Consider the following 57,671-nt stretch of genomic DNA (forward strand, 5'->3'; position numbering starts at 1 on the left):
CCCCTAGCCCATCCAGTGCTCTACCCCCCGAAGCATTCGTGCGAGGCGATACCTAAATATCTTTCGCGGAGAACCAGCTATTTCCCAGTTTGATTGGCCTTTCACCCCTAACCACAAGTCATCGGAGCCTTTTTCAACAGGCACCCGTTCGGTCCTCCAGTGAGTGTTACCTCACCTTCAACCTGCTCATGGCTAGATCACTAGGTTTCGGGTCTAATACAACGAACTTAGCGCCCTGTTCAGACTCGCTTTCGCTGCGCATACGCCTATCGGCTTAAGCTTGCTCGTTAAATTAAGTCGCTGGCCCATAATACAAAAGGTACGACGTCACCCAGAACGTATCTTGGGCTCCGTCTGTTTGTAGGTGTCCGGTTTCAGGTCTATTTCACTCCCCTCGTCGGGGTGCTTTTCACCTTTCCCTCACGGTACTGGTTCGCTATCGGTCGCTGAGGAGTACTTAGGCTTGGAGGGTGGTCCCCCCATGTTCAGACAGGATTGCACGTGTCCCGCCTTACTCGTGGATACATCATCGCATTACCCGTACGGGGCTATCACCCTCTGAGGCCCTGCTTTCCTGACAGGTTCCGGTTGTCTTTGATGTATCACTGGCCTGGTCCGCGTTCGCTCGCCACTACTAACGGAGTCTCGATTGATGTCCTTTCCTCCAGGTACTTAGATGTTTCAGTTCCCTGGGTTCGCTTAAAACCTCCTATTTTATTCGGAAGTCTCATACCTTCACTTGATAACTGGAAATCCAAAACCTCGCGGCTTGGTCTCAAACATTGCTGTCCGAACCCCAAGATCAAGAGATCTTGGAGTTCCAGCTATCGAAGGTGGGTTTCCCCATTCGGAAATCCGCGGATCAAAGCTTCTTCGCAGCTCCCCACGGCTTATCGCAGCGTAGCACGTCCTTCATCGCCTCTCAGCGCCAAGGCATCCACCGAACACCCTTAAGGCACTTGATTGCTCTCATTATCAATGTCCACACACTCGGCAGAATGTTGTCTGCGCAACTGCCACTCAAGGCGCGCACCCTCGACGAATGCGATTGTCGCAGCCGGACATTGATTAGAAAGACCAGCTTGCTTCGTAAGATCGAACCGATAGCGAGGCGGTCAGGCTTCGCTAACAAGGACCATTTACAACCCGCATTCAATCTCACGACTGAAGCGAGCGCCGAAATGATCCCGGAGATAGTGATTGGATCAGGCGAATTGCTTCGCTTGATCCAAACTCGGATCGATCTCCTCTTTACGATGTCAGAAAACACGCATGACGCATCCTGGTGAGGATCACGCATGCGAATTGATGTTTCGCGGACGATTATTCGAGACACTCTCGATCTTCGATTTCATCTGGTGGAGCCAGACGGGATCGAACCGACGACCTCATGCTTGCAAAGCACGCGCTCTCCCAGCTGAGCTATGGCCCCGTAACCAGAAGACGAATGCCTCGCACTCGATCAAAGTGGTGGGCCTGGGAAGACTTGAACTTCCGACCTCACGCTTATCAAGCGCGCGCTCTAACCAACTGAGCTACAAGCCCCTAACGCTGTCCTCAGTTGAGGATCAGAGGCATGCTCGCGCGCAATCGGCTCGCGCCGATGCATCGCGCAGCGCTGTGGCCCCTGGCGCGTGTTCGTCCGCGAAGAAAGAGAAACGAAGACGGCGAAATCCCGCCAATGGAGCTCAATGATCTGGCGATCGATTGGCCCCTGATGTTTCTAAAACGATCCGATAGTCAGCGTGAGCTGAACTGAAGGATCATCCTTAGAAAGGAGGTGATCCAGCCGCAGGTTCCCCTACGGCTACCTTGTTACGACTTCACCCCAGTCGCTGACCCTACCGTGGCCGGCTGCCCCCTTTCGGTTAGCGCACCGTCTTCAGGTAAAACCAACTCCCATGGTGTGACGGGCGGTGTGTACAAGGCCCGGGAACGTATTCACCGTGGCGTGCTGATCCACGATTACTAGCGATTCCAACTTCATGGGCTCGAGTTGCAGAGCCCAATCCGAACTGAGACGGCTTTTGGAGATTTGCGAAGGGTCACCCCTTAGCATCCCATTGTCACCGCCATTGTAGCACGTGTGTAGCCCAGCCCGTAAGGGCCATGAGGACTTGACGTCATCCCCACCTTCCTCGCGGCTTATCACCGGCAGTCTCCTTAGAGTGCTCAACTGAATGGTAGCAACTAAGGACGGGGGTTGCGCTCGTTGCGGGACTTAACCCAACATCTCACGACACGAGCTGACGACAGCCATGCAGCACCTGTCTCCGGTCCAGCCGAACTGAAGGACCCCGTCTCTGGGGCCCGCGACCGGGATGTCAAGGGCTGGTAAGGTTCTGCGCGTTGCGTCGAATTAAACCACATGCTCCACCGCTTGTGCGGGCCCCCGTCAATTCCTTTGAGTTTTAATCTTGCGACCGTACTCCCCAGGCGGAATGCTTAAAGCGTTAGCTGCGCCACTAGTGAGTAAACCCACTAACGGCTGGCATTCATCGTTTACGGCGTGGACTACCAGGGTATCTAATCCTGTTTGCTCCCCACGCTTTCGTGCCTCAGCGTCAGTATCGGGCCAGTGAGCCGCCTTCGCCACTGGTGTTCTTGCGAATATCTACGAATTTCACCTCTACACTCGCAGTTCCACTCACCTCTCCCGAACTCAAGATCTTCAGTATCAAAGGCAGTTCTGGAGTTGAGCTCCAGGATTTCACCCCTGACTTAAAGACCCGCCTACGCACCCTTTACGCCCAGTGATTCCGAGCAACGCTAGCCCCCTTCGTATTACCGCGGCTGCTGGCACGAAGTTAGCCGGGGCTTATTCTTGCGGTACCGTCATTATCTTCCCGCACAAAAGAGCTTTACAACCCTAGGGCCTTCATCACTCACGCGGCATGGCTGGATCAGGCTTGCGCCCATTGTCCAATATTCCCCACTGCTGCCTCCCGTAGGAGTTTGGGCCGTGTCTCAGTCCCAATGTGGCTGATCATCCTCTCAGACCAGCTACTGATCGTCGCCTTGGTGAGCCATTACCTCACCAACTAGCTAATCAGACGCGGGCCGATCTTTCGGCGATAAATCTTTCCCCGTAAGGGCTTATCCGGTATTAGCCCAAGTTTCCCTGGGTTGTTCCGAACCAAAAGGTACGTTCCCACGCGTTACTCACCCGTCTGCCGCTGACGTATTGCTACGCCCGCTCGACTTGCATGTGTTAAGCCTGCCGCCAGCGTTCGCTCTGAGCCAGGATCAAACTCTCAAGTTGGACTTGAAACCTTGAACCGGCTGATCACAACGTTTGACGAGGTCCCACCATTATATCGCCGGCGATTCACATCGCTGACGACGATGGTGTAACCTATTAAACGTGTACCGCCGAAGTCTTTCGTCCTAGCCCCGAAAGATGAAAACCGAAGTTTTCAAGTATTCGAGACCACGCAAGGACTCCGCCGTCCACGTTTCTCTTTCTTCATCTTCACTTGTCAAACAGCCCGGGGTCTGTGGGACCCCACCCTTCCAGTTGCGGAAGGTTCCCGCGGACCTCATCCGACGACAAATGACAACCGACTGTCATCGGCTGTTGAGTCACTCATCGTAATGAGGAGCTTGCGGGGCGCGAATAGATGCCTTGGCCTCGGGGCCAATGCATCGCCGCGCTCAGTGGCCGGGTTATAGGCCCGCCCGATCGTGCTTGTCAACGCCCATCGTCAACAAATTGTCGCATCACCTCGAAGATTTTTGCGACGCCAAGAAGTCCCTATATTTCGGGCCTTTGGCCGCACTTGAGCCACAATCCTGCGACGATCTGACTACAAGGTAAGCATGGAATCACCGAATGCTAGTGGGGGCTGCCGGTGGTTTTTCTACCCGGGACAGGCGATCTCGATGAACCCGTCGCCTTTCCCACGCGGCCGAAAAGCTTTCGAGAGATCTGCACACCATTGACGTTCGAGATTCCGGCCGGTCATCTTTCTGGCCTCTGATTCCCGAATTTCCGTGCGTGCGGCGCGCCATGTTCCGGAACCGCTCCTTCCTTCAAAAGGGCGGAAACGTGGGTCTGGATCGGGCGAAGGTCTTTCGGATGTCGATGGAATTTGGGGGGACACAGGGTTGAGCCAGAAGGCGCCACGCGGGAGCGGCTATGGACGCGAGACCGGGATCATCGATCTCGGTCACGAACCGCCGCTCTCGGTCGATGGCTCCGAAGCTGCGGTGATCGATCGCCGCCGTGTCTCCGTACAATGGTTTAGCGGGACTATCCTGACCGGTCTTTGCGGCGCGGCCCTCATCGGCGGCGCCGTTTTTGCCTCCCTCGACGGCGAAATGACTTTTGCCAAGGTGCCGGAGCGCGTCGAGGGCGCGTTGCGCGGAGCGTTCGGCGCCAACGACCGCACCGCCACCCTGCACAAGAGCGACCGCCTGCCGCCGCCTGGCGAATCCACGGCTTCGCGCAGTGTGGTGCGGGTCTCGACCGTCACCCGCGTTGGAAACCGCGACGTGATGCGGGTGCGGCCGTTTACCCGCATCTCCGGCAACCTGTCGATGACGACGAGCGACCTCAGTGCCAAGATCCCGCCGTACAATGCCCAGCGTCTGCTGACTGATGTCGGCAGCACGACTCAGGCTGCCGCGGAGGATCCGAACAATCCGGAGGCTGTCGAACCCGACGCCGAGGTTTCCTTCGTCACCAAGGATCTCGCCACGGTGCTGCCCAAGGCGAAGCTCGCCGCCGTGGTCGCACTCGATGAAGTCCTGATGCGGGTACGGGACGCCGCGAACTGGCGCGGCTCGGGCGGGGTCCGATACACCGCGCTCGCCAATGCCGCCGCCGACGCCAGCGGCGTCCAGTCCGATCTCAAGCTCGCCTATGCCACCGAAGGCAACGTCTCCGACCCCTATGCCGGCTTCGAGACCCGCGTGGTGCCGGAAAACGTCACCCTGCTGCCCAAGACCAAGGAGCAGATCACCGGCGGCAACCCGTCCGGCGAACGCGTTCACATCGTAAAGAAGGGCGACACGATCACTTCGATCCTGCGTGACCTCGGTGCGACGCCCGATGAAGCCCGGGCAGTTGCGTTGACCTTGGGTCCTCGCGGCCGCGACGGCGGCCTGAAAGAAGGCCAGAAGATTCGCATCCTGATGGCCCCTTCCAGTTTGAGCCCTGGCGCCCGGATGCAGCCCTATCGCGTGATCGTCGCCAACGACACCACTGTCGAAGCCGTCGCCGCGCTGTCTGATGTCGGCAAATATGTCGCCGTCGACGTGCAGAGCATGAATACGGTTGCCGAGGCCGCCACCAGCAAGGACGATGACGACGATGAGGAGGACGATGGCAGCGGCGTGCGGCTCTATCAGAGCATCTACGAGACCGCATTGCGCAACAAGGTGCCGGCCGCCGTCATCGAGGACATGGTTCGCATCTATTCCTACGACGTCGACTTCCAGCGCAAGGTGCAGCCGGGCGACTCCTTCGATGTGTACTTTGCCGGCGAGGACGAAGGCACCAGCAACAATGAAAAGACCGAGGTGCTGTTCGCTTCACTGACCGTCGGCGGCGAAACCAAGAAATACTATCGCTTCCAGACCCCCGACGATTCAGTCGTCGACTTCTATGACGAGACCGGCAAGAGCGCGAAGAAGTTCCTGGTTCGCAAGCCCGTCAACAACGCGATCATGCGTTCCGGTTTCGGCGGCCGCCGCCATCCGATCCTCGGCTTCACCAAAATGCATACCGGCGTGGACTGGGCGACCCCCTATGGCACGCCGATTTTCGCCTCCGGCAACGGCGTGGTCGAGAAGGTCGGCTGGGAAGGCGGCTACGGCAAATATGTCCGCCTGAAACACAACAACGGCTACGAGACCGCCTATGGCCACATGTCGGCCTTTGCCAAGGGTCTCGAGCCCGGCAAGCGCGTGCGCCAAGGCCAGGTGATCGGCTTTGTCGGATCGACGGGCATGTCGACCGGCGCCCACGTCCACTACGAAATCCTGGTCAACGGCCGCTTCGTCGATCCGATGCGGGTCAAGCTGCCGCGCGGCCGCTCGCTCGAAGGCGCCATGCTGGCGAACTTCGAAAAAGAGCGCGACCGGCTCGATGCCCAGATGAACAGTCGCGGCAACTCGGCACGGGTTTCCGAAGTCACCGGCACGACGCCGCAGACGCGCCAAGTCAGCCGCTAAACGACCGCACTGCCGTGATCGGCAGCCTCGCCGCCGGACCGGGCGATACGGTCTATCTGACCGAAGCCTTTTCCGGACGGGCTCCAGGGTGGCGACCAGCGGCGATAGGAGTCCCCGTGGAACCCTAGCCGGCTTTCTCCAGTTAACTTGCAACGGCAGCCTTCAATGGAGGATGTCATGGAGAATTGGACAAACGCCAAATTGTGCGACGTCGCGAACCTCATCCTAGGCGCGGTCTTGTTTGTATCGCCCTGGATGTTCGGCTTCGACGCCGGGAAGGTTTCTCAGAACGCCGTGATCACCGGCCTCGTGATCGCGATACTCGCGATCGCGGCGCTGGCGGCATTCGCGGTCTGGGAGGAATGGCTTAACCTGATCGTTGGCCTGTGGGCGCTGGTTTCGGCCTGGGTCCTGGGGTTCCAGGGAACCGCGATGACCGTGCACGTGCTGATCGGCGCTGCCGTGGCCGTGCTTGCCGCCATCGAACTCTGGCTCATGTCCCAGCACCCGCCTCGTCTGACGACGGGCCGTTGACCGGCCTTGCACATCTTACCGCCCGCCGCTTCTAGCGGCGGGCGGTATCAGCCTGACTTGAAGGGGATCAACGCCATGAGCCGCATTACCCGGGAGGACGTCACCAAGGCAGTCAGCGGGGCCGATGAGGTCACGATCGCCCAGATCATCGGAACTGGCGCCACGGTGGATGAGCTAGCGGAGGCTCAAGCCTGGATAGCCAATGACGAGCCGATGCTGAATTCAGGCAGGCCGCTCGCGACCGGCCGGGTCCGCGAACTCGTGGACATCCTGACGGAGCTCGAGCCCGAGGACGATGATCCCGGTGAGCCGGGGCCCGCAGTCGGTCCTTCCGTCGGCCCATCGGACTGAAGCGATCATGGCGGGCAGCTAACACCCGAACATGGCGCATGTTCGGGGTTTTCGCGTTAGCCCAGCACCCTAGTTCAGCTTACGCTTCGGCACCGGCGCCTCGAACTGGGCGATCTCGGCGGTCTGCGCCGCCTTGCCGTTGAAAGTCAGTACGTTGCCTTCCGAGGAGATCACGACGCGATCGCCGTCGGCGACATCGCCCGAGAGGATCATCTCGGCGAGCGGGTCCTGCAGATTGCGCTGGATCACCCGCTTCAGGGGCCGGGCGCCGTACGCCGGATCCCAGCCCTTGGCGGCCAGCCAGTCGCGCGCTGCGCTATCCAGCGTCAGCGTGATCTTGCGATCCTCCAACAGCCGCTGCAGGCGAGCGAACTGGATTTCGACGATCCGACCCATCTCGCTCTTCTGCAAACGGTGGAACAGGATGATCTCGTCGACGCGGTTGAGGAATTCGGGCCGGAAGTGCGCCCGCACCATCCCCATCACCTGCTCGCGCACCGCCATGGTGTCCTCGCCCTCCGGCTGGTTCACCAGGAATTCCGAACCGAGGTTCGAGGTCATGATGATCAGCGTGTTGCGGAAGTCGACGGTGCGGCCCTGACCATCGGTCAGGCGGCCGTCGTCGAGTACCTGCAGCAGCACGTTGAAGACGTCGGGATGTGCCTTCTCGATCTCGTCGAACAGCACGACCTGGTAGGGCCGCCGCCGCACCGCCTCGGTGAGCGCCCCGCCCTCGTCATAGCCGACATAGCCGGGAGGCGCGCCGATCAGCCGCGACACCGAGTGCTTTTCCATGAACTCGGACATGTCGAGGCGGACCATCGCGGTCTCGTCATTGAACAGATATTCCGCGAGCGCCTTGGTCAGCTCGGTCTTGCCGACGCCGGTAGGGCCTAGGAACATGAACGAGCCCATCGGCCGGTTCGGGTCCTGCAGCCCGGCGCGCGAACGCCGTACCGCGGTCGCCACCGCGCGAACGGCTTCGGCCTGGCCGACGACGCGCTTGCCGAGGGCGTTCTCCATTTTCAGGAGCTTGTCCTTTTCGCCCTCCAGCATCTTGTCGACGGGCACGCCGGTCCAGCGCGAGACCACCTGCGCGACATGGTTGGCGGTGACCGCCTCCTCCATCATCTCGCCGACGTCCTCCTTGGCTTCGAGTTCGGCGAGCCGCTTTTCCAGCTCGGGAATCTTGCCATAGGCGAGTTCGCCCGCGCGCTGGAATTCGCCGCGGCGCTGGGCGTTGGCGAGTTCAATGCGCAAGGTATCGAGTTCGCTCTTCAGCTTCTGCGCATCGGAGAGCTTGCTCTTCTCAGCGCTCCAGCGGGCCGTGAGCGCCGCCGATTTCTCCTCGAGGTCGGCCAGTTCCTTTTCCAGCGCCTGCAGGCGGGTTTTCGAACCGGCATCGGTTTCCTTCTTCAGCGCCTCCTGCTCGATCTTGAGCCGGATGATTTCCCGGTCCATCGAATCGAGTTCTTCCGGCTTGGAATCGACCTGCATCTTCAGCCGCGCTGCAGCCTCATCCACAAGGTCGATGGCCTTGTCGGGCAGGAAGCGATCAGTGATGTAGCGGTTCGACAGCGTGGTCGCGGCCACAAGCGCAGAATCGGTGATGCGAACGCCGTGGTGCTGCTCGTACTTGTCCTTCAGTCCGCGCAGGATCGAGATGGTATCCTCGACCGTCGGCTCGGAGACGAAGATCGGCTGGAACCGGCGCGCCAGCGCGGCGTCCTTCTCCACATGCTTGCGGTATTCGTCGAGCGTGGTGGCGCCGATGCAGTGCAACTCGCCGCGCGCCAGCGCGGGCTTCAGCAGGTTGGAGGCATCCATCGCGCCGTCGGCCTTGCCGGCACCGACCAGCGTGTGCATCTCGTCGATGAACAGAATGATCGAGCCCTCCGCGGAGGTAACCTCCTGCAGGACGGCCTTCAGCCGCTCCTCGAATTCGCCGCGGTATTTGGCACCCGCGATCAGCGCGCCCATGTCGAGGACCAGTAATCTCTTGTCCTTCAGGCTCTCCGGCACGTCGCCGTTGAGGATGCGCAGCGCCAGGCCCTCGACGATGGCGGTCTTGCCGACACCGGGCTCGCCGATCAGCACCGGATTGTTCTTGGTGCGGCGGGAGAGCACCTGGATGGTGCGGCGGATTTCCTCGTCACGCCCGATCACCGGATCGAGCTTGCCATCGCGCGCCGCCTGCGTGAGGTCGCGCGCATATTTCTTCAGCGCGTCATAAGCGTTTTCGGCCGTGGCGCTATCGGCGCTGCGGCCCTTGCGCAGGCTTTCGATCGCCGCGTTGAGGTTTTGCGGCGTGACCCCGCCCTTGCTCAGGATGTTCCCGGCCTCGCCGTTCTTCTCCAGCGTCAGCCCCAAAAGCAGCCGCTCGACCGTGACAAAACTGTCGCCGGCCTTTTCGGCGGCCTTTTCCGCCGCGTCGAAGGCGCGCGCCATATCGGGGGCAAGATAGATCTGCCCGGCGCCGCTTCCCGAGACTTTCGGCAACTTCTTCAGCGCATCCTCGGTCGCCTTGAGGATGGCGCGGGAGTTGCCGCCGGCACGGTCGATCAGACCTGCGGCCAGCCCCTCGCTGTCATCAAGCAGCACTTTCAGCACATGCAGCGACGAGAACTGCTGATGTCCGTCGCGCATGGCGAGCGACTGCGCAGACTGGATGAAGCCACGCGCGCGCTCGGTGTATTTTTCAATATTCATCGGTTTGTTTCCCTCGGCCTACCGCCCTCACCCCTGAGGCATGATTGCGGCATCTTCATTGGGGGATACGCGGACCGCGTTGACATTCCTCAAGCGGCCGCGGGTCGTCGCCCTGTTTTCAGGCTTGACGCAAATGTGGGAACTGCCGTGCAAAACGGAAGAGGCCCTGGCCGCAATTTCGAGGTGTGGCCAAGCGTTAGGGAATCCCTTAAGAAGCCGCATGCCTGATACGTTCCCTGCCAAGATCGCCGAAATCTACCGCTACCCCGTTAAGGGCCTTACCCCGGAGCAACTGACCCGGGCCGAGCTCAAGCCGGGACAAACCCTGCTGGCCGACCGCCGCTACGCCATCGAGAACGGCCCGTCCGGATTCGATCCTGCCGAGCCGAAATGGCTGGCGAAGCCGCATTTCCTGATGCTGATGCGCGATGAATGGCTGGCCGGCCTGCGCACTCATTTCGATGATGCGAGCCACCTCCTGACCATCCGCCGAAACGGCGAGATCGCCGCCCAGGGCAACCTCGCAACGCCAGAGGGTCGCGCCGCGATCGAGAACTTCTTCGCCACCGCCTTTGCCGGCCAGATCAAGGGCCCGCCAAAGGTGCTGGAGAGCCCCGGCCACAGCTTTTCGGACGTCGCCCGCAAGGTCGTGTCCATCATCAATCTCGCCAGCGTCCGCGCCATCGAGGATATCGTCGGCGCACCGGTCCATCCGCTTCGCTTCCGAGGCAACCTCTATGTCGAGGGCTGGCCGGCCTGGCACGAATTCGACCTCCTCGATCAGACGCTGGCGATCGGCGATGTCAGGCTCAGGATCGTGAAGCGCATCGTCCGCTGCGCCGCCGTCAACGTCGATCCCGATACCGCCCAGCGCGACCTCGCCATCCCCCAGGCGCTGCAGCGCCAGCTCGGTCACGGCGATTGCGGCATCTATGCCGAGGTGATCACGGGCGGCACGATTGCGACCGGTGACGTGATCGCTGCGGAAGCGCCGGAGTTGTTGTAGGGCGGCTACTCCGCGCATGCGGGGTGCGCAACGACCTATCCGCGTCATTGCGAGCGCAGCGAAGCAATCCATATCTCGGCTCGGGGACAGATGGATTGCTTCGCTCCGCTCGCAATGACGCAGGAACAGCGACGCAACATTCGATCGTCATCCCCCGCGTAGGCGGGGGATCCAGTACGCCGCGGCTCATCGGTTCAATCATTGACGCCTCTGGAATACTGGATCGTCCGCCTTCGCGGACGATGACAGGTGAATGTGTGCCAGCGTTCTCGCGACGCGACTTGCGTCCGAGCTTTGCCAAGAAACTTGTCTCCCCAGCGAGAGGGAGCAGGGAATGCCGGGTGCACGCTGCACCCGCGGTCTCGTGTGCAATATGCGCAAAGCAAAACGCACACGAGCATACAGGTACAGCCGAAGCACTCCGGCATTCCCTGCGCAATGGTTTGACGGCTTATGCCGCGATCTCCCCGGAGCCGAATTCCTCTGGCCTCCGTCACTGCCGGCTTGATGGCCAAATCAATCCGGTTGGATTGAGTTCACCACCGGCAGCTTGGCACCAGCCACGGGTGTCAGGACCACACGGTTTTGCCGTACGCATCGGGCGCCGTCATCGTGCGCACCGTTTGCCGCTCATGAGGTTCATCTCACCCTGCGACCACTCTGTGCGCCGACGCCCTTGCGTCCACCGCATCCCGCCTCGCGTTCGTGACGATCGCGATACGCCCCTCTTGTCGAGGCGGGACGGGGCGGAAAATGCCGCTGATTTGGGGGAAAAGGGAAGCTCTTTATTATTGCGAAGACGACTGGACCACCCAAATCAGATTGAATCTGTTCGGCAAATTAGATTTTTCGCGCAACCGCTTTAGGTCCGCATCAATTCGGTAGCAGCGAAGTTCGTCTTGACAGCGTTCGACGCAACGGTCGCGACGCATCGCAAATCGTGATGGCCAACTATTCCGCCGGTGCGAGGCGGCCGCTCGAGCGTGCTGCAGCGGTCGCACGCACCCGGACACGGGCACGGCGCTTACGCCACCAGATCACGACACCGGTCACCGATAGCGCCGCAACCACCAGCCCCATCGCCGAGATCAGGATGCGGCCGGGCAGCCCAAGGATACGGCCGGAATGCAGCGGGAATTGTGCCTGCACGAAGATGTCGGCGGCAGTGCCGACCCACGGCAGTCGCTCGCCGATCGGCCGACCGTCTTCGCTGTCATAATAGAGCTGCGCGGGGCCGACGCCGCCGGCACCATGATCGTCGCCGGGATGGAAGAAGGCTGCGGCATACACGCCATGGGCCGGACCGTAATTGATCGAGCCGACAGGCGTAGTCCATCCCCTGCTCTTGCCGTCAGCCGCTGCACGCGCGGCGATATCCGCAAACGTGACCTTCGGCTCGATCGGATCGTCGAGGTGACGGTACGGACGCTGCTCATACGGTGTCGGTGTGTAGTTGGAAACCGTCTTCATCAGCGGCGAGAACACCTCGAAATACAGGTTGAGCGAGAATGCCGTGAAGGCAATGACGAACAGCAGTCCCCAGGTCCACAGGCCGAAAGCGCGGTGGATATCGAAATTGATCCGATAGGCACTGCCTGATGTCTTGATCTTCCAGGCCGGCGCCCAGCGCGCCCAGAAGCCACGGGAGAGTTCGCGCGCAACGGCAGGTGCCCGCTCCGCCCTGGCGCGGCGACGGGACGGCAGGGTCAGATAGAAGCCGATGAAGCAATCGATGGTCCAGATGATCGCGATGACACCAAGCACGCGCATGCCCCAGCGATCGCTGCCCCAGAATTCCGGAATGTGCATGGTGTAGTGAAGCTTGTAGAGGAACGAGACGAAGTTGGCGCGTGTCACCGGCCACACGGCGCCCCAGTAACGCCGTCCGAGCTCCGCCCCCGTATTCGGATCGAGGAAAATCTGATTGTAATCCAGGTTGAACCGCTTGCCGGTGGCGGGATCGATCCGCGGCAGCACGAAGAACCACAGCGATTCGCCTTTTTCCGGGGTCATGAACATGTGGACGACGCGCGCGCGCGGATCTCGCTGCTCGATCAGCTTGACAAGCTCGACGGAGGGAATCGCAGGACCGCTGCTGGTCACGTCGACCAGGTCCTTGTTCAGGAAGTCGTCGATCTCGTGATCCCACGAGATGATCGCGCCGGTAACGCCTGAGAAAAACAGAAAGCCGGCGGTGAGAAGGCCGGCCCAGCGGTGCAGTCGCCCAAAGATCGATTTCATGGCTTTCGCCCGTGCTGTTGTGTGCCCCAATGAGCAAACATCACCGCCGGTCGATTGACCGCCGGTGATGTATGCGTCGCATTCCGCGGCCGAGCTACCATCGATAGGTCAGCTTCGCGATCGCCTTGCGGCCCTCGGCATAGAAGCAACTCGTGTAGCCGTAGCAGGCCGCGACATAGCGGGTGTCGCCAATGTTGGTGACGTTCAGCGCCAGGCGATAGTTGTCCTTGGTGTAGGCCAGCAGCGCGTCGACCACGGTCGATGCCGGCACCTTGAAGGTGTTGGCATCGTCGCCGAAGGTCGAGCCGACATAACGGACGCCGCCGCCGACCTGGACGCCGGCGAGCGGGCCACCCTGCACCGTGTAGTCGCTCCACAGCGAGAACCGGTTGAGCGGCACGGTGGTCGGCGCCTTGCCGACGTTGACCGGATCCTGCGTGAGCACGGCATCGATGTAGGAGTAGGCGCCGCGGACGTTGAGGCCTTCTGTCAGCGTCGCCGTGCCCTCGAGTTCGATACCGCGCGAGTTCACCTGTCCGGTCTGCTCGGCGAAGTACGACGGAGGCGCGAAGGTGACGACGTTGGAGCGTGTCAGATCGAAGGCCGCCAGGGTAATCAAAGCATTGATCCCGACCGGCTGATACTTGACGCCGACTTCATACTGGACGCCGGTTTCCGGCTTCAATAGTTCGCCCGCCACGTTGGTGTTGAGCACCGGCAGGAACGATTCGGCATAGCTGAAATAGGGCGCGATCCCGTTGTCGAAATTGTACATCACAGCCGCCCGACTGGTGAACGCCGAAGCGCTCGTCGATGCTGAAGATCGGGCGAGAAGATTGTCGAGATCGGTTGAGGCAAAGTCCTGTCGGCCACCCAGCAGGAATGAGAGCCGGCCGAGCTTGATCTGATCCTGAGCGTAGAGCCCGACCTGTGACTGCTTGATGCCCTTATCGTCGTAAGGGCCGTCATTAGTCCAGGTGTTGGTGTAGACGGGCGCAAATACGTTGATCTTACCGGTGCTGTACCCTGAAGCGGCGTCCCGGAACGAGGTGTTGCGGTAGTCGATGCCAAACAACGTGGTGTGACTCAGGATGCCCGTCACGAACTTGCCCTGGAGCTGATTGTCCACAGCGAAGGAGTTGATGGTCGATGCACCACCTGCGCCATAGCGCGACATCAGTCCTGCGGCTTCGTCGGCCGCCGAGGCATAGCCAGTGCCGTAGAAGCTCTGCTGTTCGTTGTGCATCCACGCATAACGCAGGTTCTGACGGACGGTGAACGCCTCGTTGATGTCGTGCGAGAGCAGGTATCCGGCCGTGGCGAGCTCGGTATCAAACCGGTTGAAATTGGGTTCGCCGCCGAAAAACGTATTGCGGATGAAGCGGCCGTTATTGGCAAACGCCGTGCCCGATGCCGGCAGGAATTGCAGGCCCCAGCCCGCAGTGTCCTTTTGGTAACTGGCCAGCAGCGTGATGGTGGTGGCGTCGTTCGGTTTGATCGTCACCGCCGGCGCGATGAAGACGCGGTTGTCCCTTGTGAAGTCGACCTGGGTTTCGCCGTCGCGGACGACGCCGGTCAGGCGCCACAAGACGGTGCCCTCCTTATTGGCGGGACCTCCGAGGTCAAATTGGCCCTGATAGCGATTGAAACTGCCGCCCGACACCGACACTTCGCCGAACTGGCTGGCCGTCGGCAGTTTGCTGACATAGTTGAGAATGCCGCCGGTTCCGCTGCCGCCATACATGACCGAGGATGGGCCCCTCAACACTTCGAGACGCTCGGCGCCGTACGATTCTAGGCCGAGGAAATGCACATAGGTGCTGCTGGGTACCCGCAGGCCATCAAGATAAAGACCCGGCATGGTCATGTCGAAACCGCGGATCTGCAGTCCGCCGAAGCGCGTGTCGGAGCCTCCATTGACGTCACCGCTGACTCCCGCGGTGTAGCGCAGCGCTGCCCCGACCGATTCCGCTCCCTGGTTCCTGATCTGGTCGGTGGTAACGACGGAAATCGACTGTGGGGTTTCGATGATTGGCGTGTCGGTCTTGGTCGCAGTGCCGGTGCGGGTCGCAACGAAACCTCGAACAGGACCATTGGCGCGTTCGCCGGCGCCGGGACCTGATTCGGCCGCAACCGGTGCCGCTTGCGGCGCGCGCGCTGCGCGAGTGGCGCGTACGCCGCGCGTGGTCGAAGCGCGGCGTGATGGCTGCGCCGCAGCCGGACGAGCGCGCTCCCGCGGCGCGTCCACAGTGACTGGCGGCAGTGCCGACTGCGCCAGTGCAGCTTCTGTCGGTAGGAGAAGAGTGATTCCGCTGACGGCCCCGAGGCAAATCGTTCGCAGGAGTTGAAGTCGAGTAGTGGAAGATAGTTGGAACGTTGTTGGTGTCACCCTGCGATTACCCCGAGTCCTGCCGGCTTGGCCGGTATGATTTTTGGTGCCTCGCTCTAACGCAGGCATCTTCGGAGTTCGACAGGTGATTGCTAGAATTGCTCCAGACTGCGCGGATCTAAACAAGCTGGTCCCGCGCAATTGCGATTTGGAGAAGTTCTAATTCGCCAATGACGCTCCCGGAATCTGCAGATCATCGACTCAATGCTCGCTGGCACGCCGAAACGATTCGATATGCGGGACATCGCCGGTCTTGCGGTTGCGTCGGCCTCGATGGCAACAGGCATTGACGCTGCGCGGCCTCAAGATCGCTCGCGATTGGACTTCAGATTCCGAGCGCGACAAAGGCTGTGCAAGCCACCATCAAACTTACGACAATGACAGCAAGGAAACTGTATGAAGCAAAATCTTCGTACATGACGACACCTGGGCCTTGAGACACCTGGGCCTTGATCAGGCCGCCCGTTCTCCGGCTGAGATACGATTAAACCATCGGTTCGTTTCAGGATGTCTTCGTCGGTCCAGGAAATGACTTCATCGATGCGCCTGGTATTTGCATCCCGAATTCGGCACGAAGCATCTTCACGGAACTGCTACAGAGCCTCCGCCAATCGTGGCGAACCGAGCTTGACAGAATGCGACCGGCTGACGCGCATCTCTTATCGCCTGGCTTTGCTCATCGAGAACGAGCGGACCAACGGGCGCAATGGCCGCCCTGGCGCGTCCAAGCGACTGGAGGCGGATACCGTCAGGGCTTTGCGGATACGGACAGGGACGAACAAGATTGATCGCCGAGGAACAGGAGTGAGCCGCAGGAATTTACCGGATGACATCCTGCGGTGAGCGTCGGCCATGGCCAATGTGGGATACATCGATCCGCGACAGGATCCCCGCAATACTTCCGTCCCGGAAGCGACCGCCACTCGTTCCGAGCAAGACAATGATGAGGACCGCGGAGAACAAGCCAGCCGGGGACGGCACGCCGTCGCGCCATGGCAGATCCCGTGGAAGGGATGGAAGGACATCCTGCTTCGCACCTATCACGAGATGAACGAAGACCGGCTTCTCGCGGTGGCAGCCGGCGTCGTGTTTTACGGCCTGCTTGCCCTTTTCCCGGCGATCACCGCGCTGGTCTCTTGCTACGCCCTGTTCGCCAACGCCAGCACCGTCAACGAGCACCTCGCCTCGCTGGGCACCCTGTTGCCGGGTGGCGCGATGGATATCGTCAAGGAACAGGTCGATCGTGTGCTGGCCAAGGGCGACATCAAGCTCGGAGCGGCGTTCGCGTTCAGCTTCCTGCTGGCGCTATGGAGCGCCAACGGTGGTATGAAGGCGGTAATCGACGCGCTCAACGTCGCGTATGAGGAAAAGGAGGAACGCGGCTTCTTCAAGCTCAACGCGGTCTCGCTTGCCTTCACCGTAGGCGGCCTGGTCGCGGTACTGGTTGCGATCGGCGCGATTGTCGCCCTGCCGCTCGTTCTCTCGGCGATCGGCCTCAGCGCAGTGACCGACGCGATCATCCGCTATGGGCGATGGCCGATCCTCGTCGTTCTGACGCTGCTGGCGCTTGCCGTGCTTTATCGATATGCGCCCAGCCGGCGGGCGCCGCAGTGGAAGTGGATTACCGTCGGCAGCGTGTTCGCAACGGCAGCCTGGCTCGCGGGCTCCGCCCTGCTCTCCTTTTATCTCGCCAATTATGCGCATTACGATGCGACCTACGGCTCGCTCGGCGCAGCAATCGGCCTGATGATGTGGATGTGGATGTCGACCATCGTCATCCTGATGGGCGCCGAACTGAATGCCGAGATCGAGCACCAGACCGCCGAAGACACCACCGAGGGCGGCAACAAGCCGCTCGGCGCGCGCGACGCCGAGATGGCCGACACGATCGGCGCAGCGAAAGCGTGAGGCGGCTCGCTGGCGCTGCGGCTAGTGGACTAGTTCAGATGCAGCCAACAATAGAGCGCCAGACCCGTAGAGCTGGGCGTCTGTGATCTGAACGGCGTCGGGACTGTCGCCGATCTGCTGCACGCGGCCGAGCCGGCCGTCAACCGTCGCCGATGCCAGAGCTCGCCAGCCTCGTTCAATCACTGGACTAAACCGCTTTGCGTCGAGAAGTCCCATCCTCACCCCGGCGGCCAGGCCGTAGGTGAAGAAGCCAGTGCAACTGGATTCCGGGCTGCCTACGTCGGGTGGAGCGAGCAGCGACGTGGACCAGAAGCCATCCGGGCGCTGGAGGCTCGCCACGCGATCCGCCATCTCGAAGCGGGAGCGACCGACTTTACGTTCAACCACTTCTCAAAGCAGACAACGCCAGTGTTCTTGCCATATAGTTCAGTGACTCAGAGGCGCGGGATGTCTGATCGGAGGAATGAGGTCATGCGCAAGACATGGGGATCGTTAGTCCTGGCTATCGCTGCTTTGCTTTTCAGCCCGCAGCTGCGGGCGCAGCAGGTTGCGGCCGAAACGCCGCAGACAATGCTGGCGGCTCAGATTCGGACGCAGGGGTTCACCTGCGACAAGGCGATCGGCGCCACGAGGGACAGAAAGCGCTCCCAGCCGGACCGTGTCGTCTGGGTTCTCAAATGCAGCAACGCGACATACCGCGTCACGCGCGCCCCCGACATGGCGGCGAAGGTCGAGCCGCTGCCGTGAGGGAAGGACGCTGCTTAAAGCCGGCGCGTGGATAGTTGATCACGGCGGCCTCTTTCCATTTCGGGAGGTGCGTTCCCTCTCCCCTTGCGGGAGAGGGTTAGGGAGAGGGGTAAGCCACGGGCGCTGACCGAAGAGATTTGGCGGCGCTCAGCGACGTTCTCAGTCAAACAGCGCACTGCCGTTGCGGCCACCCCTCTCCCCAGCCCTCCCCCGCAAGGGGGAAGGGAGCGCAGCGTGCGCGGGGCTATCATCATCGTCATTGCGAGCCACCGGGGTCGCGCGAATGCGCGCCCGATGACGGCTCCGCGTGCCCACCATCAAGCAGCCCGATCGGGGATGAATGGCGGGCCCGTCGCTTGCGCTCCTTTGCCCGCCCTACGAGGCCTGGATGTCCTCTCAGCTCGTCGGCATGACGTAGGCGTAGATCCGGTCGCGCGAGACCGGCATCTCGCGGACGCGGTTGCCGCTGTTGCCGGAGATCATGATCGGATTGCCCTTGGCGTCGATGCCGGTGATGATGCCGACATGGCCGCCGCGGCGGCCGCGCGTCATCACCGCAATCGCGCCGACCTGCGGGCCGGAAACGCGCTGGCCGTATTTCGCGAACGAGCTCGCCATATCGGAGCCGGTGCCGCGATAGCCGGAATGCTGCAGCACCATGTTCATGAACCGCGCACACCACAGGCTGCCGCGTCCCGTCGGGTTGCCGCCGAGATATTTGCGCGCCTCAGCGACGATGTTCGACGAGGAGTAGCCAGTGGCCATGGCGCCGCCGGTCGGCGTCACCGTTTCATTCGATGTGACGGCTGCAGCGGGCGTGACGCTGGCGTTGGCATCGGCCAGCCCGCGCGCATTCATCCGTGCGACCGCACGCTCCCAGCGTTTTTCATGCGCGGCGTGCCGTGCCCTTGCACGACGGCTGCCGCGATCGGCGCGCGCCTCAGTGACGTTGGACGAACCGAAGCCGGCGGGCGCCATCTGCGGGCCGCCCTGTATGTAGCTCGGGTTGAATTCGGCGAAGCCGCCGGCCTGCATCTGCGCAGCCCCGTGCTCCCAGCGCGACGTCCTGCGAACGTGGCGATGGTGGCGATATGCATAATGCTTGGCGTGATGACCGGCGTGATAGGCGCGAGCGTGCCGCCCTGCGCCGTGATGTGGTCTTGCTGAAGCCGGAGAGACAAATACGAAGATGGAAGCCGAACACAGTGCCAGCGCCATGAAACGAAGCGACCGGCGAAACGCAAACAACTGACTCATACTCGATCCTCTTTACACCCCCGCCTTCCCCTTTTGCGTTCGCGTACGAACGAACGCGGCCGGCGTTTTGCGTCTGGCGATGTGACGGGAGGAAGATTTCATGTGGCGGTGGGATAACAATTTCGGGGTGATTCCGCGAAGATTCGATGGCGGAAATGGAACGAATGCGCCGCATTGCAGCCGCAGGAATTAATTGCGATTTTGAGGGCTCGCCGCGTAATGAAGTTGCGTAAAAACAAGAAAATCGAGAGGAAGTAAAATGCCCCATGCTATCGCCAAGGATGACGTCCGCCTCTACTTCGAAGAAGCCGGAAGCGGGACACCGATCATCTTCCTGCACGAATTCGCGGCCGACCACACCAACTGGGAGCCGCAGATGCGCTATTTTTCACGCGGCCACCGCTGCATCGCCTATTCGGCGCGCGGCTATCCGCCGTCCGACGTGCCGCAATCGGCCGATGTCTACACCTACGACTATTTCTACACTGACGCGCTCGCCGTGCTCGACCACCTCGGCATCGAAAGAGCGCACTTCATTGGCCTGTCGATGGGCTCCTATTCCTCGCTGCAGGTCGCGCTCAACGCACCGGCGCGGGCGCTGTCGATGACCCTCGCTGCCGTGGGCGCCGGCTCGGACCTGGAAAATCTCGATGCCTTCCGCGCGCAATGCGTCGCCAATGCCGAGCAGTATGAGGCGATCGGCTCAGTCGAGGTCGCCAAGGTGACGCGGGAGGCGCCGAGCCGGATTCCGTTCCTGTTGAAAGACCCGCGCGGCCACGCCGACTTCTATGCCGCGCTGGCGCGTCATGACGCGAAGGGTTCGGCCAACACGATGCGCAGCTTTCAGGGCAAGCGGCCGTCGATCTACACGATGACCGATGCGATCCGGCGCGTGCCGACGCCGGCGCTGATTCTTTGCGGCGACGAGGACGACAATTGCATCGGACCGAGCCTGTTCCTGAAGAAGCATTTGCCCGCGGCGGGGCTTTCGTTCTTTCCGAAGTCGGGCCACGTGCTCAATCTCGAAGAGCCGGCGCTGTTCAACGAGATGGTGGAGCGTTTCATCGCGCTGGTCGAAGCTGGCCGATGGCCGGTGCGCGATCCGAGGTCGCTGGTGGCGGCGGTGGTGTAGGCCGCGGGCACAAGGCGCGGGGGAAGATATGTGAGGGACGCACCGGCAGATGGGTTCCCTCTCCCCTTGCGGGAGAGGGTTAGGGAGAGGGGTGCCGCTTGCTCCGTCGTTGGACGGATGGAAATAGGCCTCCGCGCAATCTTCCATTGCAAGTGCGCGCCGCGTTGCGCGCGTATCTCTTCCGCCGGAGCCCCTGGCTTACCCCTCTCCCCAACCCTCCCCCGCAAGGGGGGAGGGAGCCTGACAAGGGTGCTCACCTCACTTCGAGTTACGGCTCGCGTTACCGCTTCTGCAAGTGAACGCCTCGGCGCACCCAGCACATGTGAGGACGCACCGGCGGAAGGGTTCCCTCTCCCCTTGCGGGAGAGGGTTAGGGAGAGGGGTGCCGCTTGCTCCGTCGTTAGACGGGATAGCAACAAGCTTCCAAAGTCTTCCATTGCAAATGCGCGCGTATCTCTTCCGCCGGAGCCCGGGGCTTACCCCTCTCCCCAACCCTCCCCCGCAAGGGGGGAGGGAGCCCTACCTGCGTGCTCACCTTACTTCGCGCGCTTATGCCGCTGGCCATTATTCTCGGGTCTTACCTCCCCGCCCCGCCGCGGCTCAGCAGAAACACGCCCTGCTCGCCGAACATGTTCCAGACCCACCAGGGCAGGTTCAGCGGCACCGGGCGGCCGTAGAGATCGAGCGCGACGGCACGCTCCATCTTGACGTTGATCTCGTCGCAGAGCTCGACGAAATCCTTGATGGTGCAGAAGTGGATGTTGGCGGTGTCGTACCAGGTCGCCGGCAAATTTTCCGTGCGCGGCATGTGACCGCCGATCAAAAGCTGCAGCCGCATCTTCCAGAAACCGAAATTCGGAAACGAAACGATGGCGCGCCGGCCGATCCGCAACAGATTCTCCAGCACAACCCTCGGCTGCCGCGTCGCCTGCAGCGTTTGCGACAGGATCACGTAGTCGAAGGCGTCGTCGGGATAGTTGACGAGGTCGGTGTCGGCGTCGCCCTGCACCACCGCAAGGCCCTTGGCGACGCAGCGGTTGACGCCCTCGCGCGACAATTCGATGCCGCGGCCGTCGATGCCGCGGCTCTCCAGGAGCTGCAGCAGCTCGCCGTCGCCGCAGCCGACGTCGAGGACCCGCGAACCGCGCTCGACCATGCTTGCGACCAGCAGATGATCGGTGCGATCGCTGCCGGTACGGTCGGGCTCGATGCCCGGTAGCGGCAACGTCTGTTCCTGAAGCGCCATATCAGCCACCATTTTTAAGGCCGCGCGCCTTGCCGGCCGATTGCAGGAAGGCGCGCGAGATGTCGAAGAACTCGGGCACGTCGAGCAGGAAGGCGTCGTGGCCGCGATCGGTCTCGATCTCCGCAAACGACACCCGCGCGCTCGACGCGTTCAGCGCATGCACCAAAGCGCGCGACTCCGAAGTCGGAAACAGCCAGTCCGAGGTGAACGACACCACGCAGAACCGCGTCTTGATGCCGGTGAACGCCTTTGCCAGCACGCCGCCATGGTCGGCGGCGATGTCGAAATAATCCATCGCGCGCGTCAGATAGAGATAGCTGTTGGCGTCGAAACGCTCGACAAAGGACGAACCCTGATAGCGCAGATAGCTCTCGACCTGGAAATCGGCGTCGAACGAAAAAGTCGGCAGGTCACGGTCCTGCATGCGCCGGCCGAACTTGCGATGCAGCGCCGCGTCCGACAGATAGGTGATGTGTCCTGCCATCCGCGCAACCGCGAGCCCGCGATGCGGTTGCGTGCTGCGTTCGAAATAGCGCCCGTGATGCCAGTCTGGATCGGCCATCACGGCCTGCCGGCCCAGTTCGTGAAACGCAATGTTCTGCGCCGAATGGCGCGTCGAGCAGGCGACCGGCAGCGCCGAGAACACGCGATGCGGATAGGCGGCCGTCCATTGCAGCACCTGCATGCCGCCCATCGAGCCGCCGATCACGCAGAGCAGTGTTTCGATGCCGAGACGATCGAGCAGCATGGCCTGCGCGCGGACCATGTCGGGAATGGTGATGAGCGGAAAATCCAGCCCCCATACCTTGCCGGTGGCCGGATTCGTCGAGGCCGGGCCGGTCGATCCCATGCAGCCGCCGATCACGTTCGAACAGATGATGAAATATTTCTCGGTATCGAGCGGTCGACCGGGACCGACCATGATTTCCCACCAGCCAGCCTTGCCGGTCAGGGGATGCACGTTGGCGACATGCTGGTCGAGGGTCAGCGCGTGGCAGATCAGAATGGCATTGGTGCGGTCGGCGTTGAGTTCGCCATAGGTCTGATAGGCGATCTGAAACGGGGCGAGATCGACGCCGCAGTCGAGCTTGAGCGGCTGGTCCGGCTCGAACTTCGCCACCAGCGACGTCGGATGATCGGCCTCGTGCGCACGATCCTCGCTGAGGATCGACGGACTGGGTATCGAATGCAGGTTTGTCATTACTTCCGACCCGCCTCCTCGCAGAGGCCCTTAACACGCAGAAATCAGGCCATAAAAAAACCCGGCCTGAACAAAGGTTCGGCCGGGATCAACTCTGTCCCCGGCCTGTTTAGCGAGTTGTTTAACGTGGCTGCAAGCCGGCCGGCTCAAATGACCACGGAATGGCTTAAAATTAGTCGTAAGCGGGCTTTTCGTCAAGGCAGACCCATGGTTAACCGGGCTGCAGCCGCTTTAGGCGCCGTCGTTTCTCTTTGCTTTCAGCGGCCGTCTTTTCTAAGCAATGTCATGCTTGCCGGTAATTTCGGATGATCCGGCGCTGAAGGTTCTTAAGATGTCCAAAGCTCCCCCGGCTCCGCCCTCGCTGCAGGCATTGCGCAAGGAGATCGACGCGATCGACGAGCAGGTCCATCGCCTCTTGATGGCGCGTGGCGACATCATCGATCGCCTGATCCAGGTGAAGCAGACCCAGGAAGTCGGCTCCGCGTTTCGGCCCGCGCGGGAGGCCAGCATGATGCGCAGCCTGGTCGAGCGCCATCGCGGCATCCTGCCACTCGACACCATCGAGAGCATCTGGCGCGTCATCATCTCGACGTTCACTTACGTGCAGGCGCCGTTCTCGGTGCATGCCGACGTCTCCGTCGGCGAATCCGCGATGCGGGATTCAGCGCGGTTTCACTTCGGCTTCGTCGTGCCTTATGTGGGCCATTTCAGCGCGCAGGCCGCTGTCGAGGCGGTGGCGAAATCGAAAGGCGATCTGGCGCTGGTCTCGGCGATCTCGAGCCGGACGCCGTGGTGGAATCTGCTCGAGGCGGACGGCGCGCCAAAGATCATCGCCCGCCTGCCGTTCCTCGAACGCGCCGATCATCCGGCAGCGCTGCCAGTGTTCGTGATCTCGCGGGTCGCTGACGATGCCATGGTGACGGAAGTGCAGACCTGGAGCGTCCGCGTCGCGGGGTGGAATGCCGATATCGCCCGCGCGGTGGCACCGCTTGCCGAAATCGTGGCTGTGCCCGATACCGCCTTCGATGGCGCGGCGCTTCTGGTATCGGACGCCGGCTCTGGCTTTGAGAAGATCAAGGCTGCCCTGATCCAGGCCGGCGCCTCGGTGCGCTCGTCGGCTCTCGTCGGCAGCCACGCAACGCGCTATACGGTGCCCCCGAACGGGTCGGCGACGCCTTAAATCACCGCCCCGACATTTCCGGAGTTGAAGATGAACCGCCCCGTGCCGAATCCCGGCATTCTCGATATTGCGCCCTACACGCCCGGCAAGACGCCGGTGCCGGAGCCGGGCCGCAAGGTGTTCAAGCTGTCCGCCAACGAGACCCCGTTCGGACCGTCGCCGAAGGCGATGCAAGTGTACAAGGACGCGGCGGAGCATTTGGAGGATTATCCGGAAGGAACCTCAAAGGTGCTGCGCGAGGCGATCGGCCGCGCCTACGGGCTCGATCCCAACCGCATCATCTGCGGCGCCGGCTCGGATGAAATTCTCAATCTGCTGGCGCATACCTATCTCAGCCAGGGCGATGAGGCGATCTCCACCACGCACGGCTTTTTGGTGTATCCGATCGCCACCATGGCGAACGGCGCCAAGAACGTCATCGCGCCCGAGACCAATTTCACCGCCGACGTCGACGCCATCCTGGCGCGCGTCACGCCGCGCACAAAACTGGTGTGGCTCGCCAATCCGAACAATCCGACCGGGACCTATGTGCCGTTCGACGAGGTCAAGCGGCTTCGCGCCGGCTTGCCGCCGCATGTGCTGCTGGTGCTCGACGCCGCCTATTCCGACTACGTGTCGCGCAACGACTACGAGCTTGGCCTCGAGCTGGTGGCGACCACGGAAAACACCGTGATGACGCACACCTTCTCCAAGATTCACGGGCTGGCGGCGTTGCGCGTCGGCTGGATGTTCGGCCCGGCGCACATCGTCGATGCCGTCAACCGCATCCGCGGCCCATTCAACGTCTCGACGCCAGCGATGCTGGCGGCGGTCGCCGCGATCGAGGACACTGCACATGTCCAGAAGTCGAAGGCGTTCACCGAGGAGTGGCGCAACTGGCTGACGGAAGAGATCGGCAAGCTCGGGCTCAAGGTGACGCCGAGCGTCGCGAACTTCGTGCTGATCCACTTCCCCACGGAGAAGGGCAAGACCGCGGAGGATGCGGATGCGTTCCTGACCAAGCGCGGCCTGGTGCTACGGGCGCTCAGGAATTACGGCCTGCCGCACGCGCTGCGCATGACCATCGGCACCGAGGAGGCCAACCGCCTCGTCGTCGATGCCTTGCGCGACTTCATGGCCGCCAAGTGAGCAGTCAAGTGAGCGCGGCACCGATCTTCCGACGCGTCGCGCTGATCGGCTTCGGCCTGATCGGCGGCTCGATCGCGCGCGCGGCGCGGGCCGAAGGGCTCGCCAGCGAAATCGTCACCACGGCCCGCTCGGAAAAGACGCGCGCGCGGGTGGTCGAACTCAATATCGTCGACCGCGTGCTGGAGACCAACGCGGAAGCCGTTAAAGACGCCGATCTCGTGATTCTCTGCATTCCGGTCGGCGCCTGCGGGGCGGTCGCGCAAGAGATTGCGCCACACCTGAAAGCGGGTGCGATCGTCTCCGACGTCGGCTCGGTCAAGGGCGCGATCATCCGCGAGATGGCGCCGCATCTGCCTGATAGCGTCCACTTCGTTCCGGCGCACCCGGTGGCCGGCACCGAACATTCGGGCCCGGATTCCGGCTTCGCCGAACTCTTCATCAATCGCTGGTGCATCCTGACGCCGCCCGAGGGGACCGATCCCATGGCGGTCGAAGCGCTGCGCGCATTCTGGGCCGCGATGGGCGCCAAGGTCGAGACCATGACGCCGGATCATCACGACCTGGTGCTGGCGATCACGAGCCACCTGCCGCATCTGATCGCCTACACCATCGTCGGCACGGCCGACGAGCTGGCGCAGGTGACGTCCTCAGAAGTTATCAAGTTTTCCGCCGGCGGTTTCCGCGATTTCACCCGCATTGCCGCGTCGGATCCTACGATGTGGCGCGACGTGTTCTTGAACAACAAGGAGGCCGTGCTGGAAATGCTCGGCACCTTCAACGAAGACCTCTCGAAACTCACCCGCGCCATCCGCCGCGGCGACGGCGAGGCGCTGTTCGACCACTTCACCCGCACCCGCGCTATCCGCCGCGGTATCGTCGAGATCGGCCAGGATTCGGCAGCGCCGGATTTTGGCCGGCCGCATCCGCCGCTGAAGAAGGCGGAGTGAGCGATACGCTCTCGCAGTCGTCATTGCGTTTCGCCACCGACGGCTCGACACCAGCAACGGGTGCGAGGACCACACGGTTTTGCCGTACGCGACTATCGCCGGTCGTCTGGACACTTTTGCGAAGTGGCGGCCGACACTAGGGACGTCCGATTATTGGCGGTAAACCGGAAGTGCCCGGCCGACTTTCAAAACGACGCTCGTGACCCGCACCGGACATCGACGACCAAAGTCGGCAACCGGCACACCTGCTGGCTCCGGAACTTTGGGGTGTTCTGGGGAGTTATATAATCAGACGGGATTGCGCGATTTTGGGTTCGGCTCAACACACACATATGCCGTCTGTCGTCGCAAACGGCGGCATCGCAGGAGGCTCTCATGAGCATCAAGCGAATCCTGGTTCCACTACCCGGCTCAGCCAGTCACACCGGTCAAATTGAAACGGCGCTGTCTGCCGCGAAGGCGTTGGAGGCTCACGTCCAGGCACTCTTCATCAGTGAGCCGCCGCCGGTCACGCGTGGCGGCCTAACGGCCACCGAAATGGGACGAACGGCGACCGTCGCATTGGCAAACCGGCACGCCGAGGAACGGGAGCGAACAGCGCGGGAGGCGCGTGAGGTTTTCGCGCAGGCCTGCGCAGTAGTCGGCATCCCGATGCTATCGGCGAGCGACGAGCCCGGCAGCCCGCTCGCAGCATCCTGGCGCGAAGCCGAGGGATCCTATGTGCAAATCGCGGTGCAACGGGCCGCTGCCTTCGACCTAATGGTCGCCGCAAGCGCCACCGTGATGGAATCGCTCATGGCCATTGCAGAGCAATCGCTGCTGCAGACCCGTCGCCCCGTACTGTTGGCGCCGGCTCGCCCACAGAGTGATCTGACCGACAGCGCGATGATCGCCTGGGACGAGAGCCCGGAATGCTGGCACGCGGTCTCGGCTGCCATACCGTTCATGCAACTCGCCAAATCAGTGCAGGTCATAAGCGTTGATCGGGATGCCAGCAATAGCCAAGCCTCGCAGGCGGAGGTGCTTGCCTATTTGCGCTGTCATGGCATCGCTGCGACCGCGCAGGTGGTTGCACCGGAATTGCGCTCGGTCGGCGATACGCTGCTCGCGGCGGGGGCAGAGCATGAAGCCGGCCTGCTGATCATGGGCGCCTATTCACACAGCCGCCTGCGCGAGATGCTTCTGGGCGGGGCCACGCGCCACATCCTTAAGAACGCTTCGGCGCGCCCCGTTCTCTTGGCACATTAGCCTCATCATAGCGCAATCCCAACTCAGGTTGGCCGCCGACGCCAACGCTATGACCTCACTCGCCGACGGCGGCCGTTCGATTAACACACCGACGCTGCCAAACGCATCAGCCTCCTCCCCAGCGAATTGGGTCTCCCGAGTTCGGCACTTGTGGCAGATCGTGGTCGGGTCGATTGGATCGGATGTCGGTTTGCGGCTACTTTCAGGACATGTTGCGGTGCCCGATTTGAGTCCCCGAGTGCAACCCAAAGCGGACCTCCATCGGTTACTCTGAATTTTTGGCTGACGCCCTAAAACAGCGGGGGCACCTGCCCCACTTTCACCGGCCCGAGAAACACCGCGCCGTCGACAAAGCGCAGCGGAAAAGCGCGCGCTTTCTTGCCCTCCAGCTCGGTCTCCTTGCCGAGCGCGTTGATGCCGGCGGCGACGCCGGCGCCGGCGTTCTGCTTGACGACCTTGCCGAGGCCGGGGATTGCCTTGTCGAGTGCGCCGAAGAGATTGTTGAGGTCCTGCGTCTTCACGCCCGGCGCGACGCGATCGAGCGTGGCCTGCGGCACGCCCTCTTCCAGCATCTTCTCGATGCCGAGCAGCGGAATCACCTTCTCGATTCCCGCCACCGTCATCTGCAGCTCGCCCTCGATGCGGCCCTGCTCATTGAGCCGCAACGTCCCGGCCGCCACCGAGACCAGATCGCCCTGTTGAATCCGCGAGCGCACGATCTCGACATGGCCACCCGCCGCCTGAAGCTCCCTGAACCGCTCGGGCCACGGCTTTGGCGAAAAATCCTTCAGGCCGGCCAGCTTGGCCTGGATGTCGGCATCGAACGGCGCCGCAAGCACCGGATGCACCTCCTGCACATTGCCGCCCCTTATCTGCAGCGCGGTTTCGATCACGGGGTGATCCCTGGTCGAGCCCTCTGCGAGACGACCATGCAGCTCGATATGGCGCGCCTTCGCGAGCGGCGTCTCGACCGGTCCGTTGACGCGGTCGAGCGAAGGATTGTCGAACACGATGGAAGCGCGCTGCGGAATGCCGGGCAGGCCGTTCACGCTGCTACGGCCCAAGCTCCAATTCACCTTCATCATCGGCGGCTGGCCGCGGTCGGAGAGCGTCGCCGGCGCCTTGAATTCGGCGATCAAAAGTTGCGGCTGATAGATCTGCGCGATCACCATGATCTCGCCGAGCCGCGCCACGAACGGCACCTGCGCGCCCGCAACTTGCGAAACCAGCGACACGCTGGCGTCTTCGCAACGGACTTCGAAGCGGAACGGAAAGCCGGCCACCGAACGCTTGCCGCAGGCATAGACCCGGCCGGCTTGTGCCTCCTGCGCGGCCCACGCGTCAGCGCGGACGCCGACTTCAGACGCGGCATAGAACCAGAACGCGCTCCATGCAGCGGCGGCGACGACGAGCAATGCGGGCACGATGAAGAGGCGCCACAGCGGGCGCCGGCGCGGCGCAGGGGTCATGTCAGGCATGCGGCGTCCTTTGGCTAGCGATTTGGGCAAATGTAAGTACCCACTCCCCACAACGAAAGGTATTGAAATCACTTCGCTTTGCTGCGCCATTCTGGTAGCGGTGCGCCAGCATGGCCGCGATTTCCCTCAACGATACGGAATTGTCCACTGGCGACCTCTGGGTGTTCGGTTACGGCTCCCTGATGTGGCGCCCGGGCTTCGAATACACGGAAAGGGTTCCGGCGCGGTTGATCGGCGAACACCGCGCGCTCTGCGTCTATTCCTTCGTCCACCGCGGCACGCCGGAAAAGCCCGGCCTCGTGCTCGGGCTCGACCGCGGCGGCGCCTGCCGTGGCATTGCGTTCCGGGTTGCGGAAAAGCACCGCGCCGCGACCGTCGCATACTTGCGTGAACGCGAACAGGTCACGTCCGTGTATCGCGAAGTGATGCGGTCGGTGTGGCTGGAGAACGAGGCGCGTCAGCGCGTCAGCGCGCTCGTCTACGTGGTCGATCGCGGTCACGTGCAATATGCCGGGCGGCTATCGCTGGCAGAACAATTGCGCCACGTGCTGCAGGGGCACGGCCAGTCCGGCGTCAACCGCGACTATGTTATCGCCACCGTGAAGGCGATCGAGGCGGAAGGCTTTCGCGATTCGCAGCTGCACCGGCTGGCGGCAATGCTGCACGACCAGCATCCGCGGCCGCTTCCGGCAGAGAGCAGCGACCGGTAAGCTGGTGGTGTACTCAAGCCGAGTGAAATGAAACTCGCTGCCGCGATAGCGAGTATCCGGCATTGGAGGCACCTCCCTCATAACCGTTGATGTTAATCAGAAGCCCGATTTCATCCAGCCAAACGTCCTCGACGGTGCCTGCTTCCCTCGGTGACAGGACGGCCTTACCGATCAATTCGGATTGCGCCGCACAAGATCAAATGCGCTCTGGAACCATTTCAGAGAGTGTCCGGTTGTCCGTGGGGACGATGAAGGAACCATCGCCATGAGGATCGAATATCTTGCTGCAATTGCGATAATTGCCGCTGGTGCTGGACTGGCGCTCCATTCTGTTGGTTCGCTGCCACCCGCTGACACCGCCCAGTTGGCGACCCTGCTGGCCGAGTCCGTGAATCCGTTTTTGCATCGGTCTGGTGGCTAACACCCGTCACAGGGTCCCCGTCGCTTGCGCGCTTTGCAACCCTTCGGGGAGCAACCCTCAACCGCATAACGCTGCACGAGCGGAGCGGAGTGGTAGGACGGCAATGCGATATCTCAAACTGGTAATCCTAGTTTTGGGATCTGCGCTGATATCATCGCCCGCCTTGGCGCGAACCTGTTGCCCCGCCGGCTGCAAACCAGAGGACGATCGGTGCGTGACCACGGGTCCGCTGTGGACCAGCTGTATTCCCATCGCCTGCGCCGATGATTCTCGAAGGCCGTCCGCCGGGTCCTCTGGCCCTAAGCGCGAGCACCGAAAAAGCGCGGTGCTCGCCCGTCCGTTGCGCACAGCGCGTACTTACGTGGCCCCACGCCAGATCCCCTCGCATTGCCCACTGATGAATCCAACCCGAGCACAGGTCGACGAGGCGACCAATCAATGCGTGAACGCGTTGACCCGAAGTGCGCAGTTGCGGGCTTGCTTGTTCGAGGACGATGCCGGCAGGGCCGAAGACAAACGAACTGGCCTGAGCTGCCCCGATCGTCAAGCTGCGCTGGCTAAGCAGTGTCTAAAACGCTGCGCCAACTACGCATCGGATACGACCCATTTGGTGTGCAGCGGCAGTTATCCGAAAACCGTCTGGCATATCTCCTTTGGAGATATCTCGGGCGACGCTGGCAATTCCGCGCGTGTAGACCTCTGCGGGCCTCCGCTAAGAAGCATCTTCGCGAAAAAGCCGCCACTGGGAAAGTGATGTCGGCAGACGCAGGAACAGCATCTGATTTGTGCTGGTAGGTCGACCATGGCCTTCGACAAGAGGTGTGTAAAGTGACGCTTGGGAATGCTGAAAGCTAAAGCCGCAGACAGCCGATGATATCGAGCAGTTCTTTGCTGGGTGCGACAGCGGAAAATGAGTCCGCCCCCTCGAAGGCGTGATCGCGCGATCGCGTGAAAGGAGAGCGCCTAGCAGACGATGCTTATTCTCCCCTTTCGGCTAACCCGCGAATGTCTGCTGCTGTCCCTTACCGATGGCGTTATTTGGCCGAGCAGACGTTGGCTTCGAGGCTTGAATCGTCCTCTAATTTTGCTTTCCCAGCGATGAAGTCGCGACCTTGCCCCAGCGCGGCACCTCGCTTGCGACTAATTCTCGGAGGGCCTCGGGTGTCCGCCGCGTGGCATCGGGGATGACAAATCCGATCTCGACAAGTCGCTTACGCGTCGCTTCGTCGTCCAGTGCTTTGTTCAAGGCGTGGCTTAGCTTGGCCTGTATTTCAGGCGCCAAATTCTTGGGTGCGAAAATCGCGTTCCACGTCGAGACGACGAATTGTGGGAGGCCGCTTTCCACGGTGGTCGGAACGTTAGGGATGACGTCGGCGCGGTGCGGACTCGCGATCGCGATTGCTTTCAGGGTTCCGCTCTGAATCTGGGAGATGGCGCCACTCAGCGAAATACAGCTGAAATCGACTTGGCCGCTCATCAGGTCGTTCATCGCCGGTGCGCCGCCGCGATAAGGGACGCGCCCCGTTTGAATGCCAAGGATTGATTGGAGCAGCGTGCAGAAGAGATGGGTAGGAGCTCCGACGCCGACATGCGCTTCATTGACCTTGTCGCGGTTCGCCCTCACATAGGCGATGAACTCGGCCAGGCTGTTCGCCGGGAAGTCTTTTCGCGTCACGATGACAGCGGGTACTTCGGCGGCGAGACCGACGGGCGCGAAGTCATTGATTGGATCGTATTTTAGGTCGGGATACTGGGCCGGGGCGGCGCCGTGCGTCCCCATGTTGCCCATGATGATCGTATACCCATCCGGCGCCGCACGGGCAGCGCGCGTCGTCGCCGTGGTGCCTGCAGCACCGGGCTCGTTGTCGACGACTATGGGCCGGCCGAGCGTCTTTGCCATGTGCTCGGCCAGGATACGCGACAAGGTGTCGTTCGATCCGCCGGCCGCATAGGGCACGATGAGCGAAATGGCTTTCGTCGGATAGTCGGCCCGGGCCGCTCCGGGAAGGAGGGCGAGGCTTGCGAAAAAGAGCGCGAGCAGGCGGTTCATGGAATCCTCCCAGCTTACGACTTCCTTTGATAAGCTATCCGGGGCGCGCCTTCTTAGCTATGATATGAAAAGGTCGAATTTCATACCCATCGAGGTATGACATGGATTTGCGCCAGCTTCGCTATTTCGTTGCGGTCGCGGAGGAAGGGCATATCACGCGCGCTGCGGACCGGCTCGGCATCCAACAGCCGCCGCTCAGCCGATTGATTAGGGCCATCGAACAGGACCTGGACGTAAGGTTGTTCATCCGCAAGCCGCGCGGCGTCGAACTCACCGAGGCGGGTCTGGCCTTCTATCGCGAGGCGACTCAGGTTCTTGCCAGCGTAGAGAATGCTGTCGAGACCACAAGGAGCACGGCTCGGGGCGAGAGGGGCCGCATCTGCGTGGGCGTCACGCCAACGGGACCCTTCGTTCCATTCGTGCCTCAGGTCATGCATGCATTCCGCCGCGCCTTCCCAAATGTAAACTTCACGATCGAGGAGCGCCTCAGCAGCGAGCTGCTCGATTTGGTGCGAACCCGGCGCGTCGACGTCGCCTTCCTGTGGACACCCCGTGCCGATGGACTGGTTAGCTCCCCCTTGCTGGACGATCCGCTGGTTGTTGCGCTGCCCTCGGAGCACCCGCTCGCTCGGGCTGGGGACCCTGCAATTTCGGTAAAGGCTCTCGCAAGAGAGACCTTCATCGTGTATGGGCGCAAGGACGGCTTCGGGTTATACGCGGCCACGATCATTGCGTGCCGGGCTGCAGGCTTTAGCCCCAAATTTGGACAGGAATCTCCGCGCTTGGCGTCGGCGCTGAATCTTGTCGCCGCAGGGCTTGGAGTTTTCTTTGTCCCGGATTCTATCCAGCGCATCAACATGCATGGCGTGACCTACAAGTCGCTCAAGGGGCCGAATGCCCCCAAGTCCACATTGAGCCTCGTGTCGCGACGAAACGAATCGTCTGCCGTCGTCGGCAATTTTGTTCGACTCGTAAAAGCGGCTGCGCGGGCGAACTAGGGCATGGACCTGCCTCGGCTTATGGTCGCGATGACTAATTTCCAATGCCGACGCATGTCTGCTTTTGGCCGATTGTGTTGATAAAGGCGGCTGTTGCGACGCAGATGTATCACTGATTCAGTCTGCCTAACTGGCAGAACTGAAGATCATGATGGGACATCGGCAAGTCGAACAGGCTGCGTTCCGCGTCGCGAAAAAGCACCGCGCCGCGACCGTGCCGCTTGAGCAACAGAAATTTTCGAACCCAGCCGGCCGCGCCGGCGTTCGAAAATTGCCAGTACGCAAAAGTTTCCGCACCTCGTGAACACAAATCATTTGACGCGCTGAATTTTCTCTGCGTTTAAATCATGACATTCGTCGCGGGTAAAATTGCCTGCACTCTTGAGGACCGTAATGCGCAACGCACGCACACACATCGCAGAGACTGCCGCCTGCGTCCGGCCGATCATTCGGCTGGCCGATTGGTCGTGCATGTCCGTGATGACACGGGGTCCGAATCTTCAGCTCGAAGCGGGGCTGATCCGCGAAGGAAGAGTATAACTCTCGGCGCAGGGCCGCTCCCTCCGCCGAACCGGCAGGAGGGCAAGATGAACGCCCGCAACGAAGTCAAGAGACCATCCTATCAGAGCTTGGGCGCGAGGCTTGTGCTGGCAGCGGCTCAACTGCGATTTGCCGCGTTGGTTGATTTTCTCGCGGCTCGCTGGCTGGAGCGCTGCGCCACGAAAGCCGAGGCAGCACAACGGTTGTTCAAGACCGATCGAAAGCCCACACGTGAGTTCGGGATGGGAGTGAGCCTTGTCGCCTCATCTCCAAGTTGTGATGAGCAGTTGGCGGGGTGAGGTTAGCATCAGGTTATGGAGAGAGGCTGCCCGTATGGCAGCCTCCCTTACTACCAGTATTGACCTGATACTTCCTCAAAGCAGGGCTATTCTTCAAACGCGGGTGCTTCAATGTCGACCTTTCACGAACCGAACCTGACCGACTGATCTCACGATGTTTGCTTAACGCGGGCAAAGCAGATCTGCGGGTTGCACCGTCGGACTTCGAGTTTGGACCCAAAGCAGACGCTGGCCCCTTGCACTGACGGCGAGGGCTCACCGCTCAGTAGCCATCAATCGCGACGGAACTGCCGGACGTCCTCAGTCGTTCATGGACTGTCCACGTAAGTCACATAGTCGAGACGAACGGAGCCTCTCATGCTGATTGAGCACCAGGGTAAGCGGCCGAGCATCGATGCAACCGCCTATGTGGCCCCAACCGCGGTGATCTGTGGCGACGTGACGATCGGTCCTCGCACGCATGTCTCGTTCGGGGCGGTGATTGAGGCGCATGGCGCGCCGGTGCGTATCGGCGCGCAGTGCGTCGTCCGCGAGAACCTTAACATCCGCAGCACGAGCCGGAACGCCGTCGAGATCGGCGACTATGTCCTGATCGGGCCGCAATCTTCCCTCAAGGGCTGCATCGTCGAGGACGAATGCTTCCTGGCGACGGGCGTCAAGATCTATCAAGGCGCGGTCATCGGGCGGCGAACAGAGGTTCGCATCGACGGCGTGGTGCACGTGCGCAGCGTCCTGCCGCCGAACTCGCTTGTCCCGATCAAATGGGCGGCGGTCGGCGATCCTGCTCAGCTCTTCCCGCCCGACAAGCACGAGGACATGAACGCGATCCTGGCTGGGATGAACTTTCCCGAAGAGGTCTACGGACTGGAGCGCCAGTCCGGCAGCGGCGTCGACATGGACATGAAGGAGGTCACCCGACGCGTGGTGAGCGGGCTCGCCGATCATCGCGATGATCGGGAGCTGTAGCGGTGCGTCAGCGTCACAGACCTGGGATTTCCTCAGATCGAAGCCCGCGTGCTCGCCGCGAATGCGTTCGCACTTTTCCAGCGTTCTTGTGCGGAAAAGTAGTCGTCGACAGTTGCCATGACGACGCTCCCTGATCGAGTGGGCGGGAGCGCAACTGGCGCTCTCATGACCGATAGATGCCGAAGGCCGGGCGGTGATCGGCGCCAACATTTGTACGTGGGGTACGTTCCAGGAACCAATTCGTCGGCAATCTGCACTTTTCAAGTGAGCAGATCGTGGGGCAAATGTACTACGGCATAGTGGTGACCGTGATGGACGTGACCGGCCGGGTGTTCCTCCATAGCCGCTGGGCCGACCTCAAGGATTGCCGCCAGCTCGGCGCCGTGACCGAGGAGAACGGCCGAATCGTTAAGTTCTCCCGGCTCAACGGCCGCGGTGGGGGTGGAAGCGTCAGCCTGCTTCTTGAAGCGGAATGCCGGTTCGTGGCCGGCGCCTCCGGTCACGGACGCGGGTTCGGCCCGCTGGGCGTCCGCTGATCCGTTCGCCGCGGCGGAGTGCGAAGCGTACTGCCCGTTGCCGTTGCCGCCACTTTTACCCGTAGTGAGGTCCGGTCCCGCGGGCTCGGCGGCGGCTAATGCCTTTGCAGCCGCGGATTGCGAAGCCTCCGGCGAGCTGCCATGGCCGCTACCCTTACCCAATGCGACGCCAGTTTCGACCGACTCGGTCGACCCCAATGCCTTTGCAGAGGCCGAGTGCGAAGGGTGCTGCGAATTGCCGTGGCTTGTTGTGACGCCCGATTCAGCCAGCTCGGCGGCTGGTGATGCCTTCGCAGCGGCCGAGTTCGAGGCGTGCGCTGAGTTGCTGTGGCCGACACCATGTGTGACGTCCGGTTCGGTCAATTCGCCTGCCGCCAATGCCTTTGCAGAGGCCGAGTGTGGAGGGTGCTGCGAATTGCTGTGGTCGGATGTGACGCCCGATTCAGCCAGCTCGGCGGCTGATGATGCCTTCGCGGCGGCCGAGTTCGAGGCGTGCGCCGAGTTGCTGCGGCCGACACCATGTGTGACGTCCGGTTCGGTCAATTCGCCTGCCGCCAATGCCTTTGCGGAGGACGAGTGTGGAGGGTGCTGCGAATTGCTGTGGTCGGACGTGACGCCCGATTCTGTCAGCTCGGCGGCTGCTGATGCCTTTGCGGAGGCCGGCTGCGAAGCGTGCTTCGAGTTACCGTGGCCCCCGCTATTGTCCGCTGCGACGCTAGGTTCGTCGCTCTCTAAGACCGGGGCCGAGATTACGGCGCTTTGCATGCCAAACTCGGGAAGTTCAAGCCCGGCGGTTGCGTGCGCCTTGCCCTGCCCGTTCGTCACAGCGCCGGTGTTCGCCTGAACCGGCTCCTTCTTGAATGCGGGATGTTCCTCCGTCGGGACCGTCGCGTGGCTGTAAGCAAGCTCGATTGATGATACGTGCGCCGGCGCAGTAACTGCACCATCGTCACTCTCTTCCGTTGCATAAGCCGCATCTTCGCCGAAACTGGCGAGTCTGATCGAAGCGGTGGAGCCGATGCGGTCCCGCTCGAAATGGAACCTCAAGCCGTCGTCGGCAGGCATGGTCCAGATACCAGCCACGGGCGCGCTATCGCTCGTCGCCGCTTCGATGGAAGCCCGGGCGCTGTCCGTCGTCAGAACGGTCCCATCGCTCGCGGTTGCCATCAGCAGCGCAGGATCTATTCCCTCCAAAGCCGCCGCGACAGCCGCCGCTTCCCGCTCGTAGACGAAATCTGACTCGGCAACGGATATGACTCCCTGCAAGTGGATTTCCAGCAGGCCCGGATCGCCGATATCAAGGCTGTCATCCGTCGGATTCACATAGATGATCGTTTCATTGCTCGCAGGGTTGTAGATCCAGGCAATGGTATGAGGAGGCACGGACGTGCTTGTTGATGTCAGGTGCAGGAACGCCAGCGCGCCTAAGGCCGCCAGGTTGATCTTGTCCGCCCCCGATATGAAATCGACGATGGTGTCGAACTGGTTCGAGTTGGAATCGATCGCTGACGAATAGAAAAAGATGTCATCACCGTTGCCACCCATCAGCTGGTCACTGCCATATCCGCCGATGATGGCATCGTTGCCGTTGATGGTGTCGCTGCTGGATCCTCCGTAGATCGTGTCGTGTCCACCGTCATTCTTAATAGTATCGTTGGCTGAGCCTCCATAGATAATATTCGCTAACGCGCCGCCGTTGAGGGTGTCGTCACCGGCGCCGCCATGGATAATTTGGTCCGCATTTCCTCCTGTGACGCTCTCGTGTGCAGGGGGTGCAAACGCGAGCTGCAGATGGGCGTCGTGGACAGCTGGCCCCGGAGCCAGGTTGTCATCGTCGGAGTTGACACCGCCGGCGCCATGAATGGCGATTGTCGCCACTTGCGTGGTGCTATCCAGGTTGGCGACTGTGGAGGTGTCGATCAGCGTTTCGCCCGGGTTGGGCGCCTGCGATGCTGCATGGGAGTCGTCGAGCGCGTAGATCCACGCGCCAACGGCCGGTAGGGCGAAGGCGCCGTAGCCTCCGGGCTTGTTTATCGGATTCGACGCAAATGCCAGCGACGGGAACTGCTGCTGCGCGGTGGGGCCGTCGGCTTGGCTGTTGTTAATCGCTTGCAGCAGCGGCGAAACGAAAAGATAGGGCGTGCTGGATCCAATCGGGCCGTGGCCTCTTGCCAAGTTGGAGAGAGCGGCGTGCTCAGCCGCGTGCAGCTCTTCCATTCTCGCCGCCGGGTTCGCGGCTTGGCTCACCTTGGCGGAGGAGCCTCTCTGGATGAGCGGGACTGTCTCGCCGGGATCCACCACGATAACATGCCGGAGGATCGCCTTCTTCCAGAGCTCAAATGCGGGGCGCTCAGGGTCCTTGTAAGCGGTGCTGTCGTCATCGAGGAAGGTGTTTTTCGCTTCCAACGCCTTGACGTCGTCCGAAATTGCGAACGCCAGGGCCGCGAGCGAGAGCGTGCCGAAGCTGGCGGGTCGCTGCAACAATGCGATCGTGGCGAGCACGGTCCTATTACTGATTTCAAGCTTCTGAAATATGTTGTGGAGGTGTACTTTGACAGTGCCTTGCGAAATGTTCAGCTGGCGCGCAATCTCCTTGTTCGACAAACCTTCGGACACTAATCGCACAACTTGGCTCTCGCGGTGCGTCAGCAGCCCCAGCATTTTTTCAATTTTGGCGCCGTCTATTCCCTTCCCGTTTGGCGAGAGGTCTTGAGACCGTTCCGGTGATGCACTGACGCGCTCCGTCATCAGCCTCAGGGATCGCAGAATGGTGTCGGGGTCCGCATACTTTGAAATTGCACAGCAAGCGCCGTCCGCGATTGTCAGGGTGAGATCGTCGTCTGTTTCGGATTCGGTAAAGAGCACCAGGCGAGTGGGAAGATGCTCGGCTTGCGCAATGGCGAGGATCTCGGATATCGTCACATCAGGCAACGCATTAGCAAGAAGCGCGACGTCGGGTGCCAAATTCCGAATGGCTTCCAGGCAGCTTGTTCCGGTGCTACACGACGCAACAATCTCGAAGTCGCGCTGTGCTGCTAATACCGACCTTAACCCCTGCAGAACGATCGGTTGTCGATCCGCGATCACCAGTCGGATGCAGCGCGTGAATGTTCCCTGGTTCGCGGACACAACTAACATGGGCTCGACCCCAGCGGCTCAGCGCGGTGCCGTAGTTCTCTTGCTACCCCAACGCTAAATCTGAATTGTCTGGCGCCAGCGGCCTGGGCTACCTGCCGCAAACTCATTCTCCAGGGGGAAGGCGAGCTAACTGCCATCAGTTGCGTCTTGGTGCGCTGCGAGACGTGTCCAACCCACTTAGAAGTCAATCTTACGCTCAGCATGCCCCCTTTTTGTGCCGCACCGCAAGCCCCAGATCCAGCTTGAATAGACTTGCCGGCGAGATGACCATGACTAGTTGTGCACGTCTAAGTGCGTCTGGCAAGTTCCTCATGGTGCACTTGTGTCGACCCTTTTTTCGCCCTGCCGCATCTTACGTTTATGGATCGCGAGCGAGAAGAATTGGCAATCCATGAAAAGTTGGCGCGCTGTAGACAGCTTGCCAAAGAGTACATTAGTGAACCAACGGCAACTCACCTTCGGGAACTAGAAGCAGAGTTAATGAGTCAGCTTCGCCGACTGGAGGAGAAGTAAGGCCGCCCCGGTTGCGGCCTCTTTTCACAGTGTCTCTCCTAACAACTGCGAGTGGACGTGTAGGGGCCGATGTCGACTCTTGTTCCGTAACGACATTCGACACCGGCACTTTCGATAAAGTCGGCTCAGAACCGAAAACAATCTGCTACGGGCGGGACGGTGTATTCAATCAACATCGGCACTCCCAAAGATCGCCGACATGCGTTGTCGGCCGGCGGTTTGCGGTCAATTCCTGTCGGACCTTGGCTTGAATTTTTGCGATCATGTCGCTGAACCTGGCCGGCTTGGCTCGGCTGGAAATCCCTTAAAGCTCTCCAGTCACTTCGCGCCGCCGGCTGCCGGCACAAGACGAGCATCCGAAGGAGTAGCAGGAAGTACCTTGTCGATGAATTGGCGAGTCAACGAAGCTGCTGATCTAGCATCCGATTCTATGTCTATCGGTATATAGCCGGAGGCAGGTCAAAGGCGGTAACGCTTTCCCGATAGAGGAACGCCAATGCCGCTAAAATCTTACCAAGCCTTCGAACTGACTTCGGCGGACGAAGCCATTACCCGTATCGACCTACATTGCAAGAGCGTCGAAGATGCCAAAGAACGAGCGAAACAGCTCGTCCAAGACAGGCCGATAGAGCTATGGGAAGGGCCGATGCGGATTGCCAGGTTTGAACCGGTTAATTAAAGCCTGAGCGCCGACGACTGAGTGACGACAGGTCTAACGGTACGCGCGCTTACAACAGCCGCCTCTATTTGGGTCACCGCAGCCATCGGCATTTTGGTGCCGCCATTGTCGGTTCCATTGCAAGTCTGACCCTGAGCTGCCGTGCGGGCCGGCGTACCGCGTCTCACCACTGGCCCGGCTGCATCGGATAGCCCTGTTGCATCGGATAGCCTTGTTGCGCCGGATAGCTCCGTTGCGACGGATAATAGGGCTGACCGCGCTGACGCGGATTGCTGGTTTGGGGCCCGGGATTCCAGCCGGGCTGAGAAAAGAAGCCGAAGCCGTCGCCGCCCCAGGTGCTGCTATCCGCAATGTCGACAGCGGGCGTAGGCTGGCGCGTAATGAAGCCGCCCTGGGGCTGGTTGCTCAGCACCGCGACGAACTCGGTGCGATAGTTGGTCTCGCTGCTCAGCGGCTCGTCCGAGACGATGATCGAGGACCGCGGCAATGCGGTCGGCGCGATGCGATCGAGCACATCCTGCGGGATGGTGATGCGGTCGAGCGCGCTCCTGGCGTCGTCGCCATTGTCGATCGTGACCGCGCTCCAGCGCAGGCCCGCGCCGCTCTGCGCCATCGCCGTGAACACATGCGTGCCGATCTTCTTGGCCGAGTCGCGGATCGCGATGGGAACCTCGATGGACGTATCGAATACCTCGCCGCCCCCGTCCGGCGCCGGCTTGTGCGTGTTACGCCGCACGTACAGCTTCTGCGTCGCGCGGCTGATGTAGATCGAGACGGGCTCGAGCGCGAGCTTCGCCTCGCTCGCAGCCTTGACTGTCTCAGCCTTCCTCTTATCGGCCGCCTTGGCGGCGTCCTTCGCGGCCGCCGCGGCGTCGAGCTTCGACTTCGCGTCAGCCTTCGCGGTGTCGAGCTCAGTCGCAGCTTGGGCGGCCTTTGCGGCAGCCTTCTGCTTCCGCTCTTCGGCGTGCGCCATGGCCTGGTCCGTTTTTGCGGCAACGAACGCCCTGTCGGCGAACGCAAGCTCGGCGTCGGCGCTTCTTTTGAACCCTTCCAGCCTGCGCAGCGACGCCGCGAGTGATGCTGTCTCGCGCGCCGCTGCCGCGGCCACCTTCTTCGCCTCGTCAGCCGTCTTGACGGCCTCTGCGGCCTCGCGGGCCAGCGTCTCGGCGCGCGACGAAGCGGCCGCGACGGCCTCCGCTTTCGGCATGAACAGTGCCGGGTGGGAAATCTCGACCGGAGCGGCGTCGTTCGGTGAGATGATCACACGCATGCCGATCCGAGTCTTGTCGAACAGCTTCTCCGCAAAGCCAAAAGGCATCCGAATGCAGCCGTGCGAGGCCGCATAGCCGGGCAGCGGCCCGCCGTGCAGCGCGATGCCGTTCCAGGTGATGCGCTGCATGTTCGGCATCTCGGCATCGTCATACATGTTCGAGCGGTGGTCCTTATTCTTCTCGACGATGGCGAAGATGCCGGCCGGCGTCTCGCGTCCCGTGGTGCCGGTCGACACCGGCGCGCGCATGATCCAGCCGTCGGCGTCGTAGAAAGTGACCTGCTGGCTCTTGATCGACACGATCGCCATGATCGGCTCGCCTGCATCGCGCGGCGCCGTCGCCTCGGTTGGTGACGCGGGGCGCGCCTGTCGCGCCGCGGCGGCGGCAGTCAACGCCGTAAGTAGCGCCATCGCCGCGAGCGTCACGATCGTGGGAGTGCCCCAACGCCGAATCGCCACGGTGGATTGCGCCGTCGCCAATCGAGTTGCCATTGCCATGTCCCGGTTGAAATGCCTGTTAGCGCGTGTCGAATAAAGTGTGTCAGATCGCGATTCTTGAATCTACCAACCATTCACGCCGCCAATCGTCGCAGGGAAGTATCGGTGCGACGCGGGGCAAATCTTTGTCCGAGCAGGAGGATAGGTGGCTCGCGGGCGAAATTGCCACAAAGCCGACATGGGATCGGGAGCACTCAATTACGGCGTCCGGTCAGCCGGAACGATGCCCGCTGCGAGGTGTTGTCACCTGTAGCCGGGAAGGAGGGCCTTCGCTGGCGCACGCCTTTGTCCCCATTCTCTCTGAAGCGGCACAGAAAGTGATTCCGTGGCCCAACCACAGCCGGTCTCGTCCGATATCGCTCCGGACCTCGCGCCGGATATCTATGAAAGAATCCTGGCCGTCGCCGCCATCATTCTGTTGCTGCTGGTGATGACTGCGCTTGTTCGCGGGATTGATCATTGGCGCTCCATGGAGCCGCTGATCTGGGGCCATCTCGCCACGGTCATGATTCCGCTGGCGATCACCCCTGTGCAACTGTTACGCCGGCGCGGCGACCGCGCTCACCGCATCCTCGGTTGGATCTGGTCGGTATCGCTCTTCATCACCGCAGTCGCTTCCTTTGGCATACGGGATATCAATGAAGGGCAGCTGAGCTTCATCCACTTATTCTCAGTAGTCACCATCGTGTCGGTGCCGCTGCTGGTCCTCGCTGCGCGGCACCATCAAATCGCCCGCCATCGTGGCACGGTTCGAGGACTTATCACCGGCGCTCTGCTTACGGCGGGCTACTTCACGCTCATTCCAAACCGAATGCTCGGCGGATGGCTCTGGAGCTGAGAGCAGCCGCTGGTCAACACCACGATGAGAACACGGCGTCAGAGTAGCGCACCGTTCGCCAAGACCCTTTCGCGCCATCAATCGTTGCGCTAATTAACCCAAACGCGGGGGGCCAAGTTTGCAGGTGCTCGAATGCATGTGTCGCGCGCGCGCTTTTTGTTAGCGATTCTTGTATTGACCGCGACGTATTTGTTTGGAGCGTACAGCGCGCGCCATCAACTATTTCCCTTCCCGCTTCTTCAAGCGCTGAAAACTCGCGCGACGGCTCCCGAGGACCTCTACACATTTGATCAAGTGGGACGGCTCGCATCGGGCGATCAAAAGAAAGCGGTCGCCTGCCCGCAGCAGACGGACCGTACGGCCGTGCTGCTTCTGCTCGGGCAGTCCAACGCTGGAAATCACGGGGGGCAACGGTTCCGCTCGGAACACGGAGAGAAGGTTGTCAATTTCTTCGATGGGCGATGCTATATCGCCGCGTCGCCCCTGCTGGGATCTGACGGTATCGGCGGGGAATATTGGACCCAGCTCGGCAACCTTCTGCTGGATCGCGGATCGTTCGACCAGGTCGTACTGGCTCCCGCGGCCGTAACTGGCTCCGAGGTCTCCCGTTGGGGGCCGGGCGGGGATCTAAATGCTATCATGACCAACACCGCGAGCCAGCTGAAGCAGCGAGGTTATCTCGTGACGCACGTCCTCTGGGTCCAAGGTGAGATCGACTACGTCAAGGGAACGACCGAGAAGGACTACCGCGATCGCTTCGTATCGCTGGTTAGCTCGTTGCGGTCTCATAGCGTCGCAGCGCCGGTATACGTTGCCGTCGCGACCAAATGCTTGGGAGCAAGCAACGGCGGAACGCGCTTCCACTCTGCCGACAACGCGGTAGCCCGCGCTCAGCTGGCGCTTCCCGATCCCGGCGCCAATCTGAGAAGCGGAGTCAATTCAGACGCCTTGCTTGACGACCTGGATCGGTACGACGATTGCCATTTCGGCTCTTCGGGAGAGCAGAAGGTCGCGAGAGCCTGGGCAGACCTGCTCTCAAGTGCTCCTGAGCCCGGGCCAAAAACCGAGGGGCGATGAGCGGCGCCACGGCTCTATGACAGCGCACGAGGTGATCCAACAAACGTGTGACAGTGTATGGAGCGCTGCATGAGTCCGCCGGCGCCAAACTAATCGAGCTTAGAGGTCCGCAACGAGTTGGATCACCAATCGCCGTAACCAGATGTGAGCCGGATCGTGATCGTAAGAAGCATGCCACAGCAATGAAACCGCTACCTCGCGCAATTCCAACGGAGGCGGGCTGAGACTGAGCCCGAGCTCGGCGGCGAACAAGCGAGCCAGTCGCGCGTGCATAGTCACGATAACGGGTGCGCGCGCCACCAAGGACGGGACGGTGAGGAAACGTGGCGTGGTCAAGACGACCGAACGCTGCAGTCCAAGCTTTTCCAAAGCTTCGTCCACCACACCACGCGCGCTGCGTCCGGGTCTCAGGCTAGTCAGGACATGAGGAAGCCGCACATAGTCGTCAAGCGAGATTGGCGGTACAATCCCGGTCCTTTCGGCGCTGAACATGCACAGATAAGTCTCGGTGAACAGCCGACGCCGCTTATGGTGGGCCTGGCCCTGCGGGAACACGTCATAGCCGATTGCGAGATCCAGTTCGTCGGCGTCGAGACGATCCAGGAGCGGAGAAGAGCCGATATTGTAGAGCCGCAGATGGATGCCCGGAGCGACCTCGCGCAAGCGCGCAAGGAGCGCAGGAATTACCAGGATTTCCATGCTGTCTGGCAGTCCGAATCTGAAAGTTCGCGCCGCCGTCGCTGGATCAAATGCCTTGTCTCGCGACACGAGCGACTGGATCTGAGCCAACGCGGTTCGCACCGGCTCAACCAACGTCATCGCTCGTGGGGTGAGGCGCAGGCCGTCCGGTCCCCGCGTCAGAAGCTCGTCATCGAACAGTTCCCGCAGACGCGCGAGGTTGTGACTCATTGCCGACTGGCCAATGCCGACGCGGGCGGCAGCGCGCGTAACGCTACGTTCCGTGAGCAGCGCATCGAAATGAACCAGGAGATTCAGATCGATACGAGCTAGATTGACGGCATCGATATCCATTATCGATCCAATCTGTTTGATCGATAATGATAACCCGACCATCTTCTGCGGCAAGGGAGCGGCGGGCATGGGCTCGCCGCCCGAACCAAAGGAGATTGCCATGTTTGTACGAAGCGCGCTTTTCGCCGCCGCATTTATCCTGGCTTCGCTAGGGGCCGCTCAAGGTAATGACCTACGGCCGATCGAGGGCAAAAGCATCGATCTCGGCGACGTGTCCGGCATCGCCTACTATACCGTCGAACCCGACGGCTTCCACGTCGTAACGACCCTCGCGCAGGGCGAGGCGGGGGCACCAGTCCGCATCGTCTCTGTCCTTGCGCCGGGCCAGAGCGTGGTTTTCTCAACACCCCAGCCAGCAGCTAGGCTCGAAATCAGCCGGAAGGGCGACGAGGTCGTCGTCCGCAAGGCGAACGCGGTCTCGAACTGAGTCTTGAGTCAATCGGCGGCCAGAAGGAGCTTCCTTAGACATGATCACGCCTCAACTGCGCGGCGAACCTGTAATGAGAACCCTCTCAGACCAGCTCTATCTTGACGATCTTCATGTCGGACAGCGCTTTACGAGCGAGGCACATACGGTTGACGAAGCGCAGATCAGGGAGTTCGCGGTTCAATTCGATCCGCAGCCCTTTCATACGGACACGCAAGCCGCTGAACGCACGTTCTTCAACGGCTTGGCGGCGAGCGGTTGGCACACAGCCGCGATCACGATGCGTCTTAATGTGGAGAGTGGTCCGCCGATCGCCGGCGGCATCGTCGGCGCCGGGGCAGAGTTGAGCTGGCCGACGCCGACGCGTCCTGGAGATGTTCTCCACGTTGAGAGCGAAGTTCTTGAAATTACGCCATCGCGCTCGCGACCCGATCGCGGCACGATTGTCCTTGTCAGCCGGACAATAAACCAACGTGGCGACGTCGTTCAAATCTTGAAGGCCAGGCTGATTGTTCCACGCAGAAACCGTTCGGCTTTTAGTGCCGCGACAACATCGGCAGCGCGTATCACCCCATCTGCCGAGAGGGTTCAGTGACCCACTTACGAGCGGTTCACCTGGATGCCAAGGTTGCGCTGCCGTCGCCCCAACTAGGCGGCAAACGCCCATACGATCACGAAGACAACTCCGATCGCGGTGAGGCCAAGCGAAACCGCAACCAGCGGCAACAGCACGTCAATTGCCGCATCCCTGGCGCGGAGCCGCGCACCCCAGACCGCAAAATCGCCGTCTGACCAATCGTGGAACGAGGTTGGCTTCGCTTGCCCCTCATGGGGCATCTGAAACTTCTTCCAAACAAGAGACAGCGTCCATGGCAGTGCGATCGCGACGGTGAACAATACGGTCACGAACATCAACGACAGACTGACATCGCTCGAGCGATCGAACAAGACCCAGGCCATCAGTGCGAACCACGCGATCAGGCCGACCGCCGCGCGGTAGATTCTGGGATGAAGCTGATCGAACACAGGTTTGTTGTGGGCGATAAGTTCCCTGCTCATGACATGCCTCTGCGGCCGCGAAATCGGAGTCGCCTACGGCAGCAACCGTGGCGATTCGCGGAGGTTTCGTTAAATATCGTCCAGCTCGCGCGGCGCTCAGGGAAAACGTCTGAACCGCGCAAATTCCGCTTTGGGAGGCAAAGTCCATGGAGCCGGACGCATCATTCGCGGGTTTATTGCGCGTCCTTGTTGGCTTGCGCGGTCGCCGGCCGGCCCGGCGCTGGTGTGGGCGGATCGAACGTTTCCGGCAGCACCTCGATGCCGACGTCGGCCAGCCGCACGCGCACTTCAGCGGCGACATATTTCGCATATTCCGACAATAGCAGCCGCAGCGTCGCGCCGCTGGTCCACCACGGCTCGTCGCGCCAGCGCTCGCCGATCACCGCGAACGGAATCAGCGTGACGTCGGGCATCGCATGCGACAATTCCAGGATGGCGCGCGGCATGTGGTAGTTCGACGTCACGACGATCAGCGACTTGAAGCCGCGCTCGCGCGCCCAGCGCCGCGTCTCCGCGGCATTGCCGCGCGTGTTGGCGGCAGAGCGGTCGAGATCGACGCAGCAGCGGAGCAGCGCGTGGTTGTCAGGCAGCGAGCGCGAAATGTCGCTCACTGCGTTGGTCGGATGCACGCCCGAAATCAGCAGCCGCTTGCCATAGCCAGCGGCCAATAATTCCATCGCGTCCGACACCCGTGACGAGCCGCCGGTCAACACCACGATGCCATCGGCATTGCGTGCCGGCTTGATCTCGACGCCGCGTAGTTGCGAGAGAAAGGCGATGAAGCCCACGGCCGCGCCGACAAACAGGATTGCCATGGCGACGATGGCCGCGCGCAGCCATCCGCCCGGCGGCGTGGCCTGCGCCCTCGGCGTGCTGTCGTCGTCCTGCAAGCCCATGTGATCCGGCAATCCCATTCCTACACAATTCTAGAAGGTTTTTACACGAAGTGGAGTCCCGGGCCCGGGTCGAGTCCGTGACTTACTTCACTGCAAAACGCCACCGCTCCCGCGTCAATCGATGTCATCCAGCGTGGCGAACAGCGTTCGCCGCGAAGCCCAGGCGGTAATGGCCGCGATCGCCACGGCCTGCGCGGCGAGCGCCAGATAGCCCGAGGGCGGCAGTGAAAACGTGCCGAGCAGCGCGGCGAATTGATCGCCGACCGGAGTACCCGAGAACCAGCCGGCAATCGATTCGGAGAAGCCGAAACCCAGCATCGCGGCGCCACCGCCGATCACCCCGCCCTCGAGGCCAAGCCGGAGAAAGTGCCGCAGGAAATGGTTGGCGATATAGCGGTCACCGGCGCCCACGAAGTGCAGCACCTCGACGATCGGGCGGTTCGCCGCCATCGCGCCGCGCGTTGCGAACGAAACCGAAATGATCGTTGCCACAATCACCAGCGCGAGAATTCCAATGCCGGCGAATACGGTCGCCCCGGTCATCGAGCGCATGCGCTCGATCCAGGCGCGGTGATCGTCGACGCTTGCCGATGGCGCCACCTGCGTCACAGCGCGGCGCAAGGCCGCAAGATCGAGCGTCGTGCCGGGCTGGACGCGCGCGACAATGACGCGCGGCACCGGCAACTGCTCGATCGACAGGCCGCTGCCGAGCCACGGCTCCAGGAGTTTTGCCGAATCGTCCTTGCTGAACGGCTTGACCTGAACGATGCCGGGCTGCGTCCGCATCGCCTCCGCGGCTGCAGTCACGTCGCGATCGAGGTCGCGACCTCCTTGCGGACGCACCTGAACGGTAATTTCGCTCGCGACTTCCGACTGCCATTCCGCAGCCGACGCGCTGACCAGCAGCACCGTGCCGGTGGTGATGGAAGCGAGGAACGTCATGATGGCGACGACGGCGACCAGCGCGCGGCCGGAGATCGAGGCCCGCGGCACGATCGGCGACATGTTGCGCGCGCGCGCCGGCACCTGCGGGCGTTCGTTGCCGAGATCGACCAGCGGCCCGTGCTCGTCACCGACCCTACTCATAGATGTGCAACCGTCCCTGGTGCAGCACCATCCGCCGCGCCTCATACTGATCCATCAGTGTGATGTCGTGGGTCGCGATGATGACCGCGGTGCCGAGCCTGTTCAGTTCGATGAACAACCGCAACAGGCGCCGGCCGAGTGTCGGATCGACGCTGCCGGTCGGCTCGTCCGCCAGCAGCAATTGAGGTCGCGAAATCACTGCGCGCGCAATCGCGGCGCGCTGCTTCTCACCGCCCGACAGGATCGGCGGAAGCGCATCCATGCGCTCGCCGAGGCCGACCCATTTCAGAAGATCGATCACCTCGCGGCGGTAGCTGGATTCCTCGCGGCCCATCACGCGGAACGGCAGTGCCACATTCTCATAGGTCGTCATGTGATCGAGCAGGCGAAAATCCTGCAGCACGATGCCGATCTTCTGGCGCATGTCCGCAACTTGATCCTTGCCGAGCAGCGACACATCCTGACCGAACAGATTGACGAGGCCGCGCGTCGGCCGCAGCGACAGGAACAACAGCCGCAGCAGCGACGTCTTGCCCGCGCCCGAGGGACCGGTGAGAAACTGGAAGGAATGGGCCGGAATCACAAAAGAGAGGTCGCGCAAAATCTCCGGGCCAAGCCCGTACCGCAAACCGACATTTTCGAACCGAACCAAAGCTCAGCTCCGCTCGACATGAGCCGTGACCGGAAATTCCGGCCGAGAACCTGAACCGGAGCACGAACCCGAACTTCGGGCCTGTAGCCCGCTGGCTTGGGTGCTAACCGGACAAAACGGTTGTGCGACCGTTATGGTTTCCGATTCGTTAACGGTCGCTATGTAGCATCGGGACGAAGACACTGGTGAGATGGGCTCCATGCATATCGTTTGTCCCCATTGTACAACATCTTACGCCATCAATCCGGCTACCCTGGGGACCGCCGGACGCACCGTCCGCTGCTCCCGTTGCAAGGAAACCTGGCTGGCGCGGCCGGAGGACGCGATCGAACTCGCGGCCGCCATGCCGGCTATGGCGCAATCGAGCCGACCGGCCACGGATGATGCCGCAGCCGAATGGGAGGCGATGGCGCGCGCGGAAGAGGCGCAGGATACCCCCGTGGTCGACAGTCCCTCGATTTCGGCCGGCTGGCCGGCCGAGGGCGAGGGTTCGCAACCGAACGGCGGCAGCGACTGGCCGTCGGCCGCCCGGCAGGCCGCCGAGGATCATGAGGAGATCCCGATCACCACGCACCGCCAGCGGCTCGCCCGTCTGTTCCGGTTACCTTCCCTGCCCCGCATTCCGTTCGTGCCGTCCATTGGCCTGCCGACCGCCTGCGCCGCGATGGGCGCACTGATCCTGGCGCTGATGATCTGGCGCGCCGATGTCGTGCGGCTGCTACCGCAGACCGCGACGTTCTACAAGATGGTGGGGCTCGACGTGAACCTGCGCGGGCTGGCATTCAAGGACATCAAGATCACCAACGAGACCGTGGACGGCAAGCCGGTGCTGGTCATCGAGGGCGTGATCGTGGGCGAGACCAAGAAAGCGGTCGAACTGCCGCGCTTGCGCTTTTCCGTCCGCGACGCGCAAGGGGCGGAAATCTACGCCTGGAACGCGGTGCTCGAGCAGCCGATGCTCAAGCCTGGCGAGCGCGCCTATTTCAAGTCGCGCCTGGCGTCGCCGCCGCCCGAAGGCCGCAATATTGACGTACGCTTTTTCAACAAGCGGGATCTGGCTGGCCACGCCTGAGACTGGCCGCTCCGTCCCGAGGCTTTAAGAGATACGACTTCATGCCACGCGTGCTGATTGCCGACGATGAAGATTCCATGCGCTCGCTGGTGTCGCGCGCCATCGCCATGGACGGCCACGAGACCGTCACCGCCGAGGACGGCGCCGAGGCACTCGATATTCTGACCCGCGAACAGGGCATGTTCGACCTGCTCTTGACCGACATCCAGATGCCGGTGATGGATGGCATCGCGCTGGCGCTGACGGCGGCGCGCGATTTTCCCAACCTCAAGATTCTGCTGATGACAGGATTCGCCGACCAGCGCGAACGCGCCTCCGGCCTCAACGCCATCGTGCACGACGTGGTGACGAAACCGTTCTCGGTGCACGACATCCGCACCGCGGTCGCGGATGCGCTGGCGGCGAAGAAGTCGGGGTAGCTGTAAGGCTCGATCTCTCAACTCGTCATTGCGAGCGCAGCGAAGCAATCCATCTCTCCGTTACGCGGCGCTATGGATTGCTTCGCTGCGCTCGCAATGACGGTGGTGAGAGCGGCTGCTCAATAATCCTTCAGCAGGCGCTCGATATAGTCGAGCTCGATTTGCGGGCGGGACGGATCGCCGAGGCGGCGGCGCAGCTCTTCGAGGATGCGGCGCACCCGCTGCACGTCGATCTCACCGGGGATCTTCACCGTATAGTCGTCGGTGTATTCATTGTGGCGCATCGGCCGACCGAGTGGATCGGTCGAGTTGGCCGCGCCCTGCTGGCGGCCTCTGGGGTTGCCGGGGCCGTCGCCGGGCTGGTCGCCGTCGCCCTGCTGCATGGCCTCGGCGAGGTTCTGGGCGCCCTTCCGTAGCGCGTCCAGCGCCCTCCCCTGCGAGTCCACTGCGCCATCGGCATTGCCTTCGCCGAGCCGGCCAGTGGCATCGCCCATCGCCGAATCGGCCTGGTCAAGCCCATCCTCACCGTCGCCCTGCTCGCCGCCCTGGCCCTGCTGGCCTTGCCCCGGTTGGCCCTGGCCCTGCTGGTCGCCGCGCTGGCCTTGCTGACCGCGCTGACCCTGCTGGCCACGCTGTCCCGGGCCCATGCCGCGCTTGGCGAGCTCTTCCTGCAACTTCTTCAGCCGGTCACGCAGGCCCTGCTGGTCCTGCTGCAGGTCGCCCATGCTCTGATCGCCCTGCTTGCCGCGCATGCGATCGCGCCGCTGATCCTGGCCCTGCTTGTAAGTCTTGTCGCGCAACTGCTGCTGCTTGCGGATCATGTCGCCGAGCTCGTTGAGCGCCTGCTCCATGTCGTTGTCGCCCTGGCCGGGCTGCGCCATCTGCAAGCCTTCCAGCATCTGCTGCAGCTGCTCCAAGAGCTGCTTGGCGGCTTCCTTGTCGCCGGAACGCGACAGCCGCTCCATCCGGTCGAGCATGCTCTTGAGATCCTGCTGGCTCAGCATCTTGGTGTTGGGATCGAGCGGGCGGGCGAGCTGCTGCGGATTGTTGCGGAACTGTTCGACGAGCTGACGCAGATAATTATCCAGCGCGGCCCGCAGATTGTCGGTGAGCTTCTTGATCTCTTCGTCGCTGGCGCCACGCTCCAGCGCCTGCTTGAGCGCCTCCTGCGCGGCACGCAGCGCCTTGTCGACATCGCTGATGTTGCCGTCCTCGATAGTGACGGCAAGCGCCCAAAGGCTGGCGACGACCTCGCGTAGCGCATCGTCGGTGCGCGCCGCTTCCAACCGCCGCGACACGCTGTAAAGGCCGAGATAATGGCCGGCCTCCGGCGTGAACAGTTCCGGCGCGATCATCAGCGCGTCGAGCGCGGTATAAACTTGCGAATTCTGGTTGGCGTCGAGCGCCAGGATGCGGCGCTGCTCGATCAGCGCGCGCGCCAAGGGCTTGGTGAACAGCCGCTCCGGCAGCCGCATATTGTGCGGCTCGCTCTTGGCTTCATTGCCGGCCTCGTCCTTGGCCGTGAGCGTCAACGTGACGTCGGCGCCGGCATACGGATCTTCGCTGAGATCCTTCACGGTCTGGCCGACGCCATTGCGGGTGCGTGCATTGGGCAGCACCAGCGGAAACTGCGGCGGCTCGAACAGCGGCCGTGGCTCGGCCTTGTCGCCGTCCTTGTTCTTGGCGTCCTTGTTACCTTCCTTGGCCGCATCGGGCGCGCGGGCGGCAAATTGCGCGCGCGCTTCGGTTACGCCGTAATCGTCCTCGAGCTTGTAGGACATCTGCAGCGAACCGCGGGCCTGGCGCTCGGGATCCTTGGCAAGCGAGATTGTCGGCGGCCGGTCGGGCATCGCCGCAAAGCGCCACAGCGGCTGGCCGGACGGCGCACGCACATGCGCGGTGCCATCGGCCGTGATCTTGAAATGCCGTTCGCTGGTGCCCTTCGGCGCCTGCTCGCTCGGCGCGACCTCAGTCACGCCGCCGCCGACCACGACATCGATAGTGCCGCCGCTGGAGCGCACCAGGAGCGTGCTGCCTGATGGAACCGACAACGGCCCGCTATCGGGCGAAGAAGCATCCTTGTTGGCGGCGGACAGAATGATCGGCGGCTTGCCGGTATAGTTCGGCGGGGTAACCCAGGCGTCGACCCGGACATTAGCCGGCGCCAGCACGCCGTTCCAGTCGAACGCCGCGGCAATGCGCAGCGCGCGCTCGTCGCCGGCAGCGACATAGGCCGCCGCCAGCATCACCACGACTAGCGCGCGCAGCGCCCAGGGATCGTGGATCGGAAGGCGCGGCGACGGCAGGCCGGCGCGGATGCGCTTGATCGAGGCCAGCGTGCGCTCGCGCTGCTCCCGCCACAGCGCCTGCGCGATCGGGTCTTTGGATTGCAGCGTGTCGGTGAGCGCGGTAGCGGGGCGATGGCGAATGCCGGTGCCGCGATCAAGCCGGCTCAAGCTCTCATCGCGGGTCGGCCAGCGAAACCGCAAGAGCGGGAACGCGGCCGCGAGCGCCAGCAGCACGAACAGGCCGATACCGATCGCGCGTGCAAGGAAAGGCAGCGTCAGCCACAGTCCGGCCCAGGACACCACCAGAAACAGTCCGATGACGCTCAGGAGACGCGCAAGCCCCGGCCAGGCGCGTTCCCAGGCGATCGCATACTGAGCCCGCTGCAGGGCTTGCGACAGCTGCAGGCGCGCAACCGAAGCCGGCTCGCGCGGGGATTTTACGGGGTCAGAGGAAGCGCCGTTCAACAATCTCTCCGGGTTGCCCACAACTCAGCCTAGCACAACGGCGGCAATGAGGCACCCGTTCCCGGGGTAACCCACACCAGGAAATTCGCATAACACGAAGGCGTGACTATGAGCTTTTCAGCCCGTAATTTCTGCGCCGAACCGTAAAAATACGAGGAAACGACATGGACCAGAAGACACACGATAAGGGGCTGGAAATTCGCAAGGCGGTACTCGGCGAGGCCTATGTCAATAACGCGCTGAAAAACGCCGACAGTTTCAACAAACCCTTCCAGGAACTCGTCACCGAATATTGCTGGGGCGCGATCTGGGGCCGCGAGGAACTGCCGCGCAAGACCCGCAGCATGCTCAATCTCGCCATGATCTCGATCCTGAACCGTCCGCACGAACTGAAGGCGCATATCAAGGGCGCACTGACCAACGGCGTCACCCGCGACGAGATCCGCGAGATCTTCATGCAGGTTTCGATCTATGCCGGCATTCCCGCCGGCGTCGACAGCTTTCGCATCGCGCGCGAGGTGTTTGCGGAATTGGATCAGGCGTAAGGCCGGGGCTCGCAACATCTTTCCCGTTATTGCGAGGAGCGAAGCGACGAAGCAATTCATCTCTCCGCGTACTGCGGCGTGGATTGCTTCGCTTCGCTCGCAATGACGAATTCGAGGAGACACCATGGAAATCGGATTCATCGGTCTCGGGAACATGGGCTTCCCGATGGCCCGCCGGCTGATCGAGGCCGGTCATCAACTCACCGTGTTCGACACGCGCAAAGAAGCCGCCGACAAGCTCGTCGCGCTCGGCGCAGAGGCGGCGTCATCGCCCAAGGACGTCGCCGATCGCTGCGAGACCGTGCTGGCGAGCCTGCCGTCGCTGCAGGCCTCGCTCGAGGTTGCGACGGGCCCAGGCGGGGTGATCGAGGGAAAGCGCGTCAAGCGCTTCGTCGATCTCTCCACCGTCGGCTCGCAGATGGCTTCGAAAATTCAGGGCCTGCTGGCCGAACGGAATATCGTGCAGATCGACAGTCCCGTGAGCGGCGGCGTCGGCGGCGCCGAGAAGGGAACTCTCGCGGTGATGGTCTCCGGCCCGCGCGCCGACTGCGAGGCAGTGAAGCCCGCGCTTGGCGTGATCGGAAAAGTGTTCTTCATCGGCGAGAAGCCGGGCTCGGCGCAGACGATGAAACTGGCGAACAATTTTCTCTCTGCAACGGCGATGCTCGCGACCTCAGAAGCCGTGGTGATGGGCGTCAAGGCAGGCCTCGATCCATCCGTGATGATCGACGTCATCAACGCCGGATCGGGACTCAACACGGCGAGCCGCGACAAATTTCCGCGTTCGGTCCTGCCGCGCAGCTTCGACTTCGGCTTCGCCACCGGCTTGATGGTGAAGGACGTGCGTCTCGCCCTGGAAGAGATGAAGTCGCTGGGGCTATCGATGGAAGTCGCCGAGGCGGTCGGCCGGCTTTGGGAAGTCATCATCCGCGACGAGGGCGCGGAGTCGGACTTTACCGTGGCGATCAAGCCGATCGAGAGGGCAGCCGGCGTCGTGGTGGGTGGCGCGAAAGGCATCCATGCGGCGAAGTAGCCTGAGCATTTGCGCAGTTCCGAGTTGGCAAGTGTGGCCAAGTGGCGTTACGTTGAGTATGAGCCGGCGTTGACTCGATCAGTGGGACGCGCATGACGTCGCGTTGCGTAAGCCCGAAGTGCAGGCAAGAGTGGCTGCAGCCCACTTATCTTGCCGTCGCCGCCTTCGCCTTGCTGATCGCGGCGGGAGGCGATGCAAGCGCCAGAAGCGGCCGGAGCGAACGCCCGATGGAGACCGTTCAATCGCGCAGCGGCGGCGATCCGGTCATGGCCATCGTTTCGCTCCGCAACCAGCGGATCAGCGTCTACGACGCCAAGGGATGGATCTTGCGGGCGCCGGTATCAAGCGGCACCAAGGGACGCGAGACGCCCGCCGGCATCTTCAGCATTATCCAGAAAGTGGAGGAGCATTACTCCAACCTTTATGATGATGCCTACATGCCCCACATGCAGCGCATCACCTGGTCAGGCATCGCACTTCATGGCGGCGTCCTGCCGGGACGTCCGGCATCTCATGGCTGTGTCCGGCTGCCGTTCGACTTCGCCGAACGCCTGTTCAGCGAGACTATGATGGGCATGCGGGTGATCGTGGCGCCAACCGACGTGGCGCCGGTTGAGATTGCGCACCCGCTGCTGTTACAGCCCAAGCCAGGTGCCGCGGCATTGGCCGCCGCCCGCGCCGCGGAGGCGCAAGAGGCGGCGAAGAAAGCGGTCAATGTGAGGCTCGCCGTCGCGCCAGCCGCCCGGGAGGTCGCGCTGGCGACGGCGCCGGTGCGCACGGCAGAAATGCTGAAGCTCAAGGCTGAGGCGCAACTGGCGGCCGCCGAGACTGCACTTGGCTCCGCCAAGTCGGCCGAGGAAAGGGAGCAGGCCGAAGCCGCCAAGGCGCAGGTAGCGGCCAGGCTCGCGGAGCTACAGGTGCAATGGGAGACCGCCAAAGCGGATCTGCAACAGAAGCGCGATGCCGCCCTGTCTGCGCGCGAAGCCGCCGCCGCGGCGGACGCCGCGCGGCTCCAGGCAGCCGAGACAGCCCGCCAGATCGCACGCGAACTGCAGCCGGTGTCCGTGCTGATCAGCCGCAAGACCCAGCGGCTTTATGTCCGCCAAGCATTCGAGCCCCTCTTTGAAAGCCCTGTTACGATCGCAGATCCCGATCGTCCAATCGGCACGCATGTCTTCACCGCTGTCGAGCGCACGACCGACGACACCAAGTTGCGATGGAACGTCGTGTCGCTGCTCAGCAGCGAACATGCGCCGAGCGGCACGGCTCGGCCACAGGACCGAGCGCACGCAAGCAACAGTCGCGATGTTGAGCCTGTGCTGACGGATCGGGATGCTGCAAAGGCCGCGCTCGACCGTATCATTATTCCGCAGGACGCATTGGACCGCATCACCATCGTTGCGCCACGATCCTCACTGATCGTCACGGACGAGCCGATGAGTTCGGAAACCGGAAAGGGAACGGAATTCGTGGTGTTGCTCAGCGGCGAGCCGCAAGGCGGCATCAAGAAGCGGCGGCGTAGTCCACCAAGCGAATTCCGTTACGTCTACCCCCGCAGCGCGCCATTCTGGCGCTCGCCGTTCGGAATGCCCTTTTCGACCTGGTGAGTCTGCACGTCGCGCGGCCATTTCGTTCAGCCAGTTCTAGAGCATGAGAATTTTTTGGTGAGATCGATTTGGCCGCAGACGCGCTTCACCTCTCCCGCTTGCGGGGGAGGTCGGCGCGAAGCGACGGGTGTGGGTTCTCTCCACTCGGGCAGTATCGCCTGCGGAGACACCCCCACCCCAGCCCTCGCCGCAAGCGGGAGAGGGGGCGCGCCTTCTTCGTGGTCGCTATCAAGCCTAATTTCAGCTTTTAGTATACGCCCGGCAGCGCGATCACTTTCCCGCCGGTGTTGGACGCTCCGTTGCAGAAACTCAGCGATGGTCAAGCGCTGCGGCGTCATCGATCCACGGACCACCTCCGCCAATGCCGCTTCATTGGACCGCACGAACAGGAAGCGGGCCGCCACAGGTATTTCCGCCTCGGCGTTGCCATCACGTCCGATTAGGACCAATCCCGCTCCGCCGCTCGCTACGGCTACGCCGATGGCCGTAATGAACGTCCACCGACCCTCTTCCGGTATCGCGATCTCTGCTGTTATGATGGTTGCCAAGGGGGACGAGCATGAAGCGCAGCGAGTTCATTTGTGTTCTCGGCCGTATCGCTTCGGGGTGTTGGCCGCGCCGCCGCACCATCATTGTCATCATCGCCGCAATCGTGCTGCCGCCGATCGAGGTCAGCCACGCAGGCTGGCTGTCGGATCTCTTCAAGGGCTCGTCGAAACAAGGCAAATCGTCGAGACAGGGCAAGCCGCCGAAGCACGTCACGTCACCGAAGCCAGCCGCTTTGGCCAAACGGGCTGCCTCGCCAAAGCCACAAGCCACAAAGCTTGCCGCGCTGGGGCCGGTCCAATTGAGCCCTGCCGCCTTGAAACCGGCCGCGGCCCGGTGCGATCCCGCAAAACTCCGGATCGTTCTGGACGTGGGACACACCGCCGAATCGGAAGGCGCGATCAGCGCCCGCAACGTCTCCGAGTTTGTCTTCAACCTGCGCCTGGCGAAGCGGATCGAGGAGAAGTTGAAGGCCGAGGGTTTTAGCGAGACCAAACTTCTTCTGACCGAAGGCAAGGCCAGGCGCAGCCTCTTCAAACGCGTCGCCGCCGCCAACGACTTGCGCGCAGATCTCTTGCTGTCGATCCACCACGATTCCGTGCCCAACAAATTCCTCGAGGAATGGGAGTTCGAGGGAAAGAAGAGCCGGTTCAGCGACCGCTTCAGCGGATACTCCGTCTTCGTCTCCCGCAGCAACCCGGACTTCAAGACCAGTTTCGCCTTCGCCGAACTGATCGCCAAGGAAATGAAGGCCCAGGGTCTCGACTATGCCAGGCAATATTCCCAACCCATCATGGGGCGGTACCAGCGCGAGCTGCTGAACAAGGAGACCGGCGTCTATCGCTACGATGAGCTCATCGTGCTGAGAAAAACCCAAATGGCTGCCGTCCTGCTGGAAGCGGGCTCGATCATCAACCGGGACGAAGAGCTCCAGATGAGTTCGCCTGAGCGGCGCGACATCATCAGCAGCGGTGTCACGGCGGCGGTGAAGCAATTTTGCGAGCCTCGATGGGCCATGCTCGGTCCGCTCTGACGGCACGGTGCCGTCGCATCTGAATACCGCCTGCCGGCTTCAGCCCTTTGACTGCTTCTTGATTTCGTCGAATTTGGAAAGTGCTCGTTCAAATTTTTC

At 62.1% G+C, this 57,671-nt stretch carries 44 protein-coding genes, 2 tRNA genes, 2 rRNA genes and 1 riboswitch (2 of these 49 only partly in view); of the genes, 26 read left to right on the plus strand and 22 right to left on the minus strand.

The annotated features are described in order from the left end of the window. The 3 genes from J6524_RS13455 to J6524_RS13465 all read right to left on the minus strand — a co-directional run. A 23S ribosomal RNA gene (locus J6524_RS13455) occupies positions 1-965 on the minus strand; it reaches 1,882 nt to the left of the window's first position. Between the two features lie 391 nt (positions 966-1,356). Next, a tRNA-Ala gene (locus tag J6524_RS13460) sits at positions 1,357-1,432 on the minus strand. A gap of 36 nt (positions 1,433-1,468) precedes the next feature. After that, positions 1,469-1,545: transfer RNA gene (locus tag J6524_RS13465), tRNA-Ile, on the minus strand. A gap of 31 nt (positions 1,546-1,576) precedes the next feature. Here J6524_RS13465 and J6524_RS13470 point away from each other — a divergent pair. After that, the gene (locus tag J6524_RS13470; RefSeq protein WP_225671177.1) at positions 1,577-1,759 is read left to right on the plus strand and encodes a hypothetical protein; all 183 of its coding nucleotides are present in this window, start codon (positions 1,577-1,579) and stop codon (positions 1,757-1,759) included. 14 nt (positions 1,760-1,773) lie between these two features. Here J6524_RS13470 and J6524_RS13475 read toward each other — a convergent pair. Then, positions 1,774-3,262: ribosomal RNA gene (locus J6524_RS13475) — 16S ribosomal RNA — on the minus strand. The 16S and 23S rRNA genes sit together here with 2 tRNA genes alongside, the layout of an rRNA operon. An 845-nt stretch (positions 3,263-4,107) precedes the next feature. On the opposite strand from J6524_RS13475, the gene J6524_RS13480 reads away from it, so the two are divergent. From J6524_RS13480 to J6524_RS13490, 3 genes are all read left to right on the plus strand, one after another. After that, entirely contained in the window at positions 4,108-6,177 is a 2,070-nt protein-coding gene (locus J6524_RS13480; protein ID WP_225671178.1) for a M23 family metallopeptidase, read from the plus strand. Between the two features lie 177 nt (positions 6,178-6,354). Further along, positions 6,355-6,711, plus strand: coding sequence for an SPW repeat protein (locus J6524_RS13485; RefSeq protein WP_225671179.1), 357 nt, complete (start codon positions 6,355-6,357; stop codon positions 6,709-6,711). 75 nt (positions 6,712-6,786) lie between these two features. Then, a complete protein-coding gene (locus tag J6524_RS13490) occupies positions 6,787-7,062 on the plus strand; it encodes a hypothetical protein (protein WP_225671180.1) in 276 nt (91 codons plus the stop codon). 69 nt (positions 7,063-7,131) lie between these two features. Here J6524_RS13490 and clpB read toward each other — a convergent pair whose 3' ends face one another. After that, on the minus strand, positions 7,132-9,771 hold the full coding sequence (clpB, locus tag J6524_RS13495) for an ATP-dependent chaperone ClpB (RefSeq protein WP_225671181.1): 2,640 nt from the start codon (positions 9,769-9,771) through the stop codon (positions 7,132-7,134). Between the two features lie 220 nt (positions 9,772-9,991). Here clpB and J6524_RS13500 point away from each other — a divergent pair, with 220 nt between their 5' ends. After that, the gene (locus tag J6524_RS13500) at positions 9,992-10,777 is read left to right on the plus strand and encodes an MOSC domain-containing protein (protein ID WP_225671182.1); all 786 of its coding nucleotides are present in this window, start codon (positions 9,992-9,994) and stop codon (positions 10,775-10,777) included. 951 nt (positions 10,778-11,728) lie between these two features. Here J6524_RS13500 and fsrB read toward each other — a convergent pair. After that, positions 11,729-13,018, minus strand: coding sequence for a siderophore utilization protein FsrB (fsrB, locus tag J6524_RS13505; RefSeq protein WP_225671183.1), 1,290 nt, complete (start codon positions 13,016-13,018; stop codon positions 11,729-11,731). 94 nt (positions 13,019-13,112) lie between these two features. After that, positions 13,113-15,407 carry a TonB-dependent siderophore receptor gene (locus J6524_RS13510; protein WP_225671184.1) on the minus strand — a complete coding sequence of 765 codons (2,295 nt, stop codon included), beginning with the start codon at positions 15,405-15,407 and terminating at the stop codon, positions 13,113-13,115. An 852-nt stretch (positions 15,408-16,259) separates the two neighbouring features. Here J6524_RS13510 and J6524_RS13515 point away from each other — a divergent pair. After that, a complete protein-coding gene (locus J6524_RS13515) occupies positions 16,260-17,315 on the plus strand; it encodes a YihY/virulence factor BrkB family protein (RefSeq protein ID WP_225671185.1) in 1,056 nt (351 codons plus the stop codon). 21 nt (positions 17,316-17,336) lie between these two features. On the opposite strand, the gene J6524_RS37945 is transcribed toward J6524_RS13515, so the two are convergent. Next, positions 17,337-17,666: a glycoside hydrolase family 88 protein gene (locus J6524_RS37945; protein ID WP_225671805.1), complete on the minus strand. Its 330-nt coding sequence runs from the start codon at positions 17,664-17,666 to the stop codon at positions 17,337-17,339. A gap of 120 nt (positions 17,667-17,786) precedes the next feature. On the opposite strand from J6524_RS37945, the gene J6524_RS13525 reads away from it, so the two are divergent. Then, positions 17,787-18,062 carry a hypothetical protein gene (locus J6524_RS13525; protein ID WP_225671187.1) on the plus strand — a complete coding sequence of 92 codons (276 nt, stop codon included), beginning with the start codon at positions 17,787-17,789 and terminating at the stop codon, positions 18,060-18,062. Positions 18,063-18,458: 396 nt separating this feature from the next. Here the strand turns inward: J6524_RS13525 and J6524_RS13530 are convergent, their stop codons facing one another. Continuing rightward, positions 18,459-19,319, minus strand: a complete 861-nt coding sequence (locus J6524_RS13530) for a TIGR02594 family protein (protein ID WP_225671189.1) — start codon at positions 19,317-19,319, stop codon at positions 18,459-18,461. 259 nt (positions 19,320-19,578) lie between these two features. Between J6524_RS13530 and J6524_RS13535 the strand changes: the two genes are divergently transcribed. After that, on the plus strand, positions 19,579-20,451 hold the full coding sequence (locus J6524_RS13535) for an alpha/beta fold hydrolase (RefSeq protein ID WP_225671191.1): 873 nt from the start codon (positions 19,579-19,581) through the stop codon (positions 20,449-20,451). Positions 20,452-21,028: 577 nt separating this feature from the next. Here J6524_RS13535 and metW read toward each other — a convergent pair. Next, entirely contained in the window at positions 21,029-21,697 is a 669-nt protein-coding gene (gene metW, locus J6524_RS13540; RefSeq protein ID WP_225671193.1) for a methionine biosynthesis protein MetW, read from the minus strand. Between the two features lies 1 nt (position 21,698). After that, on the minus strand, positions 21,699-22,898 hold the full coding sequence (gene metX, locus J6524_RS13545) for a homoserine O-acetyltransferase MetX (protein ID WP_225671195.1): 1,200 nt from the start codon (positions 22,896-22,898) through the stop codon (positions 21,699-21,701). An 88-nt stretch (positions 22,899-22,986) separates the two neighbouring features. After that, a riboswitch (SAM riboswitch) is annotated at positions 22,987-23,066 on the minus strand. Between the two features lie 163 nt (positions 23,067-23,229). On the opposite strand from metX, the gene J6524_RS13550 reads away from it, so the two are divergent. The 4 genes from J6524_RS13550 to J6524_RS13565 all read left to right on the plus strand — a co-directional run bounded on the left by J6524_RS13550 (position 23,230) and on the right by J6524_RS13565 (position 27,401). Continuing rightward, complete coding sequence (locus tag J6524_RS13550) at positions 23,230-24,078, plus strand: chorismate mutase (RefSeq protein WP_225671197.1); 849 nt, start codon at positions 23,230-23,232, stop codon at positions 24,076-24,078. Between the two features lie 30 nt (positions 24,079-24,108). After that, positions 24,109-25,206 carry a histidinol-phosphate transaminase gene (gene hisC / locus J6524_RS13555; protein ID WP_225671199.1) on the plus strand — a complete coding sequence of 366 codons (1,098 nt, stop codon included), beginning with the start codon at positions 24,109-24,111 and terminating at the stop codon, positions 25,204-25,206. An 8-nt stretch (positions 25,207-25,214) separates the two neighbouring features. Continuing rightward, on the plus strand, positions 25,215-26,153 hold the full coding sequence (locus J6524_RS13560; RefSeq protein WP_225671202.1) for a prephenate/arogenate dehydrogenase family protein: 939 nt from the start codon (positions 25,215-25,217) through the stop codon (positions 26,151-26,153). Between the two features lie 375 nt (positions 26,154-26,528). Further along, positions 26,529-27,401, plus strand: coding sequence for a universal stress protein (locus tag J6524_RS13565; protein ID WP_225671203.1), 873 nt, complete (start codon positions 26,529-26,531; stop codon positions 27,399-27,401). A 290-nt stretch (positions 27,402-27,691) separates the two neighbouring features. Here J6524_RS13565 and J6524_RS13570 read toward each other — a convergent pair whose 3' ends face one another. Next, positions 27,692-28,879 carry a DUF2125 domain-containing protein gene (locus J6524_RS13570; RefSeq protein ID WP_225671205.1) on the minus strand — a complete coding sequence of 396 codons (1,188 nt, stop codon included), beginning with the start codon at positions 28,877-28,879 and terminating at the stop codon, positions 27,692-27,694. Positions 28,880-28,989: 110 nt separating this feature from the next. Here J6524_RS13570 and J6524_RS13575 point away from each other — a divergent pair, with 110 nt between their 5' ends. Further along, positions 28,990-29,589 (plus strand): gamma-glutamylcyclotransferase, encoded by a 600-nt coding sequence (locus J6524_RS13575; RefSeq protein ID WP_225671207.1) that lies wholly within the window; start codon positions 28,990-28,992, stop codon positions 29,587-29,589. A gap of 1,499 nt (positions 29,590-31,088) precedes the next feature. On the opposite strand, the gene J6524_RS13580 is transcribed toward J6524_RS13575, so the two are convergent. Further along, complete coding sequence (locus tag J6524_RS13580; protein WP_225671208.1) at positions 31,089-32,060, minus strand: tripartite tricarboxylate transporter substrate-binding protein; 972 nt, start codon at positions 32,058-32,060, stop codon at positions 31,089-31,091. 101 nt (positions 32,061-32,161) lie between these two features. Here J6524_RS13580 and J6524_RS13585 point away from each other — a divergent pair, with 101 nt between their 5' ends. From J6524_RS13585 to J6524_RS13595, 3 genes are all read left to right on the plus strand, one after another. Then, a complete protein-coding gene (locus J6524_RS13585; protein ID WP_225671209.1) occupies positions 32,162-33,058 on the plus strand; it encodes a LysR family transcriptional regulator in 897 nt (298 codons plus the stop codon). A gap of 587 nt (positions 33,059-33,645) precedes the next feature. Next, positions 33,646-33,897, plus strand: coding sequence for a hypothetical protein (locus J6524_RS13590; protein ID WP_225671210.1), 252 nt, complete (start codon positions 33,646-33,648; stop codon positions 33,895-33,897). Between the two features lie 357 nt (positions 33,898-34,254). Next, on the plus strand, positions 34,255-34,863 hold the full coding sequence (locus J6524_RS13595) for a gamma carbonic anhydrase family protein (protein WP_225671211.1): 609 nt from the start codon (positions 34,255-34,257) through the stop codon (positions 34,861-34,863). A 260-nt stretch (positions 34,864-35,123) separates the two neighbouring features. Here J6524_RS13595 and J6524_RS13600 read toward each other — a convergent pair whose 3' ends face one another. Both J6524_RS13600 and J6524_RS13605 read right to left on the minus strand, forming a co-directional pair. Then, a complete protein-coding gene (locus J6524_RS13600) occupies positions 35,124-38,537 on the minus strand; it encodes a LuxR C-terminal-related transcriptional regulator (RefSeq protein ID WP_225671212.1) in 3,414 nt (1,137 codons plus the stop codon). Positions 38,538-39,892: 1,355 nt separating this feature from the next. Further along, on the minus strand, positions 39,893-41,491 hold the full coding sequence (locus J6524_RS13605; RefSeq protein WP_225671213.1) for a L,D-transpeptidase: 1,599 nt from the start codon (positions 41,489-41,491) through the stop codon (positions 39,893-39,895). Positions 41,492-41,822: 331 nt separating this feature from the next. Between J6524_RS13605 and J6524_RS13610 the strand changes: the two genes are divergently transcribed. Both J6524_RS13610 and J6524_RS13615 read left to right on the plus strand, forming a co-directional pair. Beyond that, on the plus strand, positions 41,823-42,335 hold the full coding sequence (locus J6524_RS13610; RefSeq protein WP_225671214.1) for a DUF2306 domain-containing protein: 513 nt from the start codon (positions 41,823-41,825) through the stop codon (positions 42,333-42,335). 132 nt (positions 42,336-42,467) lie between these two features. Continuing rightward, a complete protein-coding gene (locus J6524_RS13615) occupies positions 42,468-43,412 on the plus strand; it encodes a sialate O-acetylesterase (RefSeq protein WP_225671217.1) in 945 nt (314 codons plus the stop codon). Positions 43,413-43,511: 99 nt separating this feature from the next. Here the strand turns inward: J6524_RS13615 and J6524_RS13620 are convergent, their stop codons facing one another. Beyond that, positions 43,512-44,444: a LysR family transcriptional regulator gene (locus tag J6524_RS13620; RefSeq protein WP_225671806.1), complete on the minus strand. Its 933-nt coding sequence runs from the start codon at positions 44,442-44,444 to the stop codon at positions 43,512-43,514. 100 nt (positions 44,445-44,544) lie between these two features. Between J6524_RS13620 and J6524_RS13625 the strand changes: the two genes are divergently transcribed. Further along, positions 44,545-44,871 (plus strand): hypothetical protein, encoded by a 327-nt coding sequence (locus tag J6524_RS13625; RefSeq protein ID WP_225671219.1) that lies wholly within the window; start codon positions 44,545-44,547, stop codon positions 44,869-44,871. A 40-nt stretch (positions 44,872-44,911) separates the two neighbouring features. Next, positions 44,912-45,466, plus strand: a complete 555-nt coding sequence (locus tag J6524_RS13630) for a MaoC family dehydratase (RefSeq protein WP_225671221.1) — start codon at positions 44,912-44,914, stop codon at positions 45,464-45,466. A 53-nt stretch (positions 45,467-45,519) separates the two neighbouring features. Here the strand turns inward: J6524_RS13630 and J6524_RS13635 are convergent, their stop codons facing one another. From J6524_RS13635 to ftsE, 4 genes are all read right to left on the minus strand, one after another. Next, positions 45,520-45,930 carry a hypothetical protein gene (locus tag J6524_RS13635; protein WP_225671223.1) on the minus strand — a complete coding sequence of 137 codons (411 nt, stop codon included), beginning with the start codon at positions 45,928-45,930 and terminating at the stop codon, positions 45,520-45,522. 173 nt (positions 45,931-46,103) lie between these two features. Further along, positions 46,104-46,826, minus strand: coding sequence for a YdcF family protein (locus J6524_RS13640; protein ID WP_225671808.1), 723 nt, complete (start codon positions 46,824-46,826; stop codon positions 46,104-46,106). A 114-nt stretch (positions 46,827-46,940) separates the two neighbouring features. Beyond that, complete coding sequence (locus tag J6524_RS13645) at positions 46,941-47,912, minus strand: cell division protein FtsX (protein WP_225671224.1); 972 nt, start codon at positions 47,910-47,912, stop codon at positions 46,941-46,943. After that, positions 47,905-48,564 (minus strand): cell division ATP-binding protein FtsE, encoded by a 660-nt coding sequence (gene ftsE / locus J6524_RS13650; protein ID WP_225671226.1) that lies wholly within the window; start codon positions 48,562-48,564, stop codon positions 47,905-47,907. Before ftsE ends, J6524_RS13645 begins: the two co-directional genes overlap by 8 nt. Positions 48,565-48,763: 199 nt before the next feature. Here ftsE and J6524_RS13655 point away from each other — a divergent pair, with 199 nt between their 5' ends. Then, entirely contained in the window at positions 48,764-49,636 is an 873-nt protein-coding gene (locus J6524_RS13655) for an MJ0042-type zinc finger domain-containing protein (protein WP_225671228.1), read from the plus strand. A gap of 41 nt (positions 49,637-49,677) precedes the next feature. Beyond that, on the plus strand, positions 49,678-50,055 hold the full coding sequence (locus J6524_RS13660; protein ID WP_225671230.1) for a response regulator: 378 nt from the start codon (positions 49,678-49,680) through the stop codon (positions 50,053-50,055). 119 nt (positions 50,056-50,174) lie between these two features. Here J6524_RS13660 and J6524_RS13665 read toward each other — a convergent pair whose 3' ends face one another. Further along, complete coding sequence (locus J6524_RS13665; protein WP_225671232.1) at positions 50,175-52,808, minus strand: TIGR02302 family protein; 2,634 nt, start codon at positions 52,806-52,808, stop codon at positions 50,175-50,177. 164 nt (positions 52,809-52,972) lie between these two features. On the opposite strand from J6524_RS13665, the gene J6524_RS13670 reads away from it, so the two are divergent. The 4 genes from J6524_RS13670 (at position 52,973) to J6524_RS13685 (ending at position 57,572) form a co-directional block, all read left to right on the plus strand. After that, positions 52,973-53,353, plus strand: coding sequence for a carboxymuconolactone decarboxylase family protein (locus J6524_RS13670; RefSeq protein WP_225671234.1), 381 nt, complete (start codon positions 52,973-52,975; stop codon positions 53,351-53,353). Between the two features lie 124 nt (positions 53,354-53,477). Then, on the plus strand, positions 53,478-54,386 hold the full coding sequence (locus J6524_RS13675; protein ID WP_225671236.1) for an NAD(P)-dependent oxidoreductase: 909 nt from the start codon (positions 53,478-53,480) through the stop codon (positions 54,384-54,386). 92 nt (positions 54,387-54,478) lie between these two features. Beyond that, positions 54,479-55,993 carry a L,D-transpeptidase family protein gene (locus J6524_RS13680; RefSeq protein ID WP_225671238.1) on the plus strand — a complete coding sequence of 505 codons (1,515 nt, stop codon included), beginning with the start codon at positions 54,479-54,481 and terminating at the stop codon, positions 55,991-55,993. A gap of 559 nt (positions 55,994-56,552) precedes the next feature. Continuing rightward, positions 56,553-57,572: an N-acetylmuramoyl-L-alanine amidase family protein gene (locus tag J6524_RS13685; RefSeq protein ID WP_312002384.1), complete on the plus strand. Its 1,020-nt coding sequence runs from the start codon at positions 56,553-56,555 to the stop codon at positions 57,570-57,572. Between the two features lie 39 nt (positions 57,573-57,611). On the opposite strand, the gene J6524_RS13690 is transcribed toward J6524_RS13685, so the two are convergent. Continuing rightward, a protein-coding gene (locus J6524_RS13690; RefSeq protein WP_225671240.1) for a hypothetical protein crosses the window boundary here: on the minus strand, positions 57,612-57,671 show its end. Its footprint extends 1,014 nt past the window's final position; only the last 60 of its 1,074 coding nucleotides appear in the window; its start codon lies off the right edge, out of view; its stop codon occupies positions 57,612-57,614.

Source organism: Bradyrhizobium hereditatis, assembly GCF_020329435.1.
GTDB classification, from domain to species: Bacteria; Pseudomonadota; Alphaproteobacteria; order Rhizobiales; family Xanthobacteraceae; genus Bradyrhizobium; species Bradyrhizobium hereditatis.

Excerpts from the sequence above, each read along its gene's own strand:
- J6524_RS13550 (WP_225671197.1), top strand. The coding sequence starts at position 23,230 with ATGTCCAAAGCTCCCCCGGCTCCGCCCTCGCTGCAGGCATTGCGCAAG.
- J6524_RS13565 (WP_225671203.1), top strand. The coding sequence starts at position 26,529 with ATGAGCATCAAGCGAATCCTGGTTCCACTACCCGGCTCAGCCAGTCAC.
- J6524_RS13575 (WP_225671207.1), top strand. The coding sequence starts at position 28,990 with ATGGCCGCGATTTCCCTCAACGATACGGAATTGTCCACTGGCGACCTC.
- J6524_RS13630 (WP_225671221.1), top strand. The coding sequence starts at position 44,912 with ATGATCACGCCTCAACTGCGCGGCGAACCTGTAATGAGAACCCTCTCA.
- J6524_RS13570 (WP_225671205.1), bottom strand. The coding sequence starts at position 28,879 with ATGCCTGACATGACCCCTGCGCCGCGCCGGCGCCCGCTGTGGCGCCTC.
- J6524_RS13515 (WP_225671185.1), top strand. The coding sequence starts at position 16,260 with ATGGCCAATGTGGGATACATCGATCCGCGACAGGATCCCCGCAATACT.
- J6524_RS13595 (WP_225671211.1), top strand. The coding sequence starts at position 34,255 with ATGCTGATTGAGCACCAGGGTAAGCGGCCGAGCATCGATGCAACCGCC.
- J6524_RS13635 (WP_225671223.1), bottom strand. The coding sequence starts at position 45,930 with ATGAGCAGGGAACTTATCGCCCACAACAAACCTGTGTTCGATCAGCTT.
- metW (WP_225671193.1), bottom strand. The coding sequence starts at position 21,697 with ATGGCGCTTCAGGAACAGACGTTGCCGCTACCGGGCATCGAGCCCGAC.
- clpB (WP_225671181.1), bottom strand. The coding sequence starts at position 9,771 with ATGAATATTGAAAAATACACCGAGCGCGCGCGTGGCTTCATCCAGTCT.
- J6524_RS13655 (WP_225671228.1), top strand. The coding sequence starts at position 48,764 with ATGCATATCGTTTGTCCCCATTGTACAACATCTTACGCCATCAATCCG.
- J6524_RS13685 (WP_312002384.1), top strand. The coding sequence starts at position 56,553 with ATGAAGCGCAGCGAGTTCATTTGTGTTCTCGGCCGTATCGCTTCGGGG.
- J6524_RS13530 (WP_225671189.1), bottom strand. The coding sequence starts at position 19,319 with ATGAGTCAGTTGTTTGCGTTTCGCCGGTCGCTTCGTTTCATGGCGCTG.
- J6524_RS13500 (WP_225671182.1), top strand. The coding sequence starts at position 9,992 with ATGCCTGATACGTTCCCTGCCAAGATCGCCGAAATCTACCGCTACCCC.
- J6524_RS13580 (WP_225671208.1), bottom strand. The coding sequence starts at position 32,060 with ATGAACCGCCTGCTCGCGCTCTTTTTCGCAAGCCTCGCCCTCCTTCCC.
- fsrB (WP_225671183.1), bottom strand. The coding sequence starts at position 13,018 with ATGAAATCGATCTTTGGGCGACTGCACCGCTGGGCCGGCCTTCTCACC.
- J6524_RS13535 (WP_225671191.1), top strand. The coding sequence starts at position 19,579 with ATGCCCCATGCTATCGCCAAGGATGACGTCCGCCTCTACTTCGAAGAA.
- J6524_RS13525 (WP_225671187.1), top strand. The coding sequence starts at position 17,787 with ATGCGCAAGACATGGGGATCGTTAGTCCTGGCTATCGCTGCTTTGCTT.
- J6524_RS13600 (WP_225671212.1), bottom strand. The coding sequence starts at position 38,537 with ATGTTAGTTGTGTCCGCGAACCAGGGAACATTCACGCGCTGCATCCGA.
- J6524_RS13620 (WP_225671806.1), bottom strand. The coding sequence starts at position 44,444 with ATGGATATCGATGCCGTCAATCTAGCTCGTATCGATCTGAATCTCCTG.
- J6524_RS13585 (WP_225671209.1), top strand. The coding sequence starts at position 32,162 with ATGGATTTGCGCCAGCTTCGCTATTTCGTTGCGGTCGCGGAGGAAGGG.
- J6524_RS13615 (WP_225671217.1), top strand. The coding sequence starts at position 42,468 with ATGCATGTGTCGCGCGCGCGCTTTTTGTTAGCGATTCTTGTATTGACC.
- J6524_RS13645 (WP_225671224.1), bottom strand. The coding sequence starts at position 47,912 with ATGAGTAGGGTCGGTGACGAGCACGGGCCGCTGGTCGATCTCGGCAAC.
- J6524_RS13490 (WP_225671180.1), top strand. The coding sequence starts at position 6,787 with ATGAGCCGCATTACCCGGGAGGACGTCACCAAGGCAGTCAGCGGGGCC.
- J6524_RS13625 (WP_225671219.1), top strand. The coding sequence starts at position 44,545 with ATGTTTGTACGAAGCGCGCTTTTCGCCGCCGCATTTATCCTGGCTTCG.
- J6524_RS13470 (WP_225671177.1), top strand. The coding sequence starts at position 1,577 with ATGCTCGCGCGCAATCGGCTCGCGCCGATGCATCGCGCAGCGCTGTGG.
- J6524_RS13660 (WP_225671230.1), top strand. The coding sequence starts at position 49,678 with ATGCCACGCGTGCTGATTGCCGACGATGAAGATTCCATGCGCTCGCTG.
- metX (WP_225671195.1), bottom strand. The coding sequence starts at position 22,898 with ATGACAAACCTGCATTCGATACCCAGTCCGTCGATCCTCAGCGAGGAT.
- J6524_RS13640 (WP_225671808.1), bottom strand. The coding sequence starts at position 46,826 with ATGGGCTTGCAGGACGACGACAGCACGCCGAGGGCGCAGGCCACGCCG.
- J6524_RS13485 (WP_225671179.1), top strand. The coding sequence starts at position 6,355 with ATGGAGAATTGGACAAACGCCAAATTGTGCGACGTCGCGAACCTCATC.
- J6524_RS13675 (WP_225671236.1), top strand. The coding sequence starts at position 53,478 with ATGGAAATCGGATTCATCGGTCTCGGGAACATGGGCTTCCCGATGGCC.
- J6524_RS13605 (WP_225671213.1), bottom strand. The coding sequence starts at position 41,491 with ATGGCAACTCGATTGGCGACGGCGCAATCCACCGTGGCGATTCGGCGT.
- J6524_RS13670 (WP_225671234.1), top strand. The coding sequence starts at position 52,973 with ATGGACCAGAAGACACACGATAAGGGGCTGGAAATTCGCAAGGCGGTA.
- hisC (WP_225671199.1), top strand. The coding sequence starts at position 24,109 with ATGAACCGCCCCGTGCCGAATCCCGGCATTCTCGATATTGCGCCCTAC.
- J6524_RS13680 (WP_225671238.1), top strand. The coding sequence starts at position 54,479 with ATGACGTCGCGTTGCGTAAGCCCGAAGTGCAGGCAAGAGTGGCTGCAG.
- J6524_RS13590 (WP_225671210.1), top strand. The coding sequence starts at position 33,646 with ATGAACGCCCGCAACGAAGTCAAGAGACCATCCTATCAGAGCTTGGGC.
- J6524_RS37945 (WP_225671805.1), bottom strand. The coding sequence starts at position 17,666 with ATGGCGGATCGCGTGGCGAGCCTCCAGCGCCCGGATGGCTTCTGGTCC.